The organism is Streptomyces sp. NPDC088350, assembly GCF_044753545.1.
In the GTDB taxonomy this organism is placed as follows: domain Bacteria; phylum Actinomycetota; class Actinomycetes; order Streptomycetales; family Streptomycetaceae; genus Streptomyces.
In genome coordinates this window covers 57,672-115,342 of the sequence record NZ_JBIVNL010000009.1, presented here as the reverse complement: position 1 = coordinate 115,342, position 57,671 = coordinate 57,672, and the positions used below count along the sequence as shown (strand labels likewise).

The 57,671-nt window shown below is 70.9% G+C and carries 36 protein-coding genes and 1 pseudogene (2 of these 37 cut by a window edge); 21 read left to right on the top strand and 16 right to left on the bottom strand.

Annotated features, from left to right (window positions below; translation table 11 throughout):
• The 4 genes from ACIQBL_RS30720 to ACIQBL_RS30705 all read left to right on the top strand — a co-directional run.
• Positions 1–189, top strand: partial view of a BBE domain-containing protein gene (locus ACIQBL_RS30720; RefSeq protein ID WP_401947101.1) — the 3' portion only. Its footprint begins 438 nt before the window's first position; 189 of the gene's 627 nt are visible here — the last part of the coding sequence; the start codon falls outside the window, past its left edge; it ends in the stop codon at positions 187–189.
• Positions 190–400: 211 nt separating this feature from the next.
• Entirely contained in the window at positions 401–1,255 is an 855-nt protein-coding gene (locus ACIQBL_RS30715; RefSeq protein ID WP_401947098.1) for an LLM class flavin-dependent oxidoreductase, read from the top strand.
• A gap of 172 nt (positions 1,256–1,427) precedes the next feature.
• The gene (locus ACIQBL_RS30710) at positions 1,428–1,562 is read left to right on the top strand and encodes a hypothetical protein (RefSeq protein ID WP_401947095.1); all 135 of its coding nucleotides are present in this window, start codon (positions 1,428–1,430) and stop codon (positions 1,560–1,562) included.
• 145 nt (positions 1,563–1,707) lie between these two features.
• Entirely contained in the window at positions 1,708–2,481 is a 774-nt protein-coding gene (locus ACIQBL_RS30705) for a maleylpyruvate isomerase family mycothiol-dependent enzyme (protein WP_401947093.1), read from the top strand.
• 114 nt (positions 2,482–2,595) lie between these two features.
• On the opposite strand, the gene ACIQBL_RS30700 is transcribed toward ACIQBL_RS30705, so the two are convergent.
• Positions 2,596–3,270, bottom strand: a complete 675-nt coding sequence (locus ACIQBL_RS30700; RefSeq protein WP_401947090.1) for a lysophospholipid acyltransferase family protein — start codon at positions 3,268–3,270, stop codon at positions 2,596–2,598.
• Positions 3,271–4,314: 1,044 nt separating this feature from the next.
• Here ACIQBL_RS30700 and ACIQBL_RS30695 point away from each other — a divergent pair.
• The 4 genes from ACIQBL_RS30695 to ACIQBL_RS30680 all read left to right on the top strand — a co-directional run bounded on the left by ACIQBL_RS30695 (position 4,315) and on the right by ACIQBL_RS30680 (position 15,449).
• Complete coding sequence (locus ACIQBL_RS30695; RefSeq protein WP_401947087.1) at positions 4,315–7,647, top strand: lectin; 3,333 nt, start codon at positions 4,315–4,317, stop codon at positions 7,645–7,647.
• A 176-nt stretch (positions 7,648–7,823) separates the two neighbouring features.
• Positions 7,824–11,990: a beta-galactosidase gene (locus tag ACIQBL_RS30690; protein WP_401947085.1), complete on the top strand. Its 4,167-nt coding sequence runs from the start codon at positions 7,824–7,826 to the stop codon at positions 11,988–11,990.
• Positions 11,991–12,123: 133 nt separating this feature from the next.
• A complete protein-coding gene (locus tag ACIQBL_RS30685; protein WP_401947083.1) occupies positions 12,124–14,430 on the top strand; it encodes an NEW3 domain-containing protein in 2,307 nt (768 codons plus the stop codon).
• A 227-nt stretch (positions 14,431–14,657) separates the two neighbouring features.
• Complete coding sequence (locus tag ACIQBL_RS30680) at positions 14,658–15,449, top strand: hypothetical protein (protein WP_401947081.1); 792 nt, start codon at positions 14,658–14,660, stop codon at positions 15,447–15,449.
• A gap of 91 nt (positions 15,450–15,540) precedes the next feature.
• Here the strand turns inward: ACIQBL_RS30680 and ACIQBL_RS30675 are convergent, their stop codons facing one another.
• The 7 genes from ACIQBL_RS30675 to ACIQBL_RS30645 all read right to left on the bottom strand — a co-directional run bounded on the left by ACIQBL_RS30675 (position 15,541) and on the right by ACIQBL_RS30645 (position 31,108).
• On the bottom strand, positions 15,541–17,499 hold the full coding sequence (locus tag ACIQBL_RS30675; RefSeq protein ID WP_401947079.1) for a hypothetical protein: 1,959 nt from the start codon (positions 17,497–17,499) through the stop codon (positions 15,541–15,543).
• Positions 17,496–21,236, bottom strand: a complete 3,741-nt coding sequence (locus tag ACIQBL_RS30670; protein WP_401947076.1) for a DUF5682 family protein — start codon at positions 21,234–21,236, stop codon at positions 17,496–17,498. Before ACIQBL_RS30670 ends, ACIQBL_RS30675 begins: the two co-directional genes overlap by 4 nt.
• Entirely contained in the window at positions 21,233–22,393 is a 1,161-nt protein-coding gene (locus ACIQBL_RS30665; RefSeq protein WP_401947073.1) for an AAA family ATPase, read from the bottom strand. The genes ACIQBL_RS30670 and ACIQBL_RS30665 overlap by 4 nt, the downstream gene beginning before the upstream one ends.
• Positions 22,394–22,529: 136 nt before the next feature.
• Positions 22,530–27,422, bottom strand: coding sequence for a DNA-binding protein (locus ACIQBL_RS30660; protein ID WP_401947071.1), 4,893 nt, complete (start codon positions 27,420–27,422; stop codon positions 22,530–22,532).
• Positions 27,419–28,285, bottom strand: coding sequence for a DUF4132 domain-containing protein (locus ACIQBL_RS30655; RefSeq protein WP_401947069.1), 867 nt, complete (start codon positions 28,283–28,285; stop codon positions 27,419–27,421). The genes ACIQBL_RS30660 and ACIQBL_RS30655 overlap by 4 nt, the downstream gene beginning before the upstream one ends.
• 278 nt (positions 28,286–28,563) lie before the next feature.
• On the bottom strand, positions 28,564–29,793 hold the full coding sequence (locus ACIQBL_RS30650) for a PP2C family protein-serine/threonine phosphatase (protein WP_401947067.1): 1,230 nt from the start codon (positions 29,791–29,793) through the stop codon (positions 28,564–28,566).
• Between the two features lie 298 nt (positions 29,794–30,091).
• The gene (locus ACIQBL_RS30645; protein ID WP_401947064.1) at positions 30,092–31,108 is read right to left on the bottom strand and encodes a LacI family DNA-binding transcriptional regulator; all 1,017 of its coding nucleotides are present in this window, start codon (positions 31,106–31,108) and stop codon (positions 30,092–30,094) included.
• Positions 31,109–31,547: 439 nt separating this feature from the next.
• On the opposite strand from ACIQBL_RS30645, the gene ACIQBL_RS30640 reads away from it, so the two are divergent.
• Entirely contained in the window at positions 31,548–32,126 is a 579-nt protein-coding gene (locus ACIQBL_RS30640; RefSeq protein WP_401947061.1) for a cysteine dioxygenase, read from the top strand.
• Between the two features lie 90 nt (positions 32,127–32,216).
• On the opposite strand, the gene ACIQBL_RS30635 is transcribed toward ACIQBL_RS30640, so the two are convergent.
• The gene (locus tag ACIQBL_RS30635; protein ID WP_401947869.1) at positions 32,217–33,758 is read right to left on the bottom strand and encodes an SDR family oxidoreductase; all 1,542 of its coding nucleotides are present in this window, start codon (positions 33,756–33,758) and stop codon (positions 32,217–32,219) included.
• Between the two features lie 269 nt (positions 33,759–34,027).
• Positions 34,028–34,357: a hypothetical protein gene (locus tag ACIQBL_RS30630; RefSeq protein WP_401947059.1), complete on the bottom strand. Its 330-nt coding sequence runs from the start codon at positions 34,355–34,357 to the stop codon at positions 34,028–34,030.
• A 502-nt stretch (positions 34,358–34,859) separates the two neighbouring features.
• On the opposite strand from ACIQBL_RS30630, the gene ACIQBL_RS30625 reads away from it, so the two are divergent.
• The 3 genes and pseudogenes from ACIQBL_RS30625 to ACIQBL_RS30615 form a co-directional block, all read left to right on the top strand.
• Complete coding sequence (locus ACIQBL_RS30625) at positions 34,860–35,282, top strand: hypothetical protein (protein ID WP_401947056.1); 423 nt, start codon at positions 34,860–34,862, stop codon at positions 35,280–35,282.
• Positions 35,283–35,975: 693 nt separating this feature from the next.
• Positions 35,976–36,890 (top strand): serine hydrolase, encoded by a 915-nt coding sequence (locus ACIQBL_RS30620; protein ID WP_401947054.1) that lies wholly within the window; start codon positions 35,976–35,978, stop codon positions 36,888–36,890.
• Between the two features lie 92 nt (positions 36,891–36,982).
• A pseudogene (locus tag ACIQBL_RS30615) lies at positions 36,983–37,176 on the top strand (hypothetical protein); the annotation flags it as partial.
• 103 nt (positions 37,177–37,279) lie between these two features.
• On the opposite strand, the gene ACIQBL_RS30610 reads toward ACIQBL_RS30615, so the two are convergent.
• Positions 37,280–37,648, bottom strand: a complete 369-nt coding sequence (locus ACIQBL_RS30610) for a VOC family protein (RefSeq protein ID WP_401947051.1) — start codon at positions 37,646–37,648, stop codon at positions 37,280–37,282.
• 63 nt (positions 37,649–37,711) lie between these two features.
• Between ACIQBL_RS30610 and ACIQBL_RS30605 the strand changes: the two genes are divergently transcribed.
• Entirely contained in the window at positions 37,712–38,170 is a 459-nt protein-coding gene (locus tag ACIQBL_RS30605) for a MarR family winged helix-turn-helix transcriptional regulator (protein ID WP_401947049.1), read from the top strand.
• Positions 38,171–38,219: 49 nt separating this feature from the next.
• Here ACIQBL_RS30605 and ACIQBL_RS30600 read toward each other — a convergent pair whose 3' ends face one another.
• Both ACIQBL_RS30600 and ACIQBL_RS30595 read right to left on the bottom strand, forming a co-directional pair.
• Complete coding sequence (locus ACIQBL_RS30600; protein WP_401947046.1) at positions 38,220–41,246, bottom strand: glycosyl hydrolase; 3,027 nt, start codon at positions 41,244–41,246, stop codon at positions 38,220–38,222.
• A 271-nt stretch (positions 41,247–41,517) separates the two neighbouring features.
• Entirely contained in the window at positions 41,518–42,921 is a 1,404-nt protein-coding gene (locus tag ACIQBL_RS30595; protein ID WP_401947043.1) for a cation:dicarboxylate symporter family transporter, read from the bottom strand.
• 653 nt (positions 42,922–43,574) lie between these two features.
• Here ACIQBL_RS30595 and araB point away from each other — a divergent pair.
• From araB to araD, 3 genes are all read left to right on the top strand, one after another.
• Positions 43,575–45,254 (top strand): ribulokinase, encoded by a 1,680-nt coding sequence (gene araB, locus ACIQBL_RS30590; RefSeq protein WP_401947040.1) that lies wholly within the window; start codon positions 43,575–43,577, stop codon positions 45,252–45,254.
• 317 nt (positions 45,255–45,571) lie between these two features.
• Positions 45,572–47,089, top strand: coding sequence for an L-arabinose isomerase (araA, locus tag ACIQBL_RS30585; protein WP_401947037.1), 1,518 nt, complete (start codon positions 45,572–45,574; stop codon positions 47,087–47,089).
• Positions 47,090–47,126: 37 nt separating this feature from the next.
• Positions 47,127–47,846, top strand: coding sequence for an L-ribulose-5-phosphate 4-epimerase AraD (araD, locus tag ACIQBL_RS30580; RefSeq protein WP_401947035.1), 720 nt, complete (start codon positions 47,127–47,129; stop codon positions 47,844–47,846).
• Between the two features lie 284 nt (positions 47,847–48,130).
• Here araD and ACIQBL_RS30575 read toward each other — a convergent pair whose 3' ends face one another.
• A complete protein-coding gene (locus ACIQBL_RS30575) occupies positions 48,131–49,150 on the bottom strand; it encodes a LacI family DNA-binding transcriptional regulator (protein WP_401947032.1) in 1,020 nt (339 codons plus the stop codon).
• 264 nt (positions 49,151–49,414) lie between these two features.
• On the opposite strand from ACIQBL_RS30575, the gene ACIQBL_RS30570 reads away from it, so the two are divergent.
• The 5 genes from ACIQBL_RS30570 (at position 49,415) to ACIQBL_RS30550 (ending at position 56,581) form a co-directional block, all read left to right on the top strand.
• Entirely contained in the window at positions 49,415–51,391 is a 1,977-nt protein-coding gene (locus ACIQBL_RS30570; RefSeq protein WP_401947029.1) for a glycoside hydrolase family 127 protein, read from the top strand.
• A 97-nt stretch (positions 51,392–51,488) separates the two neighbouring features.
• Positions 51,489–52,736 carry an extracellular solute-binding protein gene (locus ACIQBL_RS30565; protein WP_401947026.1) on the top strand — a complete coding sequence of 416 codons (1,248 nt, stop codon included), beginning with the start codon at positions 51,489–51,491 and terminating at the stop codon, positions 52,734–52,736.
• Between the two features lie 82 nt (positions 52,737–52,818).
• The gene (locus ACIQBL_RS30560) at positions 52,819–53,802 is read left to right on the top strand and encodes a carbohydrate ABC transporter permease (protein ID WP_401947023.1); all 984 of its coding nucleotides are present in this window, start codon (positions 52,819–52,821) and stop codon (positions 53,800–53,802) included.
• Positions 53,799–54,620 (top strand): carbohydrate ABC transporter permease, encoded by an 822-nt coding sequence (locus tag ACIQBL_RS30555; protein WP_401947021.1) that lies wholly within the window; start codon positions 53,799–53,801, stop codon positions 54,618–54,620. Before ACIQBL_RS30560 ends, ACIQBL_RS30555 begins: the two co-directional genes overlap by 4 nt.
• A 191-nt stretch (positions 54,621–54,811) precedes the next feature.
• Positions 54,812–56,581 carry an RICIN domain-containing protein gene (locus tag ACIQBL_RS30550; RefSeq protein ID WP_401947018.1) on the top strand — a complete coding sequence of 590 codons (1,770 nt, stop codon included), beginning with the start codon at positions 54,812–54,814 and terminating at the stop codon, positions 56,579–56,581.
• Between the two features lie 60 nt (positions 56,582–56,641).
• Here the strand turns inward: ACIQBL_RS30550 and ACIQBL_RS30545 are convergent, their stop codons facing one another.
• Entirely contained in the window at positions 56,642–57,358 is a 717-nt protein-coding gene (locus ACIQBL_RS30545) for a TetR/AcrR family transcriptional regulator (protein ID WP_401947015.1), read from the bottom strand.
• Between the two features lie 59 nt (positions 57,359–57,417).
• Positions 57,418–57,671, bottom strand: partial view of a phosphotriesterase gene (locus tag ACIQBL_RS30540; RefSeq protein WP_401947013.1) — the 3' portion only. Its footprint extends 724 nt past the window's final position; 254 of the gene's 978 nt are visible here — the last part of the coding sequence; its start codon lies off the right edge, out of view — the gene reads right to left on this strand; it ends in the stop codon at positions 57,418–57,420.

Below are 57,671 nucleotides of genomic sequence, written 5' to 3'. Positions count from 1 at the left end.
GGACTGCGGCCCTGGGCCCACCACACCACCATGCCCAACTTTCTCTCCCCGGACGAAGCACGGAATCCCGCGCAGGTGCGGGAGATCTACGGCGCGGAGCGCTACGACCGCCTGGCCGCGCTCAAGGCGTCGCGCGACCCGGCCAACGTGTTCCGCGTCGACTACGACATCGAGCCCGCCGCCGGGTAGGCGGCCCGGCACGAGGCCAAGCCAGGCCAGGGGCCCCGGTGGTCCTGGGGCCACTGCGCACGCCGACGAGTTCGCCCGTCAACTCCCTTGCCAGGCGTTGCCCGTTGAGCGGTCCGCCCGTGGTGTCCCGCCAACGGCGTTGGCACATGGATCTGCGCCAGTTCGTGGATCTCCGACAGTTTCCGACAGTGCGGTTGCAAGGAGTTTCAGAGTGAAGATCGGTATAGGACTGCCCAACCAGGTGCGTGAGATGGATCCCGCCGTCATCCCCGCATGGGCGGCGCGGTCCGAAGCGGCGGGCTTCTCATCGCTGGGGACCGTCGGCCGGATCGCCTATCCGGGCCTCATGGACACGGTCGCGCTCGCCGCCGCGGCGGGTGCCACCAGCACGATCGGGCTGATCAGCAACATCATGATCACCCCGGCGTGGCCGGCGCCGCTCCTGGCGAAGGAAGTGGCGGGTATCGACGCGGTCTCCGGCCACCGCCTCACCCTCGGTATCGGCCTCGGCGGTCGTCCCGACGACTTCGTCGTGGAGGGGCTGGGCCCCCGGGGAACCGGCAAGCGGCTCGACAACGACCTGGAGGTCTACCGGAGCGTCTGGCGGGGAGAGACCGCGGACAGTACGTCGAATCCGCTGGTGCCCTCGGGTACCCGCGAGGTGCCCGTGATCGTCGGCGGCATGGCCCCGGCCTCCTTCGAGCGCATGGTGCGCTGGGGCGAGGGCTATGTCACGCCTTCGGTGCCGGCCGCGATGGCCGGACAGCTCTTCGACGCGGCCCGGACCGCGTGGAAGGACGGGGGCCGCGAAGGATCACCGCGACTGGTCGCCATCGCGTACTTCGTGCTCGGCGACGAGGCGCAGGGACGGGCCAACGTGCGGGACTACTACAGCTCCGCAGGCGAGGAACTCGTGGCCATCGTCGACGGCGCCATCTGCGCGGGACCCGACGCGGTGCGCGCCGCGGTGGAGGCCTACGCGGAACTCGGAGCCGACGAGCTGATCCTCAACCCGACGCTCGCCGACATCGACGAGGTGGCCCGGCTCGCCGACGCCGTCCTCTGAGCGGCGCCGGGGTGGTCTGTGCCCGGGCGCAGACCACCCCGGGCGCCAGTACCTTGAGGCGCTCGGCGGCACGTCACCGCGATACCTCCTCCGTGCCCGACACTCGCCGACGGTCCCCTGGGTCTGGCACGCGGACCCCCTCACGGAGCACGACCACGGCCCGGGCGACTGGGTGTTGCTCGCGGCCGTCGGCGGCGAGGGAGTGACCGACGGAGGACTGGGCATCGTCCACTGGGTCATGCGCCGGGACGACCTGGCCGACCGCCGTTTCGCCCGGGCAGGGGCCTGCTACGACATGGTCGGCTGACGGTCTGTGTCCGGAGATACGGCACCGCACGCCTGTCACCACGGCCCGCCGACCCGCCCGTTCGAGCCCGACCGCGACCCCGGGTTCCCGAACAGCCCTGGTACGGCACTGGACACCGCGCCCGAGTCCGTACACGATCCCGTTCATGACTCCTGAGGACGCCATCACCGTCACCGCCGACCGGATCGCGGCGCTGCTGGGAGCGGGGGTCGACCCGTCGACGCCGTTGCCGGGTGCCGAGTGGACGGTGGGGGAGGCGGCGGCGCACCTCGCGCTGGCGGGGAAGCTGATGGCGGACATAGGGGCGGGTGAGGACCGCCCCTACGGAGACGGAACGCCGGGCGGCCTCGCGGCGGCCAACCGGGCGTCCCTGGCCGCCTTCCCGGAACGGGATCCGGTGGTCCTCGGCACGGTGATCGCAGACCAGGCCAGGGTTTTCGTCGCGGGCGCGGCCGGTCGCTCTCCGCGTGAGTCGGTGCTGACGCCGTTGGGGCCGATGGATGTGGCCACCCTGAGCTCGTACTTGCTCACGCACCTGCTCGGCCACGGTTACGACATCGCGGTCGCGTTGGGCAGGCCGCACATGGTCGACCGGGACGTGGTCCCGTTCACGTTGCCTTTCATGCGGCTGGCGATGCCGCGTGTCGTGAGCGCCGGCGCGGTCGGCCACGATGCGTGTTACGCGGTGCGGACCGGCCGCGACCGTTTCGCCGTCACCTTCGCGGACGGGGTGCCCGCCGTCACCGACGCCCCACCCCGGCGCCCCGATTGCACGATCGCCATCGACCCGGTCGCCTTCCTCCTTCTCGCCCTCGGCCGCTGGACCGCCGTCGGTGCCATGGCCCGCGCCAAGGTCGTGGTCTGGGGCCGCAAGCCGTGGCTGGGGCCGCGTTTCCCGGGGCTCTTCACGGCACCGTGACGGACTCCGGCTCATGTCAACAGGGTGGTGCATCAAGCCTGTTGGGTTCTGGGAGAGAGGGGGAGAGGGGAGAGGGGAGAGGGGGCGAGCGTGGGCCCTGTCCCCGATGCTCGGTCAGTTGGGTCGCCGGACTGACGTGCCGGAGGAGGACGGCAGTCGGCCGACGGCCTCTCGCCACGCGCTCTCCACAGCCGTGCGGGCGTGTGCGGTGGCCTCGGTGATGTCTCCGGTGAGGTGGAGGGGTTCGCCGAGGTGGACGTGCAGGTCGGGGCGGCGCAGGGGCGCGCTGGCGACGCCGGCGAGTTGTTTGAACCGGCCACCGGAGATGATCCGCCTGGCCCCGGCGTGCCCGAGCGGGACGACCGGCGCGCCGGTGGCGAGTGCGAGGCGGGCCAGGCCCGTGCGGAAGACACCGGGCTCGTGGTCCGCGGAGTCCCGGCGCCGGGGGAGTCCGCCTTCGGGGTAGATCACCACGACCCGGCCGGCGGCGAGTGCCTCCGCCGCCAGATCGAGTGCCGCCGCCGCGCTACGGCTGCCCCGGTGCACCGGTATGTGGCCCTCGCGGGTGAGGCGGCGGCCGAGGAACGGGATCCTCCAGAGGCCCGCGGTGGCGAGGACGACCGGCTCGGTGCCGAGGCGGTGCAGTGCGGCCAGGACGAGCCCGGGATCGGCGAGCGCGGTGTGGTTCGGCGCGACGATGCTGCCCGGCGCGATGGCACGGGTCGTACCGGTGGTCACTGTCAGGCGGCCGAGGAGCGGGACGATGGTGCGGGCGAAGGTACTGAGCACGTGCTGCTGACTCCCTGGTCGGCCAGGGCGGGCCCGGCGTGTGTCCGGCTCCCATCGTCACGCGGCCTTGGGGTGCGGGGCATGAGTGCGGGTACTCACCTTCGCGAGGTGTGGGGCTGAGCTGTCCCGGCGACCCTGGCCGGGGTCGGTCCCGCGCTCGCCCGGACGATCTTCTCGCACAGACACCGGACTCGCGTCCGGCCGCCCTCGGTGACTCCGGGAACGTATGCCTTTCGCGTCCAACCCGGAGCCGCTCCACAGCACTTGAGCGATGCCGACCGCTCGCCTCGTACCGCGGACGGCCAAAGGCTTTCGGCTCCGGGCATGTACGTCTCGTGGTGTCAGGTTGACCTACTGCTGGGAAAGTCTTGGCGGAACCGCTACGCGCGCCCCGGCATCTGCGACCGCCCGGGCCCGACGCAGTCGGCGGACGCGTTTGCGATCGGGTTTGCGGCCGAGGGCGAGCGGGGTGAGCGTGACGGGAATCCGTGAACGACACGCTGTCGCCGAGGGCCGTCGCGCGCCCTGGGTGACGTGTGCCCGGGGCGATGCGGAAGCAGTAACCGCGAGGTGAACTTCCGCCGACTCGCGGATAGTTCAGCCCGACGATTGCCTGTTCCTGCGTGTGAAGCGTGACGTCAGTCAACTTCACGTCCCCCCGACACGCGCTCGCACACCCGGCCGCCACAGCCTCAACGGCAGTTCGCCCACCACCCCGAAGTCACTCGTACAGCCCATGGCGCCGCCACCCCGCACACCTCCCCGTGAACTTCGCTTTCAGAAAGTCTCGTTGACCTCGTTGACATGCCATCAGCACACGCGTTTCACTCGACACTCGTGCATGGCAACGTTGTCAGGCCGGTCGTGGAAGTGACCGGAACCGTTGCCTGTCGCCGGCATTCCGGTGTTTTTCGGCGCGCCGACACCTGATGTGCGAAGCACGAACTGCTGCGGAGGCAACCGATGGTGAGACCCCGACGTTCAGCCGCCCCACCCGACCGCGCAAGAATCCGCCAACGCCTCGCCGTGATCTGCGTCCTGGGCATGGCGGTCCTTCCGCTTCCGGCGATCGGAAGCGCCGACGCCGCGAGCACCGCGACGCCGGCCTTGGTGAAGGATCCCGCGGCCCTGGTCAACCCCCTCATCGGCACGTCCGGTGCCGTGGATACCTTCCCCGGTCCCGACATGCCGGCCGGCATGGTCCAGTGGGGTCCCGACACGACGCCCGACCGCCCCGACGGCGGCGGCTACGAGTACAACGACAAGAAGATCTCCGGCTTCAGCCTCACCCACGTCTCGGGCCCCGGCTGCCCCGTCGCGGGCGACCTGCCCATCCTGCCGATGACCGGCGCCCTGTCGGGCAACCTCGGCAACACGTCCGCAGGCTTCAGCCACGCCGACGAGCAGGCAGGTATCGGCTCCTACAAGGTCACCGACGCGAACGGCGTCCGGACCGAGTTGACGGACACGACCCGCGCCGGTCTGGGCCGTTTCACCTTCCCCGCCGGGCAGCAGGCGAACCTGCTCTTCAAGCTCAGCGGCGGTGCCACGCAGGTCGACGGAACCCGCGTCCAGGTGGTGAGCGACCAGGAGATCAGTGGTGCGATCGACAGCGGTCACTTCTGCGGCGCCGGCAACAGGTACACGTTGCACTTCGACATCAAGTTCGACCGGCCGTTCACCGCGAGCGGCACCTGGGTCGGCGGCACCATCAACCCCGACGCGACCTCGCTGAAGGCCGGCAAGGTCCAACCGGCCCCGCAGAAGGCGAAGTCGGCGCCGTTGAAGGAGAAGCACTTCACCGTCCCGGCGCACCCGGCTCCGACGATCCACGCGAGCGGGAACAAGAACTCCGGTACGCCGTCCCCGGCGTCGAGCGCCGGAGCCGCACCCCGCTCGTCCGCCACGTCCAAGGCCGCCCAGCCGCCCACCACGGGCGCGAACGGCATGTACCTCACCTTCGACACCACCGCGAACACCACGGTGAACGCGAAGGTCGGCATCTCCTACACGAGTGACACGGGAGCGGCGAACAACCTCTCCACCGAGATCAAGAAGTGGGATGTTGCTGCCGTCGAGCAGGCCAACCACGACGCGTGGAACGCGGTGCTGACCAAGCTCCGGATCGGCGGCGGCACGTCGAACCAGCAGACGCAGTTCTACACCGCGCTCTATCACGCCCTGCTGCACCCGAACGTCTTCTCCGACGACAACGGCCAGTACATGGGCATGGACAACCAGGTCCACCAACTGGCCAAGGGACAGAAGGCCCAGTACGCCAACTACTCCGGCTGGGACACCTACCGTTCCCAGACCCAGCTGATGGCGATGGTCGAACCCAAGGTCGCCGGCGACGTCGTCACCTCGATGCTCAACGGATACGACCAGACAGGCCTGTTGCCCAAGTGGGCCTCGAACAACGGCGAGAGCTATGTGATGGTCGGTGACCCGGCCGCCGGCATCATCGCCGACGCGTACGCCTTCGGTGCGACCGACTTCGACACCGACAAGGCACTTGCCGCACTCCAGCACGAGGCCACCGCCCCGAACAACGACCGCCCCGGCGAGTCCGTACGGGACGCGAAGGGCTACCTCCCGCTCGACGAGAACGACTACAGCTGCTGCAACTTCTACGGCCCCGTCTCCACCCAACTCGAGTACGACTCCGCCGACTACGCCCTGGCCGCCTTCGCCAAGTCGCTCGGCAAGACAGCCGTCTACGAGAAGTTCGCCACCCGCGCCCAGGACTGGATGAACGTCTTCAACCCGCAGACCGGCTACATGCAGGCCAAGAACAAGGACGGCCAGTTCGCGGGCGGGTTCACCCCTGGCACCTCCAACGGCTTCGTGGAGGGCACCTCCGCCCAGTACACGCCGATGGTCCCCTTCAACCTGCGCCAGCTCATCCAGGCACGCGGCGGCAACGCGGCGTATTCGTCCTATCTGGACAGCCTGCTCGACGACATCACGCACCCCGGCAACACCGACGCCGACCTGAGCAACGAGCCCAGTGTGGAGATCCCCTGGGAGTACGACTACACGGGCCAGCCGTGGAAGACCCAGGCGGCAGTCCGCAACGCCCAGCAGAACCTGTACTTCAACGCGCCGGTCGGTTCGTTCGGCAACGACGACCTCGGTGCGATGAGTTCCTGGTACGTCTGGTCCGAGCTGGGCATGTACCCGGAGACCCCGGGCACGGACACCCTGGCGCTCGGCAGCCCGGCGTTCCCGGTGGCCCAGGTGACCCTCGGCAGCGGCAGGACCGTAGGGATCAACGCTCCGCAGGCCGCGCCCGACGCGCCGTACGTGCAGGCGCTCGCCGTCAAGGGCAAGGCGTGGAACAGCTCCTGGCTGAGCTATGAGCAGTTCCAGGGCGCGGGCACGCTCGCCTTCACGCTCGGCACCGCGCCGAACAAGTCCTGGGCGTCCGATCCGTCGGCGGCACCGCCGTCCGACACCACGGGCGGCGGCCGGGTGCTGGCCGCGACCGGTCCCTCCAGCGACGGACTGGTGCTCCAACCGGGCACATCCGGTGACGGCACGCTCGACCTGACCAACCTCGGCAGTACGGCCGTCACGGTCGACTGGAAGGCGACGGCACCCTCCGGCGTCACGCTGGACACGTCGTCGGGCTCGCTGACGGTACCCGCGTCGGGAAGTACCGAGGCGAAGGTCAAGGTGACGGCGGGCGCGAGCGAGGGAACCTACCCGGTCACCTTCGCGCTGACCGACCACAGCACCGGTACGGCACTGAGCGGGGCGACCCTCCGCGTGGCCGTGGCCAAGGCCGGCGCGCTGTGGCCGTACGCCACCAACGAGGGCGTCTACCCCGACGGCACCTCCTTCTCGGGCGGCTTCGACAACGGTGGCTGGGCGTTCTCGCAGAACGCGCTGTCGGCGGCCGGCGTCACGAGCGGCTCCACCGTGACCGCCGACGGCATCTCCTACACCTGGCCGACGGTGACGTCCGGGCAGTTGGACAACCTGGAGATGGCCGGCCAGACCATCCCGATGCCGTCCGGCACATCGGGTGCCTCACTGGGCCTGCTGGGCACCGCGACCAACGCGCCGACCGACGGCAGCGGGGTCTCGGGCACGGTGACCGTCACCTATACCGACGGCACCTCCTCGCAGGCGACGATCGGATTCTCGGACTGGACGCTCAACGGCGGCGGCAGCACACCACTCGCGGGGGACACGACCGCCGTCACGACCCCCTACCGGAACACCGGGAGCGGGGGCCGCGACAACGTCAAGGCCTACGTCTTCGCCACGAAGGTCCCGCTGGACGCGACCAAGCAGGTCGCGTCGATCACGCTGCCGGTGACGGGTTCGACGGGCTCCGACCACCTGTTCGCGTACGGCTTCGGCCAGTAGTCCAGTTGAGGCGCTGGCGGTCCTGACGACGCCGGGCCGGTTCCCGGACGCGAACCCGGGAACCGGCCTCTCAACTCTCTTCTCCCGCCCCATTGTGATGCGCCTTGCGCACCCTTACTGTTCGACTTTGCCTGAGTCTGTTTGATGCTGTTCGCCCAGTCGGTCTGGAGGCCGCAGTGCGGGGTAGTCGGAACGGTTCAGAGGGTGCGAGACCCGGTCGCAGTCGGTGGTGGAGGGCGGTCCTCGCGACAGCCGCGACCATCGCCCTGGCGGTCGGCACGACCGCGCCGGCCGCGGCGGCGCAGGACGTCGGCGAGCGGACACCCGCCGCCGCTCCGCAGCCGCACACGGTGAGTCTCGACGGCTACTCGTTCCTCGTCGACGGCAGACGCACCTACCTGTGGTCCGGCGAGTTCCACTACTTCCGGCTCCCGAGCCCGGACCTGTGGCGCGACATCTTCCAGAAGATGAAGGCCGCCGGCTTCAACTCCACCTCCCTGTACTTCGATTGGGGCTACCACTCCCCGAAGCCGGGCGTCTACGACTTCACCGGGGTACGGGACGTCGACAAGCTCCTCGACATGGCCCAGGAAGCCGGGCTCTACGTGATCGCCCGACCGGCGCCGTACATCAACGCGGAGGTCGACGGCGGCGGACTGCCCGGCTGGCTGAGCACCAAGGCCGGCAACAACCGCAGCGACGACCCGCGGTTCCTGAAGTACGCCGACGAGTGGCTGACGCAGATCGACCGGATCATCGCCCGCCACCAACTCACCAACGGCACCGGGTCGGTGATCGCCTACCAGGTCGAGAACGAGTACTACAACGGCTCGTCCGCCGGCCGCTCCTACATGCAGCACCTGGAGGACAAGGCCCGCGCCGACGGCATCACGGTCCCGCTGACCGGCAACAACAACGGCACCTTCAACTCCGATACCGGCGCCCTGGACGTCGACGGCCCGGACTCCTACCCGCAGGGCTTCGACTGCTCCAACCCCTCGAAGTGGAACGGCGTCCCCGACATCAGCTACGACCACCCGGCCGGAAAACCGCTGTACTCACCGGAGTTCCAGGGCGGCGCCTTCGACCCCTGGGGCGGACCGGGCTACGACAAGTGCGCCCAGCTGATCAACGACCGGTTCGCCGACGTCTTCTACAAGCAGAACATCGCCGTCGGCGCCACCGCGCAGAGCTTCTACATGACCTACGGCGGCACCAACTGGGGCTGGCTGGGCATGCCCGAGAACTACACGTCGTACGACTACGGGGCCGCGATCCGCGAGACCCGCCAGCTCGATCCGAAGTACGACGAGGACAAACTCATCGGGTACTTCACGCAGTCGGTCGCCCCACTGACCAGGACCGAGGCGATCAGGGCCACACCGCCGGACGACTCCGCGGTCGTCGACACCGCCCGGATGAACCCCGACACCAGGACGCAGTTCCACGTCCTGCGGCACGGCAACTCCACCTCCAGCGCGGTCGACAAGACCCACATCTCACTCGACTTCAACGCCCAGCCGTCCGCCGACACCACCTACACCTGGGACGACCCCGACTCCGTGCTCCAGTACGCCGGTTCGTGGTCCCACGTGGCCAACACCAGCTACACGGGCGGCGACTACCAGCACACGGAGTCGTTCTCGAACAAGGCCGGCGACTCGCTCACCGTCCCGTTCGACGGCACCGCGATCCGCTGGATCGGCTCGAAGACCAACAACCACGGCTACGCCGACGTCTACCTCGACGGCACGAAGACGGCCACGGTCGACGACTCCGGCAGCGAGAACCAGGCGGTGCTCTTCCAGAAGACCGGCCTGACGCCAGGGGCACACACCCTGAAGATCGTCGTCGACGGGAACCACGGCTCGTCGTCGACGGACAACTACGTGGCCGTCGATGCCATCGACGTACCGACGGGCGACTCCGCCGGTGAGCCGACCTACCCGGTCGTGCCCCAGCAGCCCGGCACCGCGATCACGCTCGACGGACGCGACTCGCACGTCATCGTCGCCAACTACCGCCTCGGAGAAGCGCAGTTGCAGTACTCCACCTCCGAGATCATGACCAGCGCGACCATCGGCAACCGGGACGTCGCCGTCCTCTACGGCGACGAGGGCAGCGACGGCGAGACCGTCCTGCGCTACGCCGCCGAGCCCACCGTGACCGCCACCGGCGGTACGGTCACGACCAGTTGGGACCGGGCCACCGGTGACCTCCGTCTGAACTACACGCACCAGGGCCTGATCCGCATCACCATCAGCGGCGACGGAAAGCGCCCGCTCCTGCTGCTCGTAGGCGACAAGACCACGGCGAAGACCTTCTGGCGCCAGGACACGGAGAGCGGCCCGGTGCTCGTGCGCGGCACCCACCTGCTGCGGACGGCGACCAGCCGGGACGGCGGCCACACCGTGGCGCTCACCGGCGACAACGCCGACGACAGGAACATCGAGGTGTTCACCTCCGCCGCCCAAGTCACCTGGAACGGCAGGGCGTTGGGCACCCACGCCACCGACACGGGGAGCCTCACCGGAAAGATCCCGGTGGCCGCCCCGATACACCTCCCGGCCCTGACCAACTGGAAGCACGCCGAGGAATCCCCCGAAGCGGCCCCCGGTTTCGACGACACCAGCTGGCAGGTGGCCGACAGGACGACCACCAACAGCGTCTCCGGCGGCACCTCACTCCCGGTGCTCTACGCGGACGACTACGGCTTCCACACCGGCAACACGTGGTACCGGGGCCGTTTCCGCGCCACCGGCAAGGAGACCGGCATCCACCTGGTCTCGGACTCCGGCGGAGACGCCCAGGCGTTCTCCGCCTGGCTCAACGGGACTTTCCTGGGCAGCTCCACCACGGGCAGCGCCGACTTCACCTTCCCGGCAGGTGCGGTGCGGTCCACGGGCGACAACGTCCTCTCCGTGCTCACCGTCAACATGGGGCACGAGGAGGACTACAACTCCACCAACGGCAACAAGACCGCACGCGGCCTGACCAGCGCCGCCCTCGTCGGCGCGCCGCTGACGTCCGTCACCTGGCGCCTCCAGGGCGTACGCGGCGGCGAGGACCTCCAGGACACGGTCCGCGGCCCGCTGTCGACCGGCGGCCTCTACGGCGAGCGGGCCGGCTGGTCCCTGCCCGGCTACCCGGACGGCGACTGGAAGCGGGTGTCCCTCCCGACAACCGACACCACTCCTGGAGTCTCCTGGTACCGCACCGACGCCCGCCTGGACCTGCCGCACGGCCAGGACACCTCGCTCGGGCTGACATTCACCGACGACCCGGCACGCAAGTACCGCGCCACGATCTTCGTGAACGGCTGGCAGGTCGGCAACTACGTCAACTACCTCGGCCCGCAGCACACCTTCCCGGTCCCCAACGGCATCCTGAACCCCAACGGCCACAACAGCATCGCCATCGCCGTGTGGAACCTCGACGGCACCACCGGCGGCCTGGGCAAGGTCTCGCTGACCGACTACGGCAGTTACGCCTCGTCCCTGCGTGTCGCGCAGAACGACAGCCCGCGCTACGACGCCCGTGGCTACGCCATGCCGAAGCATCCGGGGGCGGATGTCGCCCTGGACGTACCGGACACCGCCCAGCCGGGACAGGCGTTCACGGCGCGGGCGACGGTGCGGGTGCCGAAGGACCGGCGGTCCGCTTCCGGGCTGACGGCGTCGCTCTCCGCGCCCGACGGCTGGAGTGTGAGTGCCGCGAGCCCCACGTCGGTCGAGCGTGTGAGGCCTGGCGCATCGGCCACCTTCACCTGGACGGTGGCGCCGCCGACCGGAACGCTGCCATCCGCCTCGGCGTTCACCGCCACGGTGCACTACCGGCAGCACGGACGGCAGGCGGTCGGCGCCGACGAACGCATCGTCCGCGGCATCCCACCGACCCCGCCGACCGGGAGGAGCGAGGTGAGCGACCTGCCGTTCCTGTCGTCCACCAATGGGTGGGGCCCGGTGGAACGGGACACCAGCGTCGGCGAGCAGGCGGCCGGTGACGGACGTCCGATCACCATCGCCGGCGTCGGCTACGCCAAGGGCCTGGGCACCAACTCCGTCAGCGACGTCCAGCTCTACCTCGCCGGACAGTGCTCGCGGCTGACGGCGGACGTCGGCGTCGACGACGAGACGGGCGGTGCGGGCACGGTCTCGTTCTCCGTGATCGCCGACGGGAAGACCCTGGTCACCACGCCCACGATCCGCGGCAAACAGGCCGCGGTGCCGATCGACGTCGACGTCAGCGGTGCCCAGGTGATCGACCTCAAAGTCGGTGACGCGGGCGACGGCAACGGCAACGACCACGGCGACTGGGGGACACCCACGCTGACGTGTGACTGACCCGTCGTAGGACGTCTCTCAGTGATTCATCGGATGAATGTGTTGACGTGGCAGTGAATCGCTAATAGAACATGGGCGGTTCGACCGGTACGGACAAGGCACGTTGCCGTTGGTCACTCTGAGGAGCCGTTCGATGAGTACGAGATTGATCAGATGTCTGCTGCCTCTACTGCTCTTCTTCGGGCTGGCGGCGGGAACGTCGCCCGCGCTGGCCGCGCCCGCATCCGGGGCCGCGACGGACACCGCCGCCCCCATCCCGTCCACACCGCCCATGGGCTGGAGCAGTTGGAGCGCGCTGCGCGAAGGCAGCGGCCTGACCCAGGACGGGATCAAGGCCCAGGCGCGGGTCATGCACGACAAGCTGCGGCAGTACGGCTACCGCTACATCAACATCGACGCCGGCTGGTCCGACCACCTGGACGCCTACGGCCGCAACGCCTGGGACACCACCCGCTTCCCCGACGGCATCCCCGCCCTCGCCGGGTATCTGCACGGGCTGGGCCTCAAGTTCGGCATCTACCTCACGCCGGGCATCCCGATCGAGGCGTACCAGAAGAACCTGCCGGTCTACGGCACCTCCTACCACATGCAGGACATCGCGGACCCGACACAGCCCGGCAACACCCACAACGACTCCTACCGCATCGACTTCACCAAGCCCGGTGCGCAGGAGTACATCCAGGGCTACGCCGACCTGTTCGCCTCCTGGGGCGTCGACTACATCAAGATGGACTTCGTCGGCCCCGGCGGCGGACTCGTCGCCGCCGACAACCGCCCCGAGATGAGGGCATGGCACCAGTCCATCGTCACCACCGGCCGCCCGATGCACCTGGAGCTGTCCAACTCGCTCAGCATCGCCGACGCCGCCACCTGGCAGGCCACCAGCAACGGCTGGCGCACCGGTGGCGACATCGAGTGCTACTGCGGCGTCAACGGATCCAGCACCCCGCTGACCAGCTGGCAGCGCATGTCGGCCCGGTTCGACCAGGTCGCGGCCTGGCAGCCGTACGGCGCCCCCGGCGCGTTCAACGACTACGACTCGATCGAGGTCGGCAACGGCAGCGACGGCGGGCTGACCCCCGACGAGCGGCAGACCCAGCTGAGCCTGTGGTCGCTGGCCGCCTCCCCGCTCCTGCTCGGCACCGACCTGACCAGGCTCGACCCCGCCGACCTCAGGCTGCTGACGAACCGTGACGTGATCGCGGTGGACCAGGACGCCGTCAACGCCTCCCGGGTGAGCAAGAGCGCGACCGCCCAGGTCTTCGCGAAAACGGAGCCGAACGGCGAGGTGATCCTGGGTCTGTTCAACACCGGGTCCGTCGCACAGACCGTCTCCGTCGCCGCAGGCGCAGCCGGCCTTCCCGCTGCCTCCTCGTACCGCCTCGACAACCTCTGGACCCACGAGGTCACCCGGTCCTCCGGCGTCTCCGTCGCCGCCTCGGTACCCGCCCACGGCGTGGCGCTGCTCCGGGTGCGCCCGTGGGCCGCCGAGAGGACTGCGGGGCGCCCGCAGACCGGCCTCACCGTGACCGCCCCCGGCACCCTGGGAACCGGTCAACAGACCACCGCCGCCGCGGACTTCACCAACTGGGGCACCGTCGCCGCGACCCGTGTCCACATGACCCTGCCCGTCCCGAAGGGCTGGACGGCCACCCCGCTCTCGCCCACCTCCTTCACCTCCGTGGCACCCGGCGCGACCGTCCGCGCCACGTACCGGGTCACGGCACCGGCGTCCAGCAGCCAGCTCTTCGCGACCACCCGGCTCGACGCCGTCGCCCACTTCCGCTGGAACACCGGCACCGGCGCACGAGCCACCGGCTCCGCCACCGGGCACACGTCCGTCGTGCTCGACGCGCCCGTCCGAACCCCGTTCCACACCTTCGCCTCCACCCCGGAGCCCGCGAACTTCTCACAGGTCGGCTCCGCCCTCGGGATTCAGGCGGCCGGCGCCGGCGTCTACGGGCCGAAGAACGAGTACGGCGCGCTGTACATCCCCGGCGGGGAACGCGACGGCTCCACCACGACGGTGCGCGTCACCTGGCAGCGGTACCAGAACTCCGGGGCCAAGACCGGAATCATGGTGCGCAACGACATCACCGGCGCGAACGACTCGCCCGGCTTCGTGACCGTCGGAGTGAGCGCGAAGAAGGGCTACTTCATGCAGTGGGACGCCGACGGCGACGGCCTCCTCGACTCCGGCACCACCGCCAACGGCTCCGGAGTCGGCAAGCCCGTACTGCCCAGCTGGATCCGGCTGGTCCGCTCAGGCACCACCTACACCGGCTACTACTCCACCGACGGCACCAACTGGACCCCCCTGAGCACCGCGAACGTCCCCTCCGCCACGGACACCCAGGACGTCGGCCTCTTCGGCACCGCCGCCAACCCGGGCTACCCGAGCGAGGACGATTTCAGCGACTTCAAGACCAGCGGCTACTGACGGTCCGTATGCACCGTTGAGGGGATGGCGGGCCTGCGGGTTCGCGTGACCCGCCATCCCCCACATCGCCTCCCCGTCGAAAACGTCCCCCTGCTGAACGAATGCGGTCACTGGTTCGAAGAACAGGGCAACCGGGACTGTCCTTCAGGTGTCTAGCCACCGATGACACACCATCAGGTTTCGTCGCGTGGGGAAGCGGCGAACCCAGCGTCCCGAAGGGGGACTTCATGCGCATCCGCCCGGCCGTCGCCGTCACTTTCCTGACCGCCACCCTTTCCGTGTCGGTGCTTCCGGCCACCGCCCAAGCGGCGGACAGAACGGCTGCCGACGCGACCACGTTCTCCAACGTCGTGGTCAACGGAGGCAAGGACATCGTGCTCGGCCTGACCACCAGAAAGACCGTCACGATCACGTGGACGGCCCATGACCCGGAGGGCGTCGTCGCATCCTGGGCCTACCTGTGGCACGGACGCAACACCGACGACGCCGACGGCAGCCTGCCGCTGTTCCCGCCGTCGGGAACATGCGTGGTGTCGCCGACCGACCCGACCACCTCCACGTGCGAGGCGAGCATCGGTGTGGACGCCGCGCGGGACTTCGACCACAACGGCCTCGCCGGCGCCTGGAACGTGCTCGCCGGAGCGCAGGACACCACCGACGACTGGACGGAGATCGACGCCGCCGGCACGGCGAACTTCAAGCGGTTCGCCAAGGTGACGGTCAACGCCTCGCCCGAGCCGGTGAAGAAGGGCAGGACGATCACGGTCACCGGGAAGCTGACCCGCGCCAGCTGGGGGAGCGGCACCTACACCGGTTACCAGGGGCGGTCCGTCCAACTGCAGTTCCGTAAGAAGGGCAGCTCCGTCTACACCACGCTGAAAACCGTCACCACCGGCGCCGGCGGCACGCTGAAAACCACCACCAAGGCCAAGACCGACGGCTACTTCCGCTACGTCTTCACCGGTACCCCCACCACCGGCCCCTCCACGGCGACAGGCGACTTCGTCGACGTCAGGTGACGAACGCGCCCAATCGGGGCAGGGCCGGCGTCCATCCGGGGTGGACGCCGGCCCGTCGCCGGCTTCCTGGGCAACGGTTCCGCCCCGGTGGTCAGGCCGTCTGCGGCGGCTGCCATGTGGCCCGGACCAGCGCCCGCTCCGTGCCGGCCAGGTAGACGGCCGCCGCGAGCCAGGCGCGTGCGTACCCGTCCGGGTCGGCTTCCTCGGTGCGGCCGAAGACATCGCGGGTGCGCCGGTCCGCCTCCGCGGCGAGGGTGTGCGACAGGTCCGCGGCGGTCCGGAAACCGGCCCGCCGCAGCGCCGCGACGGCCCCGGCCCGATCGCCGTCGCGCGCGGGCTCGGCGGCGGCCCTACGACCGCCGGACACGGCGACCTCGACCAACCGCCGCAGCCGCCACAACGGCGCCTCGGCCACCGGGTCCGGCGGGACGCGGGGGAGTCCGGATATCTCCGGCAGGGCGTCGGCGGGCGGCAGATGGATGCCTTCGACGCGGTCGTAGCCGAGATCGGCGTGGCCCAGCCACTCCACCGGCAGACGCAGGGTCGCCGTCCTCTCGTCCGGCAGCGGGCCGACGGCGAGCGGCCGGAGTGTGGCCGCGCGGTCGGGGTCGAGGCGGCCGACGACGCGCAGCCGCAGCCCGGGGCGGGACGCCAGTCGGCGAAGGTTCGCGGTGTGGGCGAGGTCGGGGTGGCCGTTGGACGGCAGCAGGCGGATCAGGAGGCCGTCCGTGTCCGCCCGGCCGGAGATCAACTCCTGTGCGAGCACATGCTGGTCGACCACTCCGACGATGACCAGGTCACAGCCGATCAGCTCACCAGACGTCCGCGCGGCCCCCTCCGGGTCGCTCACCGGAACGTTCCCGAGCCGGGCGGCGACGGCCTCGGAAAGTGGTCGGGCGAACAGCGCGGCCAACGGGCCCGATGTCCAGGACCGGCCCGCGACCGGCGTCGCCCGCACTCCCTTGCCTGCGCCGAGACGCCCGTCCGACGACAGCGTCGCCCCCGAAATCAGCAGCCCGCCACGGGAGAGCCCGGCATGGTCGAGGCTGCCCGAACCGAGTGCCACGGTGGCCGTGGCGGCACCGCGTGCACGGGCGGGACCGCCCGGTTTCACGTCCGCGACGGTGAACCAGCGTCCGTCGTCGGCGATGAGATGGGTGACGACCCCGCCGTACCCGGTGGCGGAGATCACCGGCTCCCGGCACACCCCGTGCACGCGCAGAGCGCCTTCCGGCCGGTAGGCGCGTCGGGCGGTTCCGACGAGTGCCGGGGCTGGCTCCGCTGCCGCCAACAGGCCTGTGGTCAACAGGAGTTCACGCAGGTCGGCGACCAGGTCGGCCAGCCGGTGGCCGTCATGACGGGACCGGGCGCCCCGCAGGCCACGGACCACACGCAGCGCCGCCGCCTCGGCGCGGTGCAGCCCGGCGAGGCGCGCGGTGTGCGAGGCGCGCAACACCTCCGCCTGCGCCACCGCACCGGCAGCGGGCACCCCGGCGGCCAGTACCGCGGCCGCGGCGGTCCAGAGTGCGCGCGCGGCGGCCAGTTGCGCGTCCGTGGGACCCGTGGGACCTGTTTGTGGCGACGCCTCGGCCGTGTCCGGTCCGGGTACTGCGGCGACGGCCTGGCCAACGTCGGCGCTGGTGATGTCCGTGGTGTCGGGCTCCGGACGCACGCCCTCCGCGGAGCTGCCGACCGAATGGGCCATCGCGTGTGCGCCGGCCGCCTCGGTCGTCGCGTTCACGTCCACGGCCGTCTCCGCGTCCGCCACCGGACACGCGCCGAGCACGGCCGCACGGTGCAGGCACCTCGGGGCCAGCAGGCAGGTGCACACGGCCTGTTCGGCATCCCTGACCGTTCCGGAAGGACCAGGAGTGAGGACGACCTCCGCGTCCTCACCGCAGCGCACCCGTCGTACGGTGCCCTCGACGGTGACGGGTGCGGCGACGTACGTCTCGATCGCGGCGTCCAGCTTCTTGCGTAGCCGGGAGGTCAGGGCCTCCACGGCGGCAGCGGCCAACTCGGGTGCCACCGGTGGCAGTTCGGGGTTCATCGGGACTCTCCGCGGAGGCGTTCGCCCACCCAGCGGGCAAGGGCGAGAGGACTGAGGGCGGCGACGGGCATCCCGGCCGCGACGAGTTGCTGAGCCACCGGCACGGAGTAGCGCGGGGTGCCGGTGTCGTCCAGGGCGGCGCAGCCCATCAGATGCACCCCGGATCCCGCGAGGGCCCGTACCTCGCCGAGGAGTCCGCCCAGGGGGTAGCCCTCCTCGAAGTCGCTCACCACGACCACGAGGGTCCGGCTGGGTACGGTCACCAGGGAGCGGGCGTGGGCCAGACCGGCCGCGATGTGGGTGCCGCCGCCCACCCGTACCTCCAGCAGCAGCGACAACGGGTCGTCGACCCGGTCCGTCAGGTCGATCACGTCCGTCGAGAACGCCAGGAAGTGCGTGCTGAGCGTGGGCACTCCGCCGAGCACGGCAGCGGTCAACGCCGACCAGATCACGGAGGCCTCCATCGACCCGGACACGTCGACCACCAGGATCAGCCGCCAGTCCGCCTCCTTGCGCGAGCGGGTGCTGAACACCGGCCGTTCCGGCACGACCAGGGTGCTGCCGTCGGCCCTCCTGCGGGCGTGGACCAGGTTCGCCCGCAGCGTGCGCGGCAGGTCGATCCGGCCTCCCGGACGGCGCGTCGGACGCGGGGTGGCCAGTCCGCTCAGCGCGGGCCGCAGCCGGGTGGCCAGCTCCTTGGCGAGTTCGTCGACCAGCCGGCGCACCAGCGGTCGCAGCCGGGCCAGTTGCTGCTCGGGCATCCCGCCCGCCAGCGACAGCACCGACGTCAGCAGATCCACCGAGGGACGTACCGCCGCGGGGTCGAGTTCGGCCAGCACATCGCTGCGCCCCTGATCGGCGGCACGGGCGAGAACCTCCTCGCGTACCTCCGCGCCGAACAGCGCCTGGAGTTCCTCGGCCCACTCGCGCGCGGTCGGGAAGGAGGCGTCCTGCCCGCCGCCGCGACCGGTGTCCCGGCCCAGGTCCGAGGAGCCCTCGCCGCGACCCGTGCCGTACAACTCGTCGAGCGCGTGCGCGTAACGGCGGGCGCCTGCCGGGAGTTTGTCGCTCTCGGTGCCCAGGAGCAGGCGCCACCGGTCCGTCGGCGAGAGACGTGGTACGCCGTCGGTCGGCTCGTCCACGTCGGACGGGTTGGGCGTCGGCACAGCGCCTACGTCGGCTGTCGCGGGGGCTGACAGCTCAGCTGTCCGGGGCGTCGGCCACAGGGCCTCCGCCGCCGTACGGCCCGCCTCGTCCGCCGCCGCCCACAGGGCCAGCAGGTGCGGGGAGGCGGCCAGCGTCAGGTCGAGGCGATCGCCCAGCTTCTCCGTGACCGTGTGCAGCAGGCGGTCACGGCCGGCCGGGGAGAGCGTGTCGAAGCCGCCGCGCAGGGCGGGCAGCCGATCGAGGAACGCCTGGTCGGCCAGCGTGTCGACCCGGTCGAGCAAAGGGTCGAGCGCGGTCGGCGCCGACTGGAGCAGCGGTGCGGCCCCGGTCAGCAGTCCGGCGAGCCTACGAGCCAGCGCGCGCCGTGCCTCGGGGCCGGTGGCGGCATCGATCCAACCGGCGGCCCGTGCGCCGAGAGTGTCGGCGTCGTCCAGGTCGAGCAGGACACGGCAGGCGAGGGCGGCTCCCTGGACGAGCGGGGAACCCGTGTGTGCGAGGCCGTCCAGGGCCTCGTCCATGCGCAGGCCCAGGCGTTGGTCGCCGGCGCGCGCGGCCAGGGCGACGAGCGCGGCAGCCTCCTCCGGGTCGTCGCTGCCCGCCAGACCCGGCAGGGACCGTACCGCCGACTCCAGAAGGTCGGCGGCGAGCACGCCTGCCGCCCGGCGGGTCTCGGGTGTGACGCCGGGCAGATGGCCCCGGCGCAGCGCCTCCAGCAGATCCAGTCCGGTGAGGATCTCGGGGAGCGTCGCGGAGGCGGGCAGCACCTCGGCGGCCTCCGTCAGCCGCTGGGCGACCAGGACGGGCAGATCGCAGCGGGCCGCGTCCCGAAGTCCCGTCAGGACGAGGGCACATGTGGGGCCGCCCTCCGCCGACTCCCTGCGGAAGGTCTCCCGCAGCGTTCCCTCGGCCGCCAGCGCGGCGGTCACGCCCCGCACCCCGGCCAGGTCCAGCCGGACCGGCACGGACGGCACCCACGCCAGCCGCCACCGGGTGGTGAGCGCGGCGGCGTCGCCCGTACCGGCCACCTCCACGGGCTCGCCGTATCCCACCCCGCACACGTCGAGCCGCCGGAGGAGGATCTCGCGCCGGTTGTCGAGCGCCGAACGGAGCGGGTCCAGGCGCAGCTCACGCCGGGCGGGATCGTCCGGACCGGGCAGTCGCAGGGCGGCGAGTTCGGACTCGACGGACGGGCCGAGCCCGGAGCGCGGGGTGCCCGGCGCGACCCGGCCGCGCTCGGTACCCACCAGGACCACTTCCAGGGCCCGCGCGAGAGCCCGGCCCCGGCCGAGCGGCTCGCCCTGCCCCATCACGGACGTCAGGGCCTCCAACACCTCGCCCCGGCCCGGCGCCGGGAGCCCGCGCAACCGGGCGAGGTCGCAGGCCACGCGCAGCGTCTCACGGGCCTCGCCCGTCCCCGCGGTGTGCCCGGCCGCGCGCAACTCCCGGCACACCCCCGTGATGGCCCGTGCGGCGGCGTCGTACAGCAGATCGGGGTCGCCCCCAGCGGTGAACACCGCCTGCTGCCAGCGTGGGTCGCGGATCCCGGCCGGATAACCGGACCGGGAGTCCAGCAGATCGAACGCGTACGGGACCAGGGAGGTGGCGACGGGGGAGGGCGCCCCCGGGAGCACCGGTCCGCCGGATGCTGCCCTGTCCGCCCGCGAGCGGTCGGTCGTCGGCGCGCCAAGTGCCCCCGACTGGTCGGTCGTTGGCGTCCCGAGTTCCCCCGCCTGGCCGGGCGTTGGCGTCTCCTGCGCCCCCGTGGGGTCGGTCGTCGGCGCCCCATGTGCCGCCGCCGCGTCTGACGTCGGAGCCCCGTGCACCGCGGCGCCGCCAACCGATGCCCGCTCAGGCCCGTCCGCCAGGTCCGTCACGTCAGCCAGAGCCGGTGCGTGGAAGGCGCCGATCACCGCCGCGACCCGGCGTCCGCCGGCCGCCGCGAGGCCGATCGTCTCCCGCATGTGCGCCTCGCGCGCCAGGTCCACCGCGGGCACCCCGCCCGAGGACTCGGCGTCTTGGCGCAGCGCCCAGCCGACGCCGAGGGCGGCCCGGCGGAGCGACTCGGGGGCGCAGCCGGGGGCGAGGACCTCCACGCTGCGGTCCCACAGGTCGTCCCCGTCACGACCGGTACCGGCCGCGGTGAGCGCCTGCGCGAAGGAGACCGGCGCCGACCGGTCGGCCGCCCCGGCGCGTACGGGTTCCTCCGCGTGCCAGCGCGCATCCGCCATCGGCAGATCGCAGCAGGCCACCTCCACTCCCCGCTCCCGCGCCCAGCGGACCGCGGCGAGTTCGGGCGAGAAGTCGGCGAACGGGTAGAAACCGAGCCGTCCGTCCTCACCGGCACCCGCGAGCGCGACCGGCGCGAGCGTGCCGGGCGCGCCGAGATGGGTGAGCCACGGCTGGAAGTCCGCCGGCAACTCCACGCACACCACCTCGGCTCCGGCCGCGTCCAGCAGCGCGGGCACGGCGGCGGCGAGCGCCGGGCTGTGGTGGCGTACGCCGAGCAGATACGGCACCACGGAGTCGGCCAGGGTGTCGAGCGCGGCCCTGGGATCCAGAGCGAGCGTCACCGAAGGTTCTCCCGCAGATCCCAGAGGCGGCGCCAGGTCGCGGAGCCGTCCTCGGCGCGGCGGCGCACCGGACCGTCCCAGTAGCCCAACAGGCGTGCGTGGTCGGTGGGATCGTCCTTGCGGACCACGCCCAGGAGATGGCCGGGCACCAGATCGAGGGTGTCGCCGGCGGGGAGGTAGGCGGTGGCCACCCCGAGGGACACGGCGACCTGCACCGCCTCCGCCGTGGACATCACGGTACCTGGGCGCTCCACGTCCCAGCCCTCCACCGAGCGCCCGGCCCGCAGATCACGGAAGACGGTCACCAGGACGTCGAGCACCGCGTCGTCGACGGCGAAGGCAGCGCCCGCCCGCTCGACCGCCGCGGTGGCCTGTCGTTTCACGAGCGCGGTCTCGGCGTCGACGTCCGCGATCGGCTGCACCGTCTCGAAGTTGAAGCGGCGCTTGAGCGCGGCGGACATCTCCGACACACCGCGGTCGCGCAGGTTGGCGGTGGCGATGACGGTGAAGCCGGGGGCGGCGGCGACCTGCGCGTCGTCCGTGCCGGACAGCTCGGGCACGCTCATCCGGCGGTCGGAGAGGATCGACACGAGCGCGTCCTGCACCTCGGGCAGGCAGCGGGTGATCTCCTCGACGCGCGCCACCCGTCCCGAGCGCATCGCGCTGAGCACGGGTGAGTCCACCAGTGCCTGAGGAGTTGGGCCCTGGGCGAGGAGGAGGGCGTAGTTCCAGCCGTAGCGCAGGGCGTCCTCGGTGGTGCCCGCGGTGCCCTGCACGGTGAGCGCGCTGGTGCCGCAGACGGCCGCCGCCAGCAGCTCGGAGAGCATCGACTTCGCTGTGCCGGGCTCACCGACCAGCAGCAGTCCGCGTTCTCCGGCGAGCGTGACCACGCACCGCTCCACCAGGGCGCGTTCACCGACGAACTTGGGGGCTATGACGAGTTCACGGGGCAGTGTCTCGTGGGGCTTGGCGAGCTTGAGGGGTTCGCCTGCGCTGCCGCAGACGAAAGTGATGACGGAGCGCGGTGTCAGCAGCCAGCCGGGCGGGCGCGGGCCCTCGTCGTGGGCGGCGAGGAAGGCGAGTTCGGCGGCGTGGCGCTCTTCGGCGGGCAGGGTTTGCCGGTCGGGCAGGGCCGTCGCCGTGTCGGTCGGGGTCATGAATGTCCTTGCTGGGTAGGTCTGTTCGTCGTCAGGGGAGGGGGCGTCGGTGAGGCCGGGCGCCCCCCCGTGAGGTAAGTGTTGGGCGCCTTGGGCCGTCCACCGGTGTTGTCGGGTGCCCCCTGTGCGGAGACCATCAACGGCGGCGGCCCCGGCGCACCTTCAGCTCCTCGAACCGGGGAGCGTCGCCGTCGCGGACCCGCTGCCAGGCTCTGCGGTACAGGTCCGCGACCGGTTCGGTCGGCACGATCACGCCAAGGGACGCGCGATCGCCGTCGACGATGTCGAACAGCGGCAGCTTCCAGCGCTCCAGGGGAACGTGCGGTACCGGCTGTTCGGCCCAGCCGCCGGGCAGGAAGAGCGAGCGGCCGGCCCTGGTCCGGGTGGCCTCGACCACGAGGTCGCCGGCGGCCAGTTCGGCGCGGGCCGCCTTGAGCCGGGCCGGCTTCCATCCCGTCCACCGAGCCGTCGTGCGGTCGGTCGGGTCGGGCATGGCGAGCAGCATCAGATACAGCGTGGCCGCGTCCTCGCCGAGGCCGTACTCCTTCGCCGCCTCGGTGACCAGGTCGGGCACGGAGCGGCCCGGGTCCTGCGGCCACCAGGTGCCGTCCTTGTCCCGGTCGCCCGCCATCGGCTCGCCGGGGTCGGCGAGGAGGGCCGCGAAACGGGCGTCGCGGACCAGGCGCAGGGCGATCTCGGCCGGGAAGGGCTGGTCGTCGACGCGGGTCGCGGGCAGGTAGGGGTCCTGGCCGGCCTCGTCGAGGAGGTCGACACGGATGCCCGGGGCCGGCTGGTCGTCGTGGGTGGCGAGGACGACGGCGCCGTAGCGCTCGAAGCCCGGGCCGGTCTCGGTGGGGGTGCCCGCCGTCTTCCGGAACGCGGAGAGGCTGATGTACGGGCCGAGGTCGAGCAGGAGCCCGGGGGCGGCGAGGCGTTGGCGCACGGCGGTGAGCACGGGCGGCAGCGCGGCGCGGATCGGGTCGCCTGCGGGCAGCCGGTGGGCGAGCCATGCGGCGAGGCCGACCGAGCCGACCAGGGTCTGCGTGGTGAACCCGTCCGTGCCGTTGCCGACCGGCCGCACCCGGTCGCCGTTGACCTCCCACCGCAGGTCCCGGCTGAGCTGCGGGGCACGGGTCGGATCCAGCAGCGCGGGCAGGGCTTCCCGTACGGCCCACGGTGCGTTCTTGAGGGCGCGGACGGCGTCGCTGAGCAGGTCCTCGGGGATGGCGGGACGCTTGCCGAGCCGGTCGTTCCACACGGCGGCGGCCGACGCCACGTCCGGGCCCTCGGTCCACAGGCGGGCCGGGTCGGCGGGCAGCAGCGCGGCCACGACCGCGGCGCGGACGGCGCTGTCGATGCCGCGCAGCTCGTCCTTGGCGACCGCCGCCGGGGCGACCTTCACGCCGATGACGGTGCGGGCCTCGGTGCTGAGGAAGGCCCGCTCATAGGCGTCGACTCCCGGCAGCCCGGCGACGACGAGCCGGGCCATGGTCTCCGTGACGCCGGTGAGCCGGGCGAACTCCTCGGCGGCCTCGGGGAACCACGGTGCCGGACCGCGCTCGGCGAGGGCGGCGAGGAAAGCGCCGAGCCGGCCCGGGTGTTCGTCCTCGCCGATCGGGTCACAGGCCAGCACCTTGTACGGCTCCGGAGCGGCGAACCGCCCTGCCGGATCGTGGAACAGCCCCGTGAAGTCACAGCCGTCGTCGTCCCGGGAGCCGTGTCCGGTCACCGCGACGAAGGCGCCGTCCAATAGCGGCAGCAGGCCGTTCCAGGAGCCCTCCCGCCAGTCGCCCGAGGCCGGGCGCAGCCGGTGCGCGTCCAGGTGCAGGGTCACCGAGCGCCAGCGACCGGGCGCCCCGGACCGTCCCAGCCCCAACCGGTCGAATCCGGCGAGCAGTTGTCGCAGCGCCTCGCGGTGCTCGTCGGCCGTGGTGCCGACCGCGGCCCGGTAGGCGAGGGCCGTCATTCGCCCGAGCACGGTGGGCAACTCCGGCTGCCCGGCGGGCAGTTCGGGCCCGTCGAGATGGAGTCGGCCATCGGACGGCTCCGGTACGGCGTCGGCGGCACGGGTCAGTATCCGCAGGGTGCGGAAGACGCTGTCGGTCTGGTCGTCGCGGTTCCACCAGTAGCCGTTCGACGCGCCGAGACCACTCATCGCGTCGCGCAGCAGGCTGTCCGTCGGACCGGCCGGACCCTCGTCCTCCACGCCGCCCTCCAGGGCCAGGGTGAGCCGGGTCGCCGCCGTGTCCAGGACCGCCTGCTGGGCCGCCGCGTACCGCACGACCCCGGCGATGCCCGCGAGGAGAGCCGGGTGGGTGACGGGCAGCAGGGCGCGGATCGTGGCGGGGAGCGCCTCGGGTTCCTTGGCGGTGGCGGCCGACAGCAGCGCGGCGGCGGTGTCCCGGTCGATGCGACGCAGTCCTGCGGAGCCGTCCGGGTCGCGCGGGGTCAGGCACTCCCAGTACTGCACCGGCGGCAGCAGCAGAGAGCCCTCGCCGAAGACGCCCGCCGTGCGGTCGGTCTGCGCCCAGGCGGTGACGACGCCGTCCGCGTCGACCAGGTTGAGCCGCCAGCCGTTGCGGACGACGGCGGTGGGCCGCTCGGCGCCCGGGAACATCACCAGCGTGTACGGCCGTCCCGCCTCGGCGGGCAGTGTGAGAGTGCGTCCGGCGAGATCCTCAACACGCGTGGAACCGTCGGGGAGTTCCAGCCTGCGCAGGCCGACGAGCCCGTCGACGGGCGCGCAGGCGGGGGTGGTGCCGCTCGTGGGGGAGGGGCGCAGCCGGCCGCCGGTGAGGCCGCTGCCCGCAGGGGCGTCGCGCAGCGCGTCGGCGAGGAAGGCGGGCCGGCTCATGCGTCCGCGCTCGTCGGTGGCCGGGTCGTACTCATACCAGCCGTGCGCCTCCCGGTCCTGGGAATCCGCGTGCCACACCCAGTAGTTGGAGCCGTCGAAGAGCAGCGGACGCTCCTCGGGCACGGTGGTGTCCCCGGCGTGCAGCACACCACGCCCGGTGGTTCGGCCGCCCCCGGCCAACGGCAGGGTGATGGGGAAGTCGCCCTTGTACCAGTCCATGTCGGTGCCGCGGGTACCGCGCGGGCCTTGGAGCTTCTCGACGCGGTCGGCACGGGTGTGCCAGTAGCCGCGCAGGCCGTCGTTGCGGCTGTTCCAGTAGACGAGCAGTTCGCCGTCGACATGGTGGAAGCCGGGGTCGCCGGACCGGTCGTCCTTGGGGAGGCGCAGGTCGTGGGTGAGGAGGGTGCCCTCGGCGCCGATCACGCGGGCCTGGGCCTCGCCGGCCACCACGAGGTGGGGCCAGGCGTCGGCGACGATCAGGTCCTCCACCCGGCTCTTCGGCACGAGGGTGGCCGCCGCGTCCTCCCAGGCGGGCCAGCCGAGTTCGTCGAAGAGCCCGGCGCGCAGGGTGCGTGCCAGCACGGGGGCGAGATCGGTGGCGACCGCCTCGCGCACGTCCGCCTCGGCCAGCGCCAGCGCCTCCGGGGGCAGCCACCTCAAACGGGCCAGCGCGTCGGGCAGTTGGGGCAGACCGACCGCGGTGAACCGCTCGACGACCGTGCGCACCCACTGGGCCAGCAGCGGACGGCAGCCGGGCGACTGCGCCAGCAGCCGGATGGCCCGCAGCCCTTGGTCGTCGTCGCTGAACCGGTCCGCGCCCTTCAGGAAAGCGTCGTGGAACCGGGCGTCGGCGCCCAGGAACAGCAGATCCCGATGCCCGTCCCCCAGCGCCCACTGTTCCAGCGGCAGGCCGCCGTTCCGCTCCGGAGCGGCCACCGGCAGGTCCAGGGACAGCAGCAGGTCGATCAGATCGATGTCGTGGGTGACCTTCAACGCGCCGCCGGACGCGGCGAGTTCGGCCCGCAGCCGGTCCACCGCCCGCTCCACCAGCGGGTACAGCCGCGGCATCCGGGTCGCGCCGCGCCAGGACCGGGCCCGCTCCCGGAACGTCAGGAAGCGCTCCAGCCAGCCCGCCGTGCCGTCCCGCGGACGCTCCTCCTCGGGCAGGCCGGCGTCCCACAACCCCGCCGTGGCACCGGAGTCCTCCAGCACCTGGAGCCACAGCGCGGGCATCTCGTCGTCGGAGCCCGCAGGGAGCATGTCGAGCAGGGTGCCCCGCACCCGCCGCTCCCGCGCGGCCAGCGCCACCAGCGCGGCACGGTGACCCTTCCACCAACCGGCCGCGGCACGCAGCGTGGCCGGCAGACCGAGCAGCTCGGACAGGTACTCCTGCTCGGCGAGGTCGGCGTCCTGACCGGCGGCGCGCGCCAGCTTGCGCAGGTCGCCGGCCATCTGCGCGGACGGCGGCAGACCACCGGCGGTGCGGCGCAGACACAGCCGGGTGAAGCGCCGCAGCGCCTCCTCCGCCGGCACCCGGGCGGCCAACTCCTTGCCGTAGGAGGACAACACCTTCACCGGCAGCGCGCCCGCCAGCGCGAACTCCAGGAACACCGCGTCGAGGCGGTCCTCCTCGATGACCAGCCCGTGCTCCGCCTCGGCCTTGCGGGCCCGGGTGAACAACTGGGCAGCGTAAGTGGCGTTCTCCTCGGCGAGGAACACCCGGCCCGCCTGCTCGTAGAACGTCGGCAGGAAGTGCGGGACGGAGGCCGCCAGCCGCGAGCCCAGCTCCAGATAGGCGTCCAGAGCGGTCTTGGGCCGGGACTTCACCTGCCGGGCCGCCCGCTCCAGGTCCGGTACGACACCGAGCGCGTGATGTCCGTCCTCGGGGTGGTGCACCAGCACCCACTCCGGGAACCCCAGCGACTGACGCAGCCCCAGACCCACCACGACCGGCTCGGCGTCCTGCTCCAGGCCGAGGAAACCGGCGGCCAGGTCCTCCGCCGCCCCCAACTCCCCGGCGACCAGCCGCACCACCACCCGGTCGTCGAGACCCGGGTGACGGTAGGTGCGCGCCGTCAACGGCACCGCCCGCTCACCGGCGCCCTCCGCGTCCGCCGGCAGCACCGCGCCCGCCGCGAGCATGTCCTCGTACGACACCTGCGTCCCCCCGCTCATGCGTCCTTGCCCTTCTCGATGTCCCGCCCGGCGTACAGCGCCGCCGCCATCCGCATCCCCTCGGACCAGGCCACCGGTCCCACCTCCCGCAACGGCAGGGCACGGCCGTCCTGGTCCTGCCAACTGAGGCCACCGGTCTCCACCGTGTCCTCCCAGTACGGCTCCCCGATCCACACGGAGGCCTCGACGGTGCGCCCGCCGTCACGCACCCGGGCCGTGGAGTAGCCGCCGGAGACGCGGTAACCCAGCGAACTGGCGCGCGCCGCGAGGGCGAAGCGGGAGCGGAACGAGCCGCCGCTGAACTCCCGCACCTCGGTGGCCTTGGCGGCGAGGTCGTCGGGGCGCCGCCAGGTCGCCCGGTGGATCTGCTCGACGCGCTGCACGATGCCCAGCTCGGCCGCGAACTCCCGGATGTCGTCGAGGTCCGGCAGCAGCACCGGGTGCGGCAGGGTCACCGTGCGCGGGGACAGCCGTACCGTCTCGCCGTCGAGGTTCACCACCCGCAGCTCGCCGTCCTCGGTGGTGCCGCGCAGGAAGCCGACCTCGTCGGGGTCGTCGCCGACCACGGCCAGGTCGCGCAGGGCCGACTGCCAGGCCTCGTCCGGCCATACGCGGACCAGCAGGCCGGTGGGGACGGGCAGCGACGACACCATCCAGGAGTCGACCTGGGCGACGCACCCCGCGGCGTGCCGATCCAGCCATTCGGCGAACCGCCGCAGCCGGTCCACCTCGGGGTGGTCCTTGAGCGCGCGCGGCAGGGACTTCAACTGCCGCCCCGCTGCCCGGCCCCCGGTGGCACGCGCCGCCACCCGCCCCTCCACCAGGGCGACTTCATACCCGTCACCCGCCGACAGCCAACCCACGATGCCCCCGCCTCCACATCAACACAGCCAGAAGAAAGCACAGTTCAGCCGGGATGCCCCGACATCTGTGCGACGACAAGGGGAACGTTAGCGGCGATCACTGACAATCGGCCGGGGAAGCTGTGGACGGGCTGCGAGGAGCCACTGGTGAGACCGGCGACCGGGCGCCCCGCCGGGCTCGTGCTCGGGTGCTCGCACGGGGCTGCCCGGCGGTGCGCCGGGCTACGAGTTCCGGCCGGCCGGACAGTTCGTCGTGCCCGCGTCGGGCGAAGCCGTCGTCACAGGCGCAGGACGATCAGGGCCGTGTCGTCGGTGTTGCCGTCGGCGGGGAGCAGATCGGCGAGCAGGGCGTCGGCCAGGGGCTCGGGTTCCGCGTGCCGGTGGTGGGTGAGGGAGTCGGCGAGGCGGGCCAGACCGCGGTCGATGTCCTCCGTACGACGCTCGATCAGTCCGTCGGTGTACAGCACGAGGGTGGCGCCCTCGGCGAAGGGCGTGCTCGTCTGAGACCGGACGACATGCTCGGGTCTGGCCCCCAGGGGCGGTTCGGTGGCCTGGTCGAGGAAGGTCACCGTGCCGTCGGGATCGAGCAGGGCCGGGGGAGGATGGCCCGCGCAGCTGTAGGTGATGGTGTGGTCGTCCCAGTCGATGAACGTCGTCACCGCGGTGGCCGACTCGGCGCCCTCGACGAAACGGGCGTACAGACCGAGGGCCTCAAGGGCGGCGCCCGGTCCGTCGGCGACCCGGCAGGCCGCGCTCAGGGCACTGCGCAGCTGGCCCATGACGCAGGCGGCGGCGAGACCGTGCCCGACGACGTCACCGACGGCGACCGCCATTCCGCCGTCGGGCAGGTCGACCAGGTCGTACCAGTCGCCGCAGACGTTCAGGCCGCCCACGGCGGGCTGGTAGCGGACGGCCGCCCGGTGATGGCCGACCGGCCGCGGCGGGGGCAGCATCGCCGCCTGCAGGGTCAGGGCCACCTCGCGCTCATGGGCGTGGGCCGTGCGCAGCCGCTCGTTGACCTCCTGCAGCTCACGGGCCCGGGTGTACAGCTCGGCCTCCAGCACCCGGGCCCGTCGGTAGTCGGCTCGGCCGCCGAAGGCCCGGACGAACTCGGTGACCTCCTCCACCCGGTGGACGATCAGCATCACCTTGCCGTCCGTGCCGCGCACGGGCGCGTTGACCGGGCTCCAGAAGTGCTCCACCCACCGGCCGGACCCCTGGGGGTCCTCGATGTCGTAGCGGAGCAGGGCCATGGTGTCGCGCTCGCCGGTGCTCGCCGCGCGCAGCATCGACTCCCGGGTCTCGCGCATGCCGGCCGCCGCCGGGTCCTTGGGGTTCTCGGGGAAGACGTCGAAGATGTAGCGGCCGATGAGTTCCTCGCGCTTGCGTCCCGACAGACGCTCGAAGTCCTCGTTCGCGTCGATGTAGACCAGCTCGGGGGTGAGCAGCGCCACCATGCCGGGCAGGGCGCGGAAGACCGCCGCGTAGTCGATCTCCGGATCCTGCATGGCCTGCCCGCTTCGACGCCGAGGGTCACTGTGTCGTCCCACGATAGGAGGGATCTGGCCACGAAGCCCGGAAACGGCACTTTTCGGTCCGGCGAGCAGTGACGATGTCCTGTCCGTCACCCGACCGAGTGGCCTGCATGGGGAGGCCGTCCCGGGCGGCGGCACGATGGTATTGCTCGATGAGCGCCCCCCGTGGTTCAGGTCCCGCTCCTCACCGCCCGCTTCGACGGCTTCGGCGACCGTCGTTCGTACCCACCGCAGACCGCAGACCGCAGACCGCAGACCGCAGACCGCCGTCCTACCGACGCGCGGTCCTCGGCGGAGCGACCGAACCGCGGGGCTTCGCCTCCGGAGCCAGCACTTTGCGACGGCTGAGCTTGTCCTCGTCGATCGCCTTGACCGTGCGTTTGACCACCAGGTCCACCAGCAGGTCAGCCGGCCACCGGTAGCTGGACAGCGGGGGTGTCAGGAGCCGCGACAGCGGGTGGTCGTCGAAGCCCATGACCGAGACGTCGTCGGGTACGTCGAGCCCCAGTTCCCGGGCTCCGGCGTAGACGCCGTAGGCCATCGAGTCGGCCAGGCAGAGGAAGGCGGTCGGCGGATTCGGTGAACTCAGTACGGTGCGCGCCACCGCGGTGGCGCCGTCCAGGTCGTGCGGGGAGGGGTGGAGTGTGACGTCCAGCCCGAGGCTCTGCGCGACCTGGTGGGCGATCGCCTCGGCGGGGCGGTCGGGTGTGGTGGGCCGGCTCGGAGTCATGACGGCGATCCTCCGGTGCCCGCAGTCGACGAGCCGGTGGAGGGCGTCGGTGACCCCGGCCTCGTTGTCGAAGACGACCTCCGCGGCGGTGGCCGCCCCGGGCAACCCGTCGCCGATGGACGTCAGTACCGTCCGCCGGGCGACCTCTTTCCAGTGTGCGGCGGCCGGGTCGACCGGCAGCACGATCAGCGCGTCCACGCGTTGGTCGGCCAGCTGGGAGGCGAGGGTCGCCTCCAGTTCGGGGTCGTTCGAGGCGTCGACGATCAGGGCGTGCCGACCGACGCCGAGGAACCTACGGCCCAGAGCGGCGGCGATGTCCTGCTGCCACACGTCGGCGAGCGACCCGCAGAGCACCCCGACATATCCCGTACGGCCGGAGGCCAGGGCGCGGGCGATCGGGTCGGCCTGGTAACCGAGCCGGTCGGCCACCTCGCGGACGCGTCGCTGGGTCTCGGGCGGTACCTGAAGACCGCGCAGCGCGTACGACACCGCGGCGGCGGAGAGCCCGGTCTCCTCCGCGATGTCGCGCAGGGTGATCCGCCGCGGCTGTTTTGGCACCTCGTCAGTGTAACGACTCGATGAACTGGGGCTCCGCACACGTGGTCCAGAGCCGAGCGGCCTCTCGGCGCACATTGACACCGGCTCAGCTTAAGCGCTTCACTGGAGCGCATCACTGAAGCGCTTAACCAAAGAGACGGCATGTGCGAACGCGGCGCGACCGACATTCACCAACACCTCTGGCCGGAGGCCCTCGTCGAGCGGTTGAGGTTCCGCACACGCCCGTCCCGCCTCGACGGCTGGACACTGCACCTGGCCGGTGAACCGCCCCTCGAGGCAGGGCCGGAGGACCACGACCCGCTGCGACGGGCCCGCCTGGACCCCGGTCTGCGGCGGGCGACCGGCCCTACGCCACCCCGGTCGACCCCGAACTCGGCGCGGCGGCGGAGCACGCCGTACGCGTCAGCAATCCATGTCACCTGCTCGAAGGAGTACGACCGTGACCGCACCGCTTCCCTCACCCGACCTCGGCACCGCCGCCGCCCGCGATGCCGAGCCGTGGCACCGGGTGCGGGCGGCCGTCACCCTTGACGCGCTCCCGGGACGCGACCTGGACAAGCGGGAGCTGCTGGAGCTGGCCTCGTCGGTGGCCGCGGACCCCGACAGCTGGCGTGAGCACGTCGCCTTCGACGACGACAAGCGGCACTATGTCTCGCTGTACCGGGATGCCCACGTCGATGTCTGGGTGCTGTGCTGGACGCCGCGGAACGACACGGGCTGGCACGATCACGATATTTCGTCCGGCGCGGTGGCGGTGGCCGAGGGCGCACTCGTCGAACACAACCTCGCCGTCGGTGTGCCGAGCCTGGCGACCGAGGTTCCGGCCGGTCAGGTCTTCTGCTTCGGCCCGGACCACATCCACCGGCTCACCGGACGCGACGCAGGCAGCGTGTCGATCCACGCCTACTCGCCGCCGCTGTGGCGGATGGGGCAGTACACGGTCGCTCGCAACGGGATCCTGCGTCGTACCTCGGTGTCCTACGCCGATGAGTTGCGGCCCGTGGACGACATGGTCTGACGCCACCGATCCGGTTCGCCGCGGATGCCGTCCCGCAGTACGCGCTGCTTCGGGCCGGTCCCGTCTGCCTCTGGGGCGGGGACGCGTGCCCTACGGCTCGGATCTCGGTTCGCCGCGGTGGCCTCCAGTGGGGGAGGGGAGACGGGCCCGCCTGCGTCGCCCGTCGGTGCCCTTGGCCGCGGCCCGGGTGATGTTGCGGGCCATGCCGCCGAAGACGACCGCGTGGAAGGGGGAGACGGACCACCAGTAGACGTGGCCCAGCAGACCGCGGGGGTGGAACAGGGCGCGCTGACGGTAACGGGTGCGGCCGTCGGCTTCTGTCTCCGCGTACATCTCCAGCCAGGCCAGGCCCGGCAGCCGCATCTCCGCCCGCAGCCGCAGCAGCTGTCCGGGCTCGATCTCCTCGACCCGCCAGAAGTCCAGGGAGTCGCCGACCCGAAGGTGTTGGGCGTCGCGCCGGCCGCGGCGCAGGCCGACTCCGCCGACGAACCGGTCCAGCCATCCCCGGACCGCCCAGGCCAGCGGGAAGGAGTACCAGCCGTTGTCGCCGCCGATGCCCTCGATCACCTTCCACAGTGCCTGCCTCGACGCGTCGACCGACAGGTGCCGCTCGTCCTCGTAGAGGCTGCCGCCCGCCCAGTCCGGGTCCGCGGGCAGTGGGTCACTGGGCGCGCCCGGTACGGAGGCCGACGACCAGCGGGTGCCCACCTGGGCCTCTCGTACCCGCCGCAGCGCCAGGGCGAGCGCCTCGTCGAAGGGCAGCGGCCGGCCCGGCAGGTCGGGCAGGTAGTGGGCGATGTCGTGCTCGCGGCAGACGACCTCGTGGCGCAGCGACTCCGTGAGCGGTCGGGCGATGGAGGCGGGCACGGGCGTGACGAGACCGACCCAGTGGCTGGACAGCCTCGGCGTCAGGACCGGAACGGGCACGACGAGCCGTCGGCGCAGTCCGGCGACGAGGGCGTAGTGGCGCATCATCTCGCGGTAGGTGAGGACGTCCGGTCCGCCGACGTCGAACGTCCGGTTGACGTCGTCCGGCATGGTCGCGGAGCCGACGAGGTAGCGCAGCACGTCGCGCACCCCGATGGGCTGTGTGCGGGTGTGCACCCAGCTCGGGGTGACCATCACCGGCAGTCGCTCCGTGAGGTAGCGCAGCATCTCGAAGGAGGCCGATCCGGAGCCGATGACGACCGCTGCCCGCAGTACGGTGGCGGGCACCGGCGACTCCAGGAAGATCCGTCCGACCTCGGCCCGGGACCGCAGGTGGGGGGAGAGAGACCTTTCGGGCACGCCCTCCGGGGTGAGTCCGCCGAGATAGACGATCCGCCGTACACCGGCGGCCCGCGCCTGCTCGGCGAAGACGTGCGCGGCGCGGCGGTCGGTGTCCTCGAAGTCGGGCCCGGACCCGAGAGCGTGCACCAGGTAGTACGCGACGCCGATGCCGCGCAGGGCCGCCGCGACCGACTCCGGGTCCGTGACGTCCCCGCGAACCGTCTCGACGTCGCCGGCCCAGGGGTGGTCACGGAGTGTGCCCGGGGACCGCGCCAGACACCGGACCCGGTGACCGGCCTCCAGCAGCTCCGGTACCAGGCGTCCGCCGATGTATCCGGACGCTCCGGTGACAAGGCAGTGCAGCTGCTCGGGCTCGCGGCCACCGCGTTCCTCCGCGGTGCCCGGCGCGTTCCGCGGTTCCTCCGTGCTCACGATCGTGCCTCCACACGCTTGCTCCGACGCCGTTGCCTCGTCGTCCGATCATCACCGCAACGGGGTGACTGTGCCTTTCGCGGGACACGGCCTGGTGGACGGAGCGGGAAAGCCCGAACCGTCCGGGTCGACGGCGGCCTCCTCTGCAACCTCTTCGTCCGGGCACGGGCTGACGGATGCACCGCGCTGCGTACGGCAGTTCATTGTTCCGGTCCGTTCGCGTGCTGGTCCGCGTGGGGCACGACCCATGCGCCCGCGACCAGGTCGTCCGACTCATCTGTGGTTTCCCAGGCGGAGGGCCAGGGCATGGGCGGCTTCGCTGGTGAGGCCGCCGGCGATGGCGAAGCGGCCGTAGCGAGGGTGCTGGTGAGGTCGGCGAGACGGGGCCGGTCGGCAGGGGTGAGGGTGAGGTCGACCACCCAGTCGCCGGCGCTGTTGCGGGCCTTCGCGGAGACGGCCCGGACGTCGGTCATGCCGTTGGCCCGGTCGCCCCGGACGCAGGATGCCGGGCCGGTCGCGGTCGCGGTCAAGGGGTGTCCGTCGCCGCCGTGGGCGCAGGTGCCCTCCGTGAGGGAGGTGACCGGCAGGATGGGGATCCGGGTTGCCGCGACGCAGTCTCACCTGCGAGGCCGGCAGCCGGTAGACGAAGACGAACGTGGGCCCGGCCCCGGCTCCTGCAGGCCGCCTTCGCAGCCGAGCCGTCCGGCGTGCCGGATGTTGTTCGTGCCCCAATAGCCCTGCCTACGTGGCGAGTTCAGCGCCACCACCCGGCGACAGCCCGGTGACCTGGTACTCCGCCACCACCAACTCGCCTGCCCCAGCCCCGTCCTGCGCAGTTCAACGAGCCACCTGGTCGCCGAGCCATGGCCCCGTGCGTGAGGTGGCCCTGCGCTCAGAGGAAGTCCCACGGTCCGCCAACCTTTCGACCGTCTTCGAAATGTTGGCAGTTGCTCCTGGGCGGCTCCTACGTTGAACCAAGGAATCGACCACCCAGCCGCCCGCTCGAACTGGTGTCACATCGGGGGAACCACCATGAAGAGTCACATCCGCAAGGCCGGACCATGGCGCCGTCGCGCCGCTGCGGCAGCCGGCGCATTCGTCCTGGCCGGAGTCGCGGTGGGCACAGCCGCCTCGCCGGCGTCGGCCGCGGGCTGGGCCTGTGACCACGACGGGCAAACGGTGTGGTGCGCGTCCGTGACCGGTATCGCGTCCGGGTCCTACCTGGCCTCCCACAACGGGCCGTCCTACTCCTCGGGCACGACCGGGCACCGCTACTACAACGGAAACACCATGATGCTGGCCTGCTGGACCACCGGAGACGGCGACGCGGACGGCCACGGCGACCACTACTGGTTCGCGCTCGATTCCGACAGCGACAGCGGGTTCATCAACGACTGGTACGTGACGACCGGGTCGCCCTCCCAATGGCAGCCGCACGTACCGCATTGCCGGTGACGACAGCCCGGCAAATATCCGGCTGCGCCTCGGCCGATCCGCGCGCGCCTTCACCCCCTTACCCCATCCTCTCCATCTCGTCAGGAGATCCCCATGCGTCGTGTGTTCGTCGTGCCACTCGCCTGTCTGGGCCTGGCCGTGCCCTCGGTCGTTGCCGCATCCACGGCCGCGTCTGCGTCACCGGTCCTCGCGACCGCCGCGTCCCCACTTCTCGGCGTACCGCAAATGCCCCGTGGCATACAGACCGCCTCCTGTAGTTCAGGCTATGTCTGCATCTACAAGGGTGACATTTGGGATGACAGTCCCCATCACCCGAAGGTCTACAACCTCTACCGATACGGGACGTACAACGTCCACAATCTCATCGGCGACTACACGGTACTCAATTGCCAAACAGGCGGCGCAGGGGTCGAGGGATTCACGGGATACAACGGAACGGGAAGTGTGGCATGGGATATCGACGCCAATAACTGCGCGGGGGGTCTTTGGACGGACCTCACGTCCACGTATTCCGTGAGGCTGTACGCCTGACTCCGCCGGTAGGCGCAGGTCGAGCCCGGGCAGTCGGGGAGCTGTGCGTATCCTCACAAATCACACGGTTGGGGCGTTTTCGTGGCATAGGTCACGCCGTGGAACCGCCGCCTCGTCTACGTTCGCAGGTCTCTGCCCCCGCCCCCGAACAGCCGAGGCCCCATGCCGTACCGCCCGAATCCCCGACCGACCACGCGGAGTGCGCGCACACCCGGCCGACGCGGCAGGCGTGCCGGTCTCTGCGCGGTGCTCCTCACCGGCTCCGTGGCCACCCTGTTCTCGGTCGGCTCGGTGGTTCCGGCCGCGGCAGCCGTCACCGGGGCGTCGGATCGCTCCGCGGCCGGCACCGAGAAGGCGACGGTGACGAGCGAGGCGCGCGTGACGACCGCCGTGCTGGACCTGGACCACCCCACCCGGGGTCCGCAGGTGCGCGGGAAGGACGTCCCCTACGACACGGCCAGCATCATCAAGGTCGACATCCTCGCCGCGCTGCTCCTCCAGGCGCAGGACGCCGGACGTGGCCTCACCCAGCAGGAGCGCACGCTGGCCGAGACGATGATCGAGCACAGTGACAACGACGCGGCGACCGCGCTCTGGCAGCGGATCGGCCAGGCGCCCGGCCTGGAAGCGGTGAACAAGCGCCTGGGCCTGTCCTCGACAGTGGGCGGGACCGGCGGCAAGTGGGGACTCACGCGCACCACGGTGACCGACCAGATCAGCCTGCTGCGCGCGGTGTTCGCCGACGGCACGACCTCGTCCGCAACCTCGTCCGCGAGCGAGTCCGCGCTGTCCGCGACGTCCCGGAACTACATCCGTACGCTGATGACCCGCATCGCCGCCGGACAGTCATGGGGCGTCTCGGCGGCCTCCGATTCCGGATGGGCGCTCAAGAACGGCTGGCTGCAACGCACCACCACCGGCCTGTGGGACATCAACAGCGTCGGATGGATCACCTCGGGAACACACCACTACCTTGTCGCGGTCCTCTCCGACGGCAACGCGTCGATGGCGGGCGGCATCGCGGCGGTCGAGCGTGCGGCCCAGGTTGCGGTCTCCTCGGCGCAGGCGGCCGGCTGACGGGGGAACGCGACGGCAGGTCCGGCTGACGACACAGCCGCACGCCCGAACCCCACCGCCCCACCGGCCGTTGGCAGTTCGGCCGCTTCCCTCCAACGGCCTTCGTGGAACACGAGGCGGCCTACCGCGCCACCCTCCAGGGCGCCGGCAGGGGCGGCAGCCTCGTCCAGACCTTCGCGAAGGCGACCGAACACGGCGCGCTGAGCGACTCCGAGTGCGCCCGCTTGCTGCGCCGGACACCTGGACGCGCCATGGACGCAAGCCGACTCCGCGCGCGATTGCGGCTGACGTGCATTCTTCTGCTGACGACGCTTGAACTCGCTGCCTGTTGGCCGACCGCTTCCGAGCCGAGGTCATGCGGTCGGCGCCGTCGGTGGCGTTCGGGCTTGTCAGGCGCGGTCGTGGAGGGTGATCTGGTATCCGTCGGGGTCGGCGAAGGTGAATGTCCGGCCGAAGGGGCCGTCGATCGGTGCGGAGACGATGGTGTGACCGTCGGTGACGAGGGCATCGTGGATGGCCTGGACGTCGGTGGCGTGGAGCCAGATCGCGGCACCGATGCCGGGCTGGGCGACGGATGCGAGATCGGTGCCGGGAACGATGTCGCGGAGTGCGAACGCGATCGGCTTCGTCTCGAAGACGACGGCGTGCGGAGGCCCGGCCTGAGAGCGGACGAGGCCGAGGTACTGCTCGTAGAACGCCTGCGAAGCGTCGAGGTCGCGTGCCTGGAGCGAGATGAAGTCGGGGCCGGTGGCGGGCATGATGATGCTCCTTCTCTTCGTGTCAGATTACTGACACAGGTCAATGTATGTCAGAATGCTGACATGAGTCAAAACGGTGCCGGCGTCAACCTGGACACATCACTGGGCTACCTGCTGAAAGAAGCGTCGAGCGCCCTGCGCGTGGCCATGGAGGAGGTGCTGCGGCCACTCGGGATGAGCGTGACGCACTACTCCTGCCTCGAACTGCTGGCTCAACGGCCGGGCTTGTCGAACTCCGAGCTCGCGCGCGGCGCGTTCGTGACCCGGCAGTCGATGAACGTGCTGCTCCAGGCCCTGGAACGAGACGGCTATGTGACCAGGCCCGCGGAGGCGCCCGTCGGGAAGGTTCTTCCCGCGCGGCTCACACCTCGCGGGCGACGGAGCCTGGAGAAGGCGACCGTGGCGGTCCGGTCCGTCGAGGTCGGAATGCTGGCCGGCCTGACCGAGACCGAGCAGTCGGGCGCGTTCCGGATCCTGCAGAGCATGATTCGTTCCCTGCGCGACGGCAACGACGGCGCATAGCTCGTTCGGCGACGCCCGCACCGGGACGCCCGGGGGAGAGGACGAGCGATCAGGCCACCGTCTGCTGCACGTACGGCGTGAGCTGGACCGGTCCGACCAGACCGTAGGCCTGCCTCGCGGACGTGCTGAACACCGTGGGGTTGCTGATCCGCAGCCGGTTGAACAACGGGGTGGCCACCTCGACCTCGACGGTGTTGGTGCCACGGCGCAGTTGTCCGCCGAGGTCCAGCACGGGGTTGAGCCGGTCGACGGGGTCGAGCCGGGTCCCGTTGACGGTGACCCGGCAGGTGTCGCTGACACTGCCCAGCCGCAGCAGGGCCCCCGCGCCGGAAGGCCAGGTGTCCGGCAGCGTGACCGTCGTCCGGTAGTGGCCGATGCCGCCCACGTCGGCCAGTTCGGGGATCTGCGACCACGGCAGCAGGGCATCGAGGGCGAGGGTGTGCGTGACGATCTCGGTGCTGGTCGCGGTGGCGCCGGGCTGCCAGTCGTCGACGGTGAGTGTCCACCGGTCGAGGGTGACCGCGGCCGGCACCTCGGGGATCTTCGTGGTGACCTTGCGGCCCGTCGACAGGGCGGTGGTGCGGGTACCGGCCGTAAAGGCGCGTACGGCCAGTGATCCGTCCGCGTCCGCGAAGAGCACGCTGTCCGCGTCGGTGGCGACCGCGTGCGGACGGCTGCCGCAGCGGTCCCCGAACAGCCCCGGGGCGCCCAGCGCGACGACGAGGGTCTCGCCCGGCTGGAGTGTCACCCTGAAGGTGAACGCGGCGCCGTCCTGGGTGTATTGGGCGAGGCGGGTGACCCGCCCGCTCCACGGGTCCAGGAGGTAGGGGACCGCGCCGGACCCCTCGCGGTGGGTCGCGCGCAGCGTGACGTCGTGGTCGATGAGGGCGACGGCGGGTTTGACGGTCTCGGCGTGCTTGCCGTTGCACAGGTAGTAGAAGTCGGCGTCGCCGGTGACCCGGTGGGCGTTCAGCAGGGTCGACGACACGGAGTAGACGGCGTCGGAGGTCACGCCGAGTTCCGCGAAGGCCGCGCCGACGAGGGTTTTGTCGGTGATCCGGCGGACGTTCGGCAGGACTAGCAACTGGGCTGTCAGCGAACGCAGTTCGGCCTGCTCCCCGTCGTCGGGCAGACCCGGGGTGAGCGCCTGGTCGAAGGCGCCGAGGAGCACGGTGGGCAGGCCGGCTCGCGCGAACGTCAGGAGTCTGCGGGCGTCGGCGACGGCCAACGTGGGGTTGGAGCCGTAGAAGAAGTCGCCTTCGAGGAACAGGGCCTTGTAGGCGGGCCCGTCGGGTGCGAGGCGTTTGCCGGAGACCTTGGCCGTGGGCAGGTCGAGCAGTGGTCCGCTCAGGAACTGGTGGGTCCAGCCGAGCGGGACGCCCGTCGAGGTCAGCCAGGAGGCCCCGATGCCGGTCGCCGTGTAACCGGTCTGCCGGAAGACGGCGATGTCCGCACGGGCGGTGCCCGACTGGAGCACCTCGTGGACGCGGCCGAGACAGCCCGCGATGTCGGGCACATGGCGCCAGGTCGGATGCCTCGGCCCCCACGACTCGCCGTATCCCGGGGCCCCGCCGTACGGGCTGAACGCGGCGAAGCCGGGCCAACTCACGCCCGGCGCGGTGGCGTAGGAGAAGCCGTGGATCACGGTCTGGTTGACGCCCGCCGCGTACGCCCCGCCCATCGTGCGCAGGAACTTGTCCCAGGTGGTGTTGTAGGCGCCGCCCGCGTACGCGCCCGCCTCGCAGGACAGGACGCGGTGGCCTGCCATGTCGCGTCCGCCGGCCAGGCAGCGGTAGTCGTCGAGGTTCTTGAAGCCGAGCGACTCGCCCTCGGGGACGTCGAGAATCGCCGCCGAGGCGATGGCGTCGGTCTGGAGGCCGTACGGCTGGGAGCGGAGCTTCATGCCGTGTCCGTGCGCCCAGGACCTGAGCGCCCCGAGGTGGTGCTCGTTGAACAGGCCGGAGACGGTCTCCCAGAAGTCGTGCCGGATCTCCTGCGTGAGCCGGGCCTCGAAGGCGAAGACCTGGTTGCCCTTGTCGAGGACGACGGCCGGCAGATACGGCAGCAGGTCGCGTCCGGTGTGTTCGCGGAAGGCCGCGGGCAGGCCGGGCGTCCACTGCAGACCCTTGGTCTCCAGCTCCACGGAGTCCTCGAAGAAGGTGCCGCCCGCCGATCTGAGAAGTCTGCGGAGCGTGGAGTCCAGGATCGTCGAATCCCAGTAGCGGGTGACGGCCGCGGTCCCGGCCGCGCTGAAGTGGTCGACGACGTACGCGGCGGGCGAGGAGTGCGGTCCGGCCTCGGGCTGCTGGCCCGAACCCCGCTGCCAGTACGACAGGAGCACCCAGGTCGCCGCGTCGGGCGGGGTCCAGCTCAGCTTGCCGGCCGACACGTGGCCGGTCAGGTCGGTGACACTGTCGGCGTCCAGGCCGGTCGCCTTCCCGCTGGAGTAGGCGGTGTTGACGCGGGCGGCCTGTACGGCGAAGAGCTGCTGTGCGGTGACGCCCGAGGCGGCCGGGTAGACGGAGGCCGGCACCGGTCCGTCGTAGGCCGCGCCGCCGGTCAACACGGCCTTGCCGTAGGCGAGTTCCTTCACCGCGGCGGCGTCGTCGGGAGTGACTCCGGGCACGGCGACGGGCCAACTCGGGCCGAGGGTGAGGTCGATGGTCAGTCCGCGTCGGGCGGCCTGCCGCAGCGCGGCCGTCACACCGTCGCGCCAGGCCGCGCTTCCCCACCCGTGGTGGGCGGTGTCCAGTACGGAGGTGTCGGTGACGCTGTGGTGCACGGCCGCGATCTCGGCGCCGCCGAATCCCGCGTCGGCCATCTGGTCGATCTCCCGCGCGATCTCCACCGGGTCCACCAGCCCGTCCGGCCACCACCAACGGAACCTGGGCCGTACCGCCTTGGCCGGCTGGGCGAACCAACTCGCCGTGGTCGCGGCTCCGGTGGAGCGAGCGGTCCCGGAGGAGGCCGCGGCGCCTGCGGCCGGACCGAGCGCAGCGAGAACGCCCGTCGTCAGACCGGCAGCCAGTACCGACCGACGCGTCGCACCGCCACGCTGCGGGTGGGTTTCGTGCATGGTTCAGCCCCAACTGATCACGGAGACACGGATGTTGAATCGTTTCAGCCACTGCAAGTGCCGGAACCGTATTTCGCCTGCCGAACTCAGGTCAAGAGGAACGGCAACGATTCAAGGCAACGAGAGCTGGGGCGAGTTGGTGAAGCGGTGCGCTCCGGGACGGGATGTCGCGCCGGACCGGCGCCGTGCAGGACCGGGAAGCCGGAGAAGGCCGGCTTCGGCGCGCCGGTCCTTCTGTGCCTGCCGGGAGCTGATCCCGGCAGGCAGGGTCTCACTCCGCTTCGACGACTCGATGTGTCTCCGTCTGTCCAGCGGGGCGAGCAAGGTCATGGGGAACGAGGCCCTCGACCGGCGCGACCATGTCGTCAGGGTCGGATACGAAGGCGGATTCTCCGTTCAGTACCCGCTTCGCCCGCGAGATGTCCAGCGCACCTTCCCAGCGGGACACCGCGAACGCGGCCACGCAGTTGCCGAGGAGGTTGGTGGCCACCCGCATCGAGTCCATGATGCGGTCCACGCCCAGGAGGAGGGCGACGGCGCCGGCCGGGATGACGCCGAGCGCGGAGGCGGTCGCGGACAGGGCGAGAAACGCCGAACCCGGCACGCCCGCCATGCCCTTGCTGGTCAGCATGAGCATCAGTACGACGGTCACCTGCTGGCCCAGGGTGAGGTCGACGCCCACCGCCTGCGCGATGAACAGGGTCGCGACGGAGAGGTAGATGGAGGCACCGTCGAGGTTGAAGGAGTAGCCGGTGGGCAGGACGAGGCCCACGGCGTCGTCGCGGCAGCCGGCGTGGCGGAGCTTCTGCATCATCCGCGGCATCACGGTCTCGCTGGAGGCGGTGCCGAGGGCGAGCAGCATCTCCTCGCGGGTGTAGCGGACGAACTTCCACAGGCTCAGCCCGGTGAACGCCTTCAGCGCCGCCGCGAGCAGCAGGAGGAACAGCGCGGCGACGGCGTAACTGACGCCGATGAGCTTGCCGTAGGTCGACATGACGCCCAGGCCGTACTGCCCGACGAGGTGTGCGGTGGCGCCGAAGACGGCGAGGGGCGCGAGCCTCATGACGAAGCCGACGATCGCGAAGACGATCTCCTGCACCTGGTTGATGGCCGGCAGGACCGCGGGCACCTTGGTGTGCCCCAGGTGAAGCAGGGCCGCGCCCACCAGACAGGCGAGGACCAGGACTTGGAGGAGCGAGTTCTCGGCGAAGGCGCCGACCGCGCTGTCGGGCAGGGCGTGCAGCAGGAACTCGCTCGTCGACGGAAGCGCGGCGCCGCCGGTCTTCGCGTCGACCGCGTTCGTGTCGAGGGTCGCCGGGTCGACATGCATGCCCGCACCGGGCTGGACGAGGTTGCCCGCGACCAGGCCGAGCAGCAGGGCGAACGTCGTCGCCACCTCGAACCAGATCAGCGCCTTGATGCCGATACGGCCGAATGCCCGTAGATTCCCGGCCTTGGCTATGCCGGTGACCACCACGCAGAACACCAACGGCGAGATGACCGCCTTGATGAGCCGTACGAAGCCGTCGCCCAGTGGCTGGACGGAGGTCCCCAGGTCGGGCCAGAGTCGCCCCACGACGACTCCGAGCACCAGGGCGCAGGCGACCTGCGCGAACAGTGACGTGCGCAGCAGACGCGCGGTGCGTCGTGGCAAGGACGGTGCGGACAGCGGCACGAGCTACCTCCGATACGGATTCCGCCATACGGAATTAATGTTCCGTTGATCGGTGGCCACTATGGTTCAAGCGGCGGCCTCACAGAAGGCCACGAACCTTCACCGTGGAAATATTGGATGTTCATCCAAGCCGCAGGGGGTCAGTTGCGACCTGCGTGTGATGGCGGGTGCCGTCGGGCGACGGGTCGAGCCGCTTGATCGAGGTGGCGCCTCACCTCGGGGCAGGCTGACGGCCGGATGTGGGTGGGTAAGCGAGAAAACGATTTCTCGCGCAGTCGTGAGCTCTGTGTCCGCTCGGTTCATGGGTGAGTCCGGGATGCGGTGGCGCCGCAGGGCGGACCTGCTCACGTGACGTGCGTCACTTTCTTTGTGTTTCCGCAGCTCAAGTGGGGTGATGAGGTGATGGGTGCGATGGAGTCGAGCGGCCTTCTCGGATTGAGGGTGCATGGGGGGTTTACGTGGAGATCTGGACGGGCCAAGATGGCGCAGCGAAAGTGGGCAACCATTTTCTCAACGACGTCGCACGTGCATGCCTTGTGGGGGTGGCGAGTGTCGCCGTTGGGGTTTTGCTGTTCGCCCCTTCGAACGCTGGTCGACATATCGAACGCGTCGACTTATTCGTCATAGACCTTCAAGAGCGCTAAGGACAGCCGGTGCAGGCAGAACACGACGAATCGACGAGTCCCGACACCTATGTCATCGGGGTCGACTTCGGGACGTTGTCGGGGCGGGCTGTGGTGGTCCGTGTCGCCGACGGTGCCGAGTTGGCCGTCGCCGAGTATCCGTACCCTCACGCGGTCCTGGACCGGGCTCTTCCGGATGGGACGCCGTTGCCGCCGGACTGGGCGCTTCAGGTGCCCTCGGACTACGTCGACGTCCTGCGCGTCGCCGTGCCCGAAGCACTGGCCAGCTCGGGTGTGCGCCCCGAGCAGGTGGTGGGTATCGGGACGGATTTCACCGCCTGTACGGTCCTGCCGGTCCTCGCCGACGGCACGCCCCTGTGTGAGCTGCCGGAGTTTTCGGGCCGTCCGCATGCGTACGTGAAGCTGTGGCGTCATCATGCCGCGCAGGCTCAGGCGGACCGGATCACTGCGTTGGCCGAGGTGCGTAAGGAGCCGTGGCTGAAGCGGTACGGCGGGAAGATCTCTTCGGAGTGGGAGTTCGCCAAGGCTCTGCAGCTCCTGGAGGAGGACCCGGAGCTGTACGGGTTGACCGAGCGGTGGGTGGAGGCGGCCGACTGGATCGTCTGGCGGCTGTCCGGTACGTACGTGCGTAACGCGTGCACGGCCGGTTACAAGGGCCAGCTCCAGGACGGCAGTTACCCCTCCGCCGAATATCTGGCCGCGCTCAACCCCGGCTTCGCCGACTTCGTGACCGACAAGCTGGAGCAGCCGATCGGCCAGCTCGGCGACCGGGCGGGCGGGTTGACGGCGGAGGCGGCGGCCTGGACGGGTCTGCCGGAGGGCATCGCGGTGTGTGTCGGGAACGTCGACGCGCATGTGACCGCGCCCGCGGCCACCGCCGTGGAACCGGGCCGGATGGTCGCGATCATGGGCACTTCCACCTGTCATGTGATGAGCAGCGACCGGTGGGCCGAGGTGCCGGGGATGTGCGGGGTGGTCGAGGGCGGCATCCTGCCGGGGCTGTGGGGTTACGAGGCCGGGCAGAGCGGGGTGGGGGACATCTTCGGCTGGTTCGTGCGCACCGCCTTCCCCGCCGCGTATGCGGAGGAGGCCGCCGCGCTGGGCCGTGACCCGCACGAGCACCTCACCGCGCTGGCCGCGAAGCAGCGGGTGGGCGAGCACGGGCTGGTCGCCCTCGACTGGCACAGCGGCAACCGCAGCGTGCTGGTCGACCACGATCTCAGCGGTGTCGTGGTCGGGCTGACGCTGTCGACCCGCCCCGAGGACGTCTACCGCGCTCTGCTGGAAGCCACCGCGTTCGGCACCCGCACGATCATCGAGGCGTTCGAGACGTCCGGCGTCCCGGTCCGTGAGCTGATCGTCGCGGGCGGGCTGATGAAGAACCCGCTGCTGATGCAGATCTACGCCGACGTGACCCGCCTCCCGCTCGGTGTCATCGACTCGGCGCAGGGTCCCGCACTCGGTGCGGCGATGCACGCGGCCGTCGCGGCCGACGCCCACCCCGACATCCGGGCCGCCGCCCAGGCCATGGCCAAGGCCCGCCCGGCCGTCTACCGGCCCGACCCCGAACGGGCAGCCGCCTACGACCGGCTGTTCGCCGAGTACCGGCTGCTGCACGACTACTTCGGCCGCGGCGCCAACGAGGTCATGCACCGCCTGCGCCACCTCCGCGCCGAGGCCTCTGCCTGAGCAACGCCCCCTGCCCGGCGGTCACCTCCCCCGGAAAGGGATCCCGATGGCCGCGTCGAACCGCCCGCGTGACCGGTGGGACGCAGGAGGACAGCCGCCTGTCACGCATCAGCCCCCTACCACCGGACCAGGTTCGCCCGCTCGGTCCCCGGCGGTGTCGACGCCCCTCCGATCCGCGCCCCGGCGGTGACGGCGTTCGCCGGGTACGCCGATGCGGGCCCGTCCTTGTCCGCCGCGGATACCTCAGCCCTTCCAAGCGTCAGCGGCAGACACCCATCGGCCGCACCCGACCCACCCAGCACCCCTAAGGAACCCTCATGGACACCAAAGCCAACCCCTATCCGGACCAGGAGATCTGGTTTCTCACCGGCAGCCAGGGCCTGTACGGCGACGACATCCTGCACCAGGTCGCCGACCAGTCCCAAAGTATCGCGGAGATCCTCAGCGGCCCCGGGAAGATCCCCGTCCGCATCGTGTGGAAGCCGGTCCTCACCGACGCGGACGCGATCCGCCGCCTGTGCCAGGAAGCCAGCACCTCCGACACCTGCGTCGGCGTGATCGTGTGGATGCACACCTTCTCCCCGGCCAAGATGTGGATCGCCGGGCTCAGCGCCCTTAACCGGCCGCTGCTGCACCTGCACACCCAGTACAACCTGTCGCTGCCCTGGCCCAGCATCGACATGGACTTCATGAACCTCAACCAAGCCGCCCACGGCGACCGCGAGTTCGGGCACATCGAATCCCGCCTCCACATCGACCGCAAGATCGTCGCCGGGCACGCCACCGACCCCCGCGTCATCCGCCGGGTCGCCGCCTGGGCCCGGGCCGCCGTCGGCCGGCACGCCTCCCGCACCCTGCGCCTGGCCCGCTTCGGCGACAACATGCGCGACGTCGCCGTCACCGAAGGCGACAAGGTCGAAGCCCAGCTCCGCTTCGGCTACTCCGTCAACACCTACGCCGTCAACGACCTGGTGGCCGTCGTCGACCAGGTCACCGACAAGGAGGCCGCCCAACTCGCGGCCGAGTACACCGAGTTGTACGACGTCGTGCCGGCCCTGCGTCCGGGCGGTATCCGCCACGACTCCCTCCTCTACGCGGCCCGCCAGGAGATCGGCCTGCGCACCTTCCTCACCGGGGGCGGCTTCACCGCCTTCACCACCAACTTCGAGGACCTCGGCGGGCTGCGCCAGTTGCCGGGTCTGGCCGTGCAGCGCCTGATGGCCGACGGGTACGGCTTCGGCGGCGAGGGCGACTGGAAGACCTCCGCCCTGCTGCGCACGATGAAGGTCATGGGCACCGGCTGCCCCGGCGGCACCTCCTTCATGGAGGACTACACCTACCACCTCGGCCCCGGCACCCCCCGCATCCTCGGCGCCCACATGCTGGAAGTCTGCCCCACGATCGCGGCCGACCGCCCCCGCTGCGAAATCCACCCCCTGTCCATCGGCGGACGCGAGGACCCGGTGCGCCTGGTCTTCGACGCGGCAGCCGGCCCCGCCGTGGTCGTCGGCCTCTCCGACCTCGGCGACCGCTTCCGGCTGACCGCCAACACCGTCGACGTGGTCACCCCCAGCGAGCCCCTGCACCGCCTCCCGGTGGCAAGGGCCGTATGGAAGCCACACCCCTCGCTCGCGGAGTCCGCCGAGAGCTGGCTGCTCGCCGGCGCCCCCCACCACACCGTCCTCAGCTCCGCCGTCGACACCGAGACCCTGACCGACTACGCCAACATGACCGGCGTGGAACTGCTGACCATCGACGAGACCACCAGCACCGGGCAGTTCACCAAGGAGATCCGCTGGAACGCCGCCTACCACCGCCTCGCCCAGGCCCTGTGACACCCGTGACCCCGATCGATCCGCAAGGAGAGCACCGATGACCGTCCCAGTCCGTGACGGCCTGCGGCACGAGGTACTCGACGCCAACCTGACCATCCCCCAGGCCGGACTGGCCACCCTGACCTGGGGCAACGTCAGCGGCGTCGACCGCGAAGCAGGCGTCCTCGTCATCAAACCCTCAGGCGTCCCCTACGAGGACCTCGCCCTCGACCACCTGGTCACCGTCCGCCTCTCCGACGGCAAGGTGGTCGGCGGTGACCTGCGCCCCTCCACCGACACCGAGACCCACCGCTGCCTCTACCTCGCCTTCCCCACCATCGGCGGCATCACCCACACCCACTCCACCCACGCCGTCGCCTTCGCACAGGCCCGCCGCGACATACCCGTCCTGGGCACCACCCACGCCGACACCTTCAACGGCCCCATCCCCTGCACCCCCGACCTCACCGCCGACCAATGCAAGAACGACTACGAATACAACACCGGCCAAGTCATCGTCGACCTCCTGGCCGGCGACGACCGGCGGGCAACCGAGGTCCCGGCCGCCCTCGTCGCCCACCACGGCCCCTTCACCTGGGGCACCACCCCCCGCAAAGCCCTCGAACACGCCATCATCTGCGAAGCCGTCGCCGACATGGCGATCAACACCCTCGCCCTCTCACCCACGGCCCCACCACCACCCCACCTCCTCGCCCGCCACTACACCCGCAAACACGGCCCCCACGCCTACTACGGCAACCCGGAACCAAGGCTGTAGGGAATCGTTCGGGTACAGCACTACGGGGCAGAACCACCCGCGGTCTCGCGTCAGAGGATGGTGTGGCCGCCGGCAGCCGGTCGGCTCCTACCGGTTCGACCGGTCGGCGTCGCGGTCATCGCGGCGTGTTGAGCCGTACAGGACGTCGGTGGGACTCATCCCGGGGGGCATCGTCACGACACAGCCTTCATCAGCATGCGGAGGTCGAAAGCGAAGCCCCGGGTACGCGCCGACCCGGATCACGCACATCACCGGCCCAAGAAACCGGCCCCCCACCCACCAGCTCAGGTGGACTCGCGCACGACAAGACGGCACGGAACGGTGTGCAAACCCCGCGTCGGCTTGGAGCCGATGGCGTCCAGCAGCAGCAGGGCGGCCTGGCGGCCGATCTCGGAGAGGTCCGTGTCGATCGTGGTGAGGGGCGGACGGGAGGCCAGAGCCATGACGTCCCAGTTGTCGTAGCCCACGATCGCCACCTTGCCGGGGACGTCCAGGCCGTTCTCGCGCAGGGCGTCCGCGACGCCTCTGGCGATCTGGTCGTTGCCGCAGAAGAAGGCGTCCGTGTCCGGGGCGGTGCGCAGCACCGCTTCGGCGGCGCGGCGGCCCCATGCCTCGCTCCACTCCCCGAAGTGGACCCGGCCGGTGGAGAGTTCCAGCGAGGAGTGCTTGAGCAGTTCGAGCGTGTGGTGGGCGCGGTCGCGGGCAGCCGCGTGGTGGGCCGGGCCGGTGATGTGCGCGATCCGGGTGCGGCCGGTGGCCAGGAGGTGCTCGACGGCCAGATGGGCTCCGCTCCGGTCGTCGGACACGACGGAGATGTCGTCCGGGTCGGTGGACGGCGAGAGCGCGTAGACCGTCGGTATCGGCTCGACCCCCTTCAGCGGTGGGCGCGGGTCGGTCCTTCGGCCGGTCACGATGATGCCGTCCACCCGGCGGCCCATGAGATTGCTCAGGTGGTGCTGCTCGCGGATGGCGTCGCCGCGGGTGTCGCACAGCAGTACGGAGATCTTTCCGGCGCCGAGCGCGTCCTCGGCTCCGAGGAGGACGGGCGTGCTGAAGCGGCCGATGCCGTCGGTCGTCATCAGCCCGACGGTCCAGCTGCGGCCGGTGTGCAGGCTCTGTGCGTGCTGGTTGGGCCGGAAGTCGAGCTCCTCGACGGCGTTCAGGACCCGCTGCCGGGTCTCCGGGCGCATTCTCCCGCCGCCGTTCAGCGCCTTCGAGGCCGTCCCGACACTGACACCTGCCAGTTTGGCCACGTCGGCGAGCTTCGCCCGCCCGGGGGGCGGAGGACTTGGAACGACGGTCACGCGCAACCCTTTTCCTAGATGATGTCGGCAGATGCATCCTGGCACCGTTCGCGGCGGCTAGCCAGCCCCGGACAGGCGAGGAAAATATTTGCGCGTACCTCTTGACGCGCGCTCTCACCCCTTTCTACCTTTCCCGGCAGAAAAACGTTTTCCCAAGCGGGTTCGAAAGAGACGGAGCAACGCCCGTCCGATTCAGCGGGACTCCGTGACGCCGATCGCGCGTCGGGCCCCCGATTCGCTTCCCACCTACCTCTTCGGAGAGCCATGCCCCGCCCACGTTCCACCGCGGTTTCCTCCTCGGCCTCGGCCCCGTCCGAACAGGCAGGCACTTCCACCGGGCCGGTTCGTCTCGGACCGGGCGCCAAGGCCGCACTCGCGCCTGCCGCGGTCGAGGTGCGCGCCGGCTTCTGGAGCACCCGCCGCGAGGTGAACGCGCGTGTCTCACTCCCGCAGGGCCCCGAACTGCTGGAGTCGGCGGGAAATCTGCACAACCTGCGGCTGGCGGCGGGCACGGTCGAGGGCGAGTTCCGTGGCGCGTACCCGTTCGTGGACACGGACGTCTACAAGTGGCTGGAGGCCGCCGCCTGGCAGCTCGCCCAACAGCCCGACGCCGAGCTGGAGTCGGAGGTCGACCGGATCGTCGCCCTCGTCGCCGACGCGCAGCAGCCCGACGGCTACCTGAACACGTGGTTCCAGCTGCTCAAGGGCGGCGAGCGGTACAAGGACCTGCGCTGGGGTCACGAGTTGTACAGCGCCGGTCATCTCATCCAGGCGGCCGTCGCCCATCACCGGGCCACCGGTCGGCCCCAACTCCTGGATGTGGCACGCAAGTTCGCCGACCACATCGACTCCGTGTTCGGCCTTCCCGACAGCGGCAAGGAGATCGACGGAATCGACGGCCATCCCGAGGTCGAGACCGCCCTGGTCGAGCTGTACCGGGAGACCGGCGAGCGCCGCTACCTCGATCTGGCCGGCTACTTCGTCGACCGCTTCGGCCACGGCCTGCTGGGCGGCGAGGCGTACTGCCAGGACCGGGTGCCGCTGCGCGAGGCGGACAACGTGGAGGGCCACGCCGTACGGCAGTTGTACCTGCTGGCGGCGGCCGCCGATCTGGCGACCGAGACCGGGGACGCCGAACTCCGGGCGGCGGGCGAGAGGTTGTGGCGGGCGATGACCGCCACCAAGACCCACCTCACCGGCGGACTCGGCGCGCACCACGACGAGGAGGACTTCGGCGACCCGTACGAACTCCCCAACGAGCGCGCGTACTGCGAGACCTGCGCGGCCATCGCGTCCGTCCAGTGGAGCTGGCGCATGGCGCTGCTCACCGGCGAGGCCCGCTACTCCGACCTGATCGAACGCACCCTGTACAACGGCTTCCTGGCCGGCGTGTCGCTGGACGGCGAGGGCTGGCTGTACGTCAACCCGCTCCAGGTCCGCGACGGCCACACCGACCCCGGCGGCGACCAGTCGGCCCGCCGCACCCGCTGGTTCCGCTGCGCCTGCTGCCCGCCGAACGTCATGCGGCTGCTGGCCTCGCTGGAGCACTACCTCGCCACCAGCGACCCGGGCGGACTCCAGATCCACCAGTACACCACCGGCCGCTACACGGGCGACCTCGACGGCACCTCGGTCGCCGTGAGCGTCGAGACCGAGTACCCGTGGCAGGGCGCGATCGGCCTGACCGTCGAGGAGACCCCGGCCGACCGCCCCTGGACCCTCTCGCTGCGCGTCCCGCAGTGGTGCGCCGAGTACCGGGTGCGGTGCGGGGACACGGAGTACGACCAGACCGACGCCCCCGTGGCCGACGGCTGGCTGCGGCTGGAGCGCACCTGGGCCCCCGGCGACCGGGTCGTCCTCGAACTCGGCCTCGCGCCGCGGCTGACCGCGGCCGACCCCCGTGTGGACGCCGTGCGCGGTTGCGTGGCGATCGAGCGCGGGCCGCTCGTCTACTGCCTGGAGCAGATCGACCACCCCGGCGGCGGTCTGGACGACATGGTCCTGGACTCCACCGGTCCGCTCGCCGTACAGCACCGGCCCGACCTGTTGGGCGGTGTGACCACCGTGCTGGCCGTCGGCCGGCGCCGGAGCATCCCCGACGCGGGCTGGTGGCCGTACACCTCCGCCGACAGCGAGGCACCGGAGACGGACGGTGCGCCGGTCGAGCTCACCGCCATTCCCTACTACGCGTGGGCCAACCGCCAGGACGGCAGCATGCGCGTCTGGCTGCCCACCTCCTGAGCCCTCCACACCCACCGCCTTCCCCCCGCTTCTCACCCTCCCCCCGCGCTTCCCTTCCACCGCTTCCTACGAGCCGCACCAAGACAACGAGGTCACCGTGAGAAACACCCGCCGCACCCTCTTCGCCGCCATCGCCGCCGTCGGCGCGCTCACCACTGTCGCCGCCTGCGGCGGCGGTTCCGACTCCTCCGCCTCCGGTTCCGGGAAGGCCGGCGGGACGTACAACTTCTGGGACCCGTACCCGCAGTTCGACGCCTCCTCGGCGTGGGGCAAGCTCGTCAGCAAGTGCGGCACGGACGCCGGGGTGAAGGTCAAGCGCACCAGCATGGACACCACGGACCTGGGCAACAAGGCGCTGCTCGCCGCCCAGCAGGGCAACGCCCCCGACGTCATGCTCGTCGACAACCCGGTCGTCTCCACCCTCGTGGAGGCGGGAATCCTCAACAAGACCAGCGACCTCGGCCTCGACACGTCGTCGATCCAGAAGAACATCCTCGGCGCGGGCACCATCGACAACGCCTCCTACGGTGTGCCGATCGGCGCCAACACCCTCGCGCTCTACTACAACAAGAAGATCCTGACCGCGGCCCACGTCGACCCCGCGTCCATCAAGGACTGGAACTCGCTCACGGCGGCGCTGAAGAAGGTCAAGTCGGCGGGGAAGAAGGGCATCACCTTCTCCGCGATCAACACGGAAGAGGGCAGCTTCCAGTTCCTGCCGTGGTTCTGGGGCGCGGGCGGCGATCTGACCAAGCTCAACTCGGCGAAGGGCGTGGCCGCGCTGTCGCTGTGGAAGCAGTGGGTCGACGGGGGATACGCACCGAAGGACGTGCTGCAGAACACCCAGACCACCAGCTGGCAGGAGTTCGCCACCGGCGACTACGCGTTCAGCGAGAACGGCACCTGGCAGCTCGGCAACGCGGACAAGGCCGGCTTCGCCTACGGCGTCATCAGCATCCCCGGGCAGAACGGCGGTTCGGCGCCGGTGCCGACGGGCGGCGAGTTCGTCACCGTCCCGGTGCAGAAGGACACCTCCCGCTACGACGTCAGCAAGAAGATCGTCACCTGTCTGACGAACTCCACGAACCTGCTGGCCACCGACACGACCCTGACGTACGTGGCGCCCACCGCCGAGGTGCAGGCCGAGCAGGTGAAGCAGAACGCCGAGCTGAAGCCGTGGGTCAGCGCGGTTGCCGCGGCGCGTGGCCGCACCAGCGGCGGTCTGGGCACCAAGTACCCGACGATCTCGCAGCCGATGTGGACCGCCGTGCAGAACGCCCTGTCGGGCGGCAAGAGCCCGCAGGCGGCCCTCGACGCCGCGCAGACGGCCGCGAGCAAGGGCTGACACCCCGGACTTCCGGGCCCCTCCGGAAATCCGCATCGCAATCGCGCCCGTCCTGACACGCCACCCGCATCCAGGAGTACGCATGACCATCGCCCGCGTCGACCGCCGCTCGCAGCGGTCCCCGGCCAGGTCCGGGGCGACCGGCACCGCACAACGGACGGGCACGTCGGACCTGCGGCGCCGCCGGCGCCGCAGCGGCCGGCTCACCGCGCTGGCCTTCACCGCCCCACTGGTCGTCTACCTCGCGGCCTTCTACCTCTATCCGCTCTACCGCAACCTCGACCTGAGCCTGCGCGACTACACCGTCCGGTCGTTCGTGCAGGGGGACGCGCCCTTCTCCGGTCTTGACAACTTCAGGACCGTCCTGAACGACCCCACGTTCGGCCCGGCGATCCGCCACACCGTGATCTTCACCTTCGCGTCGATCGCGTTCCAGTACGTGGCCGGGCTCGCCCTCGCGGTCTTCTTCAACCGGCACTTCCGGCTCGCCGGAACCCTGCGTGCCCTGTTCCTGATCCCCTGGCTGCTGCCGCTGATCGTGTCGGCGTCGACCTGGTCGTGGATGTTCAACAGCGAGTCCGGTGTCATCAACTACGCCCTGCACTTCGTGGGCGTGTCCCCGGTGGACTGGCTCAACTCGCCGGACTGGGCGCTGACCTCGGTCGTCATCGCCAACATCTGGATCGGCATCCCGTTCAACCTCGTCATCCTCTACAGCGGGCTCCAGAACATCCCCGGGGAGCTGTACGAGGCCGCGTCCCTGGACGGGGCCGGGGCCTGGCAGCAGTTCCGGCGGATCACCTTCCCGCTGCTGCGCCCGGTGTCGGCGATCACCCTGCTCCTCGGGCTGGTCTACACGCTCAAGGTGTTCGACCTGATCTGGATCATGACCAAGGGCGGTCCGGGCGATGCGTCGTCCACCCTCGCGACCTGGTCCTACCAGCTCGGCTTCGGCACGCTGCTGCCGAAGTTCGGGCCCGGCGCCGCCGTCGGCAACATCCTCATCCTCATCGCGCTCGTCTTCGGCCTGCTCTACATCCGTGTCCAGAGGAGGCAGGAAGCATGAAGTCCCCCACGGGAAAGCGCCGTTACACCGTCATCGGCGTCCTGCTGACCGCCGTGATGCTGTTCCCGGTGTACTGGATGATCAACGTCTCCCTCACCCCGCAGCAGGACATGCGCAAGAGCCCACCCGACCTGCTGCCCCTGCATCCGACCTTCGAGGGCTACCGGGCCGTCCTCGACGACCAGATGCCCTATCTCGGCACCAGCCTGCTCATCGGCCTGGGCACGGTCGCCCTCACGCTGGTCCTCGCCGCCCCGGCCGGATTCGCGCTGGCCAAACTGAGGCCGCTGGGCGGGGGAGCCCTCGGACTCGCCCTGCTGGTCGCCCAGATGATCCCCGGCATCGTCATGGCGATGGGTTTCTACGGCATCTTCCTCGACTACGGCCTGCTCAACTCCTGGTGGGGGCTGATCGTCGCGGACTCCACCATCGCCGTGCCGTTCGGCGTGATGATCTTCACGGCCTTCATGTCGGGCATCCCCGGCGAGCTCATCTCGGCGGCCCGCATCGACGGCGCCGGCACCTGGCGGACCTTCCGGTCCGTGGTGCTGCCGGTCAGCCGCAACGCGATCGTCACGGTCTCACTGTTCAGCTTCCTGTGGGCCTGGTCCGACTTCGTCTTCGCCAACACCCTTGACGGCGGCGGCGATCTGCGGCCGATCACCCTCGGCATCTACAAGTACATCGGCAACAACAACCAGGAATGGAACGCGATCATGGCCACCGCCGTCGTCGCGTCGATCCCGGCGGCCGTCCTGCTGGTCCTCGCCCAGCGCTACGTGGCCGCGGGCGTGACCGCCGGCGCCGTCAAGGACTGATCCACGGTGCCGGCCGCCCCGGGCCCACCGGTCGGGCGGGCCCGCGCTCCGCCGCGGCCCCGTCCGCACTCCCCGCAGGACTGTCACCCGTCACCGGGGTCCACGACCCCGGCCAACCGGTCGGCCGCTCCCCGAGCCGCGTCCGCACCGCCTTTCGGCAAGTCCCCCTCCCTTCCTCAGGAGAGCCGCTGATGTCATACCTGAGCCATCGCCACCGTTCCAGAGCGTCCCTCGGCCGCGTCGGCGCCGCCGTGATGGCCACCGCCCTGGCCGCCACCGCCGTCGCCCTGACGGGCGCACCCGCCCAGGCGAGTCCGACGTCGTCCACCACCTTGGTCGTCAACGCCGCGCAGAGCCTGCGCTCCGTCACCCACGTCGGCACGGGCAGCCTCTACGGCCTCGCCAGCGCGAGCACCCCCAGCGACAGCCTCACCCAGGCACTGAAGCCCAACACGTTCATCCAGATGGCGCCGGGCGGCAGCCAGCTCCCCAACGGAGAGCCCGCGCCCGCCGGTGACTCCTTGGTCGTCGCCTCGAAGGCCGCGGCCGCGGGGGCCAAGGTCGTCGTACGGATGCCGGACTGGTACCCGGACTTCCCCTACAAGTGGGTGAGTTGGAGCAACTGGCTCTCGGCGGTCGACCAGCAGGTCGCCGCGGTGAAGTCCTCCAGTGCCACCAACATCAGCGCGTACGCGCTGTGGAACGAGCCGGACTGGACCTGGGACACCACCAACGCGGGCGCCTTCGACGCCGGATGGGCCCGTACGTACAAGGAGATCCGGACCAAGGACACCACGACCCCGATCCAGGGGCCGAGCTACTCGGTGTGGAACCTGTCCTGGATGACCACGTTCCTCACCGACGCCAAGGCCAGCGGCACGGTCCCCGACGTCATCGCCTGGCACGAACTCCAGGGCAGCTCCGGCATCGCCGCCCATGTCGCGGCCTACCGCTCGCTGGAGAGCAGCCTCGGCATCACCCCGCGCCCGATCGACATCGAGGAGTACGGCACGCCCACCGAGATGGGCAACTCCGGCGCCCTCATCGGCTACGCCGCCAAGTTCGAGCGCGCGGGCGTCCGTGACGCCGAGCTGGCCTTCTGGAACCACTACGGCACCCTCGGCGACACCCTGACCGACACCGGCGGCTCGCCCAACGGCTCCTACTGGACGTACAAGTGGTACGGCGACATGTCCGGGAACATGCTCACCACCACACCGCCCGCCCAGACCGGCATAGACGGTCTCGCCTCCCTGAACAGCGCGGGCAACCAGATCAGCGTCGTCGCCGGCGGCTGCGCGGGCTCCTGCGCCGTCACGATCAACGGGCTCTCCTCCCTGTCGGCCTACGGCAGCACCGTCCACGTCAAGCTGGAGTACAGCCCGGACACGGGCCGCACCACCGCCTCCTCGGGTCCGATCACCATCTCCGACACCGACTACTCCGTCTCGAACGGCTCCATCACCGTGCCGGTCACGATGAACGCCAGCGACGGCTACCACCTGACGATCACCCCGAGCGGCACCTCGACGTCCCTGGCCGGGCGCTACCAGATCACCAACAAGAACAGCGGCCTCGCTCTGGACGCCCTCAACGCGGGTACCACCGCAGGCACTTCGGTCGTCCAGGCCACGTCCACCACCGGCACCGACCAGAACTGGACCCTCGTGGCCGCGGGCCAGGGTCTCTACAAGATCGTCAACCAGAACAGCGGCCTGCTGCTCGGCATCACCAACGCGGGCACCAGTAACGGCGGCACCGCCCTGATCTGGTCCGACAACGGCACGGCCGACCACCTCTGGCAGGTCATCCCGGCCCGCGACGGCTATGTCAAGATCGCCAACTACAACAGCGGGCTCCTGCTCGGCGTCGACCAGATGAGCACCACCTCCGGCGCCCAGGTCCTCCAATGGGCCGACAACGGCACCGCCGACCACCTGTGGAAGCTCACCGCTCGCTGAGCTGAGGCAACCGTCAAAGGTCCCGCGCTCGCCGTCCACGGCGAGCGCGGGACCGTTCCGTCACTGTGCGCCGAGCTTGGCGCGCAACCCCAGGATCAGCAGTTCCAGCGTGGTCTCGAAGCTGCGGTCCATGGGCCGGTCCCGGCCGGAGTCCCAGCGGACCAGGAACGCGTTGTTCTCCAGAAGGCCGAGATTGCGGGTCAGGGCGGGGAAGGTGTTCGGGTTCACCGTCCGCAGCTGGGCCGCGTACTCCTCCTGCCAGCCTTCCTCCACGTCCGCCGGCACGCTGGAGAGTTCCAGGGTGACCCAGCCGAGCACGAATCCGACCACCGCGTTGTACACCTCGACCAGCTCCCGCCCCGAGAAGCCTGCCTGCTCCAGCACGCTCACCACCCGCTCCGTGAACGGGACCGCGGTGGTGCTCACCACCAGCTGGGAGCCCAGGATCGGGGCGAGGTTGGGGTGCCGGTGCATCGCCCGGCGGCACAGCCGGGCGACCTCGATCAGCCACTCGTCCCAGGCCGTGCCGTGGTCGGCGGGGAGTTCGATGTCCTCCAGCACCCGTGCCGAGACGGCCGCCAGGAGCTGGGCCTTGGTGCCGGTGTGCCAGTACAGCGCGGTGGGGTAGACGCCCATCTCCTTGGCGAGCGCCCGCATGGTGAGCGCGTCCAGACCGTGCAGGTCCACATAGCGCAGAGCCGCGTCGATCACCTCCGCGCGCGACAGCGGACTGCGAGCCGTCTGCCTTCCCCCGCGACGGCCGCTGCTCTCGCCCATTCGGTGTCCCTCTCTGCACGGTTACGGCGAACGGACCCACGTTAGCCCGACGGCTCAGGTCAGGAGCACAGCAGGCGGGCCGGGTTGGCCGTCGTGATGTGCGCGAACTCGCCCGCGTCGAGTCCGGCCGCGAGCAGGCGTTCGCGGAATCCGGTGTGCACGAACCCGTACCCGCCCCCGCCGTGGGCGCGGAGCTGGGAGAGCAGGCACACGTCGTGGGACAGCAGGATGTTGTCGATGTACCCCGCCCGCACCAGATCCAGCACCATCCGCACCCGGTGGTCGACCTCGCGGGGGTGGTCGGTGTTGATCG

Excerpts from the sequence above, each read along its gene's own strand:
- ACIQBL_RS30665 (WP_401947073.1), bottom strand. The coding sequence starts at position 22,393 with ATGACCCCGACCGACACGGCGACGGCCCTGCCCGACCGGCAAACCCTG.
- ACIQBL_RS30685 (WP_401947083.1), top strand. The coding sequence starts at position 12,124 with ATGAGTACGAGATTGATCAGATGTCTGCTGCCTCTACTGCTCTTCTTC.
- ACIQBL_RS30545 (WP_401947015.1), bottom strand. The coding sequence starts at position 57,358 with ATGGGCGAGAGCAGCGGCCGTCGCGGGGGAAGGCAGACGGCTCGCAGT.
- ACIQBL_RS30570 (WP_401947029.1), top strand. The coding sequence starts at position 49,415 with ATGCCCCGCCCACGTTCCACCGCGGTTTCCTCCTCGGCCTCGGCCCCG.
- ACIQBL_RS30675 (WP_401947079.1), bottom strand. The coding sequence starts at position 17,499 with ATGAACCCCGAACTGCCACCGGTGGCACCCGAGTTGGCCGCTGCCGCC.
- ACIQBL_RS30600 (WP_401947046.1), bottom strand. The coding sequence starts at position 41,246 with ATGCACGAAACCCACCCGCAGCGTGGCGGTGCGACGCGTCGGTCGGTA.
- ACIQBL_RS30705 (WP_401947093.1), top strand. The coding sequence starts at position 1,708 with ATGACTCCTGAGGACGCCATCACCGTCACCGCCGACCGGATCGCGGCG.
- araD (WP_401947035.1), top strand. The coding sequence starts at position 47,127 with ATGACCGTCCCAGTCCGTGACGGCCTGCGGCACGAGGTACTCGACGCC.
- ACIQBL_RS30620 (WP_401947054.1), top strand. The coding sequence starts at position 35,976 with ATGCCGTACCGCCCGAATCCCCGACCGACCACGCGGAGTGCGCGCACA.
- ACIQBL_RS30550 (WP_401947018.1), top strand. The coding sequence starts at position 54,812 with ATGTCATACCTGAGCCATCGCCACCGTTCCAGAGCGTCCCTCGGCCGC.
- ACIQBL_RS30555 (WP_401947021.1), top strand. The coding sequence starts at position 53,799 with ATGAAGTCCCCCACGGGAAAGCGCCGTTACACCGTCATCGGCGTCCTG.
- ACIQBL_RS30680 (WP_401947081.1), top strand. The coding sequence starts at position 14,658 with ATGCGCATCCGCCCGGCCGTCGCCGTCACTTTCCTGACCGCCACCCTT.
- ACIQBL_RS30660 (WP_401947071.1), bottom strand. The coding sequence starts at position 27,422 with ATGAGCGGGGGGACGCAGGTGTCGTACGAGGACATGCTCGCGGCGGGC.
- ACIQBL_RS30695 (WP_401947087.1), top strand. The coding sequence starts at position 4,315 with ATGGCGGTCCTTCCGCTTCCGGCGATCGGAAGCGCCGACGCCGCGAGC.
- ACIQBL_RS30625 (WP_401947056.1), top strand. The coding sequence starts at position 34,860 with ATGAAGAGTCACATCCGCAAGGCCGGACCATGGCGCCGTCGCGCCGCT.
- araA (WP_401947037.1), top strand. The coding sequence starts at position 45,572 with ATGGACACCAAAGCCAACCCCTATCCGGACCAGGAGATCTGGTTTCTC.
- ACIQBL_RS30560 (WP_401947023.1), top strand. The coding sequence starts at position 52,819 with ATGACCATCGCCCGCGTCGACCGCCGCTCGCAGCGGTCCCCGGCCAGG.
- ACIQBL_RS30610 (WP_401947051.1), bottom strand. The coding sequence starts at position 37,648 with ATGCCCGCCACCGGCCCCGACTTCATCTCGCTCCAGGCACGCGACCTC.
- ACIQBL_RS30605 (WP_401947049.1), top strand. The coding sequence starts at position 37,712 with ATGAGTCAAAACGGTGCCGGCGTCAACCTGGACACATCACTGGGCTAC.
- ACIQBL_RS30650 (WP_401947067.1), bottom strand. The coding sequence starts at position 29,793 with ATGCAGGATCCGGAGATCGACTACGCGGCGGTCTTCCGCGCCCTGCCC.